At 70.3% G+C, this 56,126-nt stretch carries 52 protein-coding genes (2 of these 52 running past the window's edge); 22 read left to right on the plus strand and 30 right to left on the minus strand.

The window, feature by feature from the left end:
• Positions 1-123 carry the final stretch of a glycoside hydrolase family 16 protein gene (locus tag AB0J69_RS03840; RefSeq protein ID WP_364112558.1) on the plus strand. It extends 621 nt beyond the left edge of the window, so 123 of the gene's 744 nt are visible here — the last part of the coding sequence; its start codon lies off the left edge, out of view; its stop codon occupies positions 121-123.
• Here AB0J69_RS03840 and AB0J69_RS03845 read toward each other — a convergent pair.
• From AB0J69_RS03845 to AB0J69_RS03875, 7 genes are all read right to left on the minus strand, one after another.
• Positions 92-559: a hypothetical protein gene (locus AB0J69_RS03845; protein WP_364112560.1), complete on the minus strand. Its 468-nt coding sequence runs from the start codon at positions 557-559 to the stop codon at positions 92-94. The two genes, AB0J69_RS03840 and AB0J69_RS03845, sit on opposite strands and share 32 nt — an antisense overlap.
• Before the next feature lie 112 nt (positions 560-671).
• Positions 672-3,551 carry a glycoside hydrolase family 3 C-terminal domain-containing protein gene (locus AB0J69_RS03850; RefSeq protein WP_364112562.1) on the minus strand — a complete coding sequence of 960 codons (2,880 nt, stop codon included), beginning with the start codon at positions 3,549-3,551 and terminating at the stop codon, positions 672-674.
• A gap of 16 nt (positions 3,552-3,567) precedes the next feature.
• Positions 3,568-4,389 carry a carbohydrate ABC transporter permease gene (locus tag AB0J69_RS03855; protein ID WP_364112564.1) on the minus strand — a complete coding sequence of 274 codons (822 nt, stop codon included), beginning with the start codon at positions 4,387-4,389 and terminating at the stop codon, positions 3,568-3,570.
• Complete coding sequence (locus AB0J69_RS03860; protein ID WP_364112566.1) at positions 4,386-5,258, minus strand: sugar ABC transporter permease; 873 nt, start codon at positions 5,256-5,258, stop codon at positions 4,386-4,388. Before AB0J69_RS03860 ends, AB0J69_RS03855 begins: the two co-directional genes overlap by 4 nt.
• A complete protein-coding gene (locus AB0J69_RS03865) occupies positions 5,259-6,566 on the minus strand; it encodes an extracellular solute-binding protein (protein WP_364112568.1) in 1,308 nt (435 codons plus the stop codon).
• A 17-nt stretch (positions 6,567-6,583) separates the two neighbouring features.
• Positions 6,584-8,881 (minus strand): TIM-barrel domain-containing protein, encoded by a 2,298-nt coding sequence (locus AB0J69_RS03870; protein ID WP_364112570.1) that lies wholly within the window; start codon positions 8,879-8,881, stop codon positions 6,584-6,586.
• Between the two features lie 134 nt (positions 8,882-9,015).
• Positions 9,016-10,404 carry an NAD(P)H-quinone dehydrogenase gene (locus AB0J69_RS03875; protein WP_364112572.1) on the minus strand — a complete coding sequence of 463 codons (1,389 nt, stop codon included), beginning with the start codon at positions 10,402-10,404 and terminating at the stop codon, positions 9,016-9,018.
• A gap of 213 nt (positions 10,405-10,617) precedes the next feature.
• Here AB0J69_RS03875 and AB0J69_RS03880 point away from each other — a divergent pair, with 213 nt between their 5' ends.
• Positions 10,618-11,109 (plus strand): gamma-glutamylcyclotransferase, encoded by a 492-nt coding sequence (locus AB0J69_RS03880; protein ID WP_364112574.1) that lies wholly within the window; start codon positions 10,618-10,620, stop codon positions 11,107-11,109.
• Here the strand turns inward: AB0J69_RS03880 and AB0J69_RS03885 are convergent.
• Positions 11,106-12,410 (minus strand): MFS transporter, encoded by a 1,305-nt coding sequence (locus tag AB0J69_RS03885; protein WP_364112576.1) that lies wholly within the window; start codon positions 12,408-12,410, stop codon positions 11,106-11,108. The two genes, AB0J69_RS03880 and AB0J69_RS03885, sit on opposite strands and share 4 nt — an antisense overlap.
• A 110-nt stretch (positions 12,411-12,520) precedes the next feature.
• Between AB0J69_RS03885 and AB0J69_RS03890 the strand changes: the two genes are divergently transcribed.
• Genes AB0J69_RS03890 through AB0J69_RS03910 form a run of 5 tightly spaced genes read left to right on the plus strand, consistent with a single transcriptional unit; the run spans position 12,521 to position 17,976 of the window.
• Complete coding sequence (locus AB0J69_RS03890; RefSeq protein ID WP_364112578.1) at positions 12,521-13,513, plus strand: Lrp/AsnC family transcriptional regulator; 993 nt, start codon at positions 12,521-12,523, stop codon at positions 13,511-13,513.
• Positions 13,510-14,814, plus strand: a complete 1,305-nt coding sequence (locus AB0J69_RS03895; RefSeq protein ID WP_364112580.1) for a M20/M25/M40 family metallo-hydrolase — start codon at positions 13,510-13,512, stop codon at positions 14,812-14,814. Before AB0J69_RS03890 ends, AB0J69_RS03895 begins: the two co-directional genes overlap by 4 nt.
• 3 nt (positions 14,815-14,817) lie before the next feature.
• Complete coding sequence (locus AB0J69_RS03900) at positions 14,818-15,621, plus strand: purine-nucleoside phosphorylase (RefSeq protein WP_364112582.1); 804 nt, start codon at positions 14,818-14,820, stop codon at positions 15,619-15,621.
• Complete coding sequence (locus AB0J69_RS03905; protein WP_364112584.1) at positions 15,618-17,246, plus strand: phospho-sugar mutase; 1,629 nt, start codon at positions 15,618-15,620, stop codon at positions 17,244-17,246. Before AB0J69_RS03900 ends, AB0J69_RS03905 begins: the two co-directional genes overlap by 4 nt.
• 4 nt (positions 17,247-17,250) lie before the next feature.
• A complete protein-coding gene (locus tag AB0J69_RS03910; protein WP_364112586.1) occupies positions 17,251-17,976 on the plus strand; it encodes a hypothetical protein in 726 nt (241 codons plus the stop codon).
• A 230-nt stretch (positions 17,977-18,206) separates the two neighbouring features.
• On the opposite strand, the gene AB0J69_RS03915 is transcribed toward AB0J69_RS03910, so the two are convergent.
• The 3 genes from AB0J69_RS03915 to AB0J69_RS03925 are packed head-to-tail and all read right to left on the minus strand — an operon-like array spanning position 18,207 to position 20,424.
• Complete coding sequence (locus AB0J69_RS03915) at positions 18,207-18,692, minus strand: GyrI-like domain-containing protein (RefSeq protein WP_364112588.1); 486 nt, start codon at positions 18,690-18,692, stop codon at positions 18,207-18,209.
• Positions 18,693-18,707: 15 nt separating this feature from the next.
• A complete protein-coding gene (locus AB0J69_RS03920; RefSeq protein WP_364112590.1) occupies positions 18,708-19,613 on the minus strand; it encodes a sigma-70 family RNA polymerase sigma factor in 906 nt (301 codons plus the stop codon).
• Between the two features lies 1 nt (position 19,614).
• The gene (locus tag AB0J69_RS03925; RefSeq protein WP_364112592.1) at positions 19,615-20,424 is read right to left on the minus strand and encodes a MerR family transcriptional regulator; all 810 of its coding nucleotides are present in this window, start codon (positions 20,422-20,424) and stop codon (positions 19,615-19,617) included.
• 112 nt (positions 20,425-20,536) lie between these two features.
• Between AB0J69_RS03925 and AB0J69_RS03930 the strand changes: the two genes are divergently transcribed.
• Genes AB0J69_RS03930 through AB0J69_RS03940 form a run of 3 tightly spaced genes read left to right on the plus strand, consistent with a single transcriptional unit; the run spans position 20,537 to position 23,371 of the window.
• The gene (locus AB0J69_RS03930; RefSeq protein WP_364112594.1) at positions 20,537-21,214 is read left to right on the plus strand and encodes a TetR/AcrR family transcriptional regulator; all 678 of its coding nucleotides are present in this window, start codon (positions 20,537-20,539) and stop codon (positions 21,212-21,214) included.
• Positions 21,195-22,646: an AMP-binding protein gene (locus AB0J69_RS03935; protein WP_364112596.1), complete on the plus strand. Its 1,452-nt coding sequence runs from the start codon at positions 21,195-21,197 to the stop codon at positions 22,644-22,646. Before AB0J69_RS03930 ends, AB0J69_RS03935 begins: the two co-directional genes overlap by 20 nt.
• Positions 22,643-23,371, plus strand: a complete 729-nt coding sequence (locus tag AB0J69_RS03940; protein WP_364112598.1) for an enoyl-CoA hydratase/isomerase family protein — start codon at positions 22,643-22,645, stop codon at positions 23,369-23,371. The genes AB0J69_RS03935 and AB0J69_RS03940 overlap by 4 nt, the downstream gene beginning before the upstream one ends.
• On the opposite strand, the gene AB0J69_RS03945 is transcribed toward AB0J69_RS03940, so the two are convergent.
• The 4 genes from AB0J69_RS03945 to AB0J69_RS03960 all read right to left on the minus strand — a co-directional run bounded on the left by AB0J69_RS03945 (position 23,361) and on the right by AB0J69_RS03960 (position 26,081).
• Positions 23,361-23,972: a PH domain-containing protein gene (locus AB0J69_RS03945; protein ID WP_364112600.1), complete on the minus strand. Its 612-nt coding sequence runs from the start codon at positions 23,970-23,972 to the stop codon at positions 23,361-23,363. The two genes, AB0J69_RS03940 and AB0J69_RS03945, sit on opposite strands and share 11 nt — an antisense overlap.
• Positions 23,969-25,042 (minus strand): adenosine deaminase, encoded by a 1,074-nt coding sequence (locus tag AB0J69_RS03950; protein WP_364112602.1) that lies wholly within the window; start codon positions 25,040-25,042, stop codon positions 23,969-23,971. The genes AB0J69_RS03945 and AB0J69_RS03950 overlap by 4 nt, the downstream gene beginning before the upstream one ends.
• 66 nt (positions 25,043-25,108) lie before the next feature.
• Positions 25,109-25,459 carry a cupin gene (locus tag AB0J69_RS03955; protein WP_364112604.1) on the minus strand — a complete coding sequence of 117 codons (351 nt, stop codon included), beginning with the start codon at positions 25,457-25,459 and terminating at the stop codon, positions 25,109-25,111.
• Between the two features lie 4 nt (positions 25,460-25,463).
• On the minus strand, positions 25,464-26,081 hold the full coding sequence (locus AB0J69_RS03960; protein ID WP_364112606.1) for a hypothetical protein: 618 nt from the start codon (positions 26,079-26,081) through the stop codon (positions 25,464-25,466).
• Positions 26,082-26,206: 125 nt separating this feature from the next.
• On the opposite strand from AB0J69_RS03960, the gene AB0J69_RS03965 reads away from it, so the two are divergent.
• Positions 26,207-27,967: a hypothetical protein gene (locus AB0J69_RS03965; protein ID WP_364112608.1), complete on the plus strand. Its 1,761-nt coding sequence runs from the start codon at positions 26,207-26,209 to the stop codon at positions 27,965-27,967.
• 64 nt (positions 27,968-28,031) lie between these two features.
• On the opposite strand, the gene AB0J69_RS03970 is transcribed toward AB0J69_RS03965, so the two are convergent.
• Positions 28,032-29,444, minus strand: a complete 1,413-nt coding sequence (locus AB0J69_RS03970; protein ID WP_364112610.1) for an MFS transporter — start codon at positions 29,442-29,444, stop codon at positions 28,032-28,034.
• Between the two features lie 87 nt (positions 29,445-29,531).
• Between AB0J69_RS03970 and AB0J69_RS03975 the strand changes: the two genes are divergently transcribed.
• The gene (locus tag AB0J69_RS03975; protein WP_364112612.1) at positions 29,532-29,918 is read left to right on the plus strand and encodes a MarR family transcriptional regulator; all 387 of its coding nucleotides are present in this window, start codon (positions 29,532-29,534) and stop codon (positions 29,916-29,918) included.
• A 327-nt stretch (positions 29,919-30,245) separates the two neighbouring features.
• Here AB0J69_RS03975 and AB0J69_RS03980 read toward each other — a convergent pair whose 3' ends face one another.
• The 6 genes from AB0J69_RS03980 to AB0J69_RS04005 all read right to left on the minus strand — a co-directional run bounded on the left by AB0J69_RS03980 (position 30,246) and on the right by AB0J69_RS04005 (position 37,100).
• Positions 30,246-31,529, minus strand: coding sequence for a thymidine phosphorylase (locus tag AB0J69_RS03980; RefSeq protein ID WP_364112614.1), 1,284 nt, complete (start codon positions 31,527-31,529; stop codon positions 30,246-30,248).
• The gene (locus AB0J69_RS03985; protein ID WP_364112616.1) at positions 31,529-31,924 is read right to left on the minus strand and encodes a cytidine deaminase; all 396 of its coding nucleotides are present in this window, start codon (positions 31,922-31,924) and stop codon (positions 31,529-31,531) included. Before AB0J69_RS03985 ends, AB0J69_RS03980 begins: the two co-directional genes overlap by 1 nt.
• A complete protein-coding gene (locus tag AB0J69_RS03990) occupies positions 31,921-33,201 on the minus strand; it encodes an ABC transporter permease (protein ID WP_364112618.1) in 1,281 nt (426 codons plus the stop codon). Before AB0J69_RS03990 ends, AB0J69_RS03985 begins: the two co-directional genes overlap by 4 nt.
• Positions 33,198-34,340, minus strand: coding sequence for an ABC transporter permease (locus AB0J69_RS03995; protein WP_364112620.1), 1,143 nt, complete (start codon positions 34,338-34,340; stop codon positions 33,198-33,200). The genes AB0J69_RS03990 and AB0J69_RS03995 overlap by 4 nt, the downstream gene beginning before the upstream one ends.
• On the minus strand, positions 34,340-35,947 hold the full coding sequence (locus AB0J69_RS04000) for an ABC transporter ATP-binding protein (RefSeq protein ID WP_364112622.1): 1,608 nt from the start codon (positions 35,945-35,947) through the stop codon (positions 34,340-34,342). The genes AB0J69_RS03995 and AB0J69_RS04000 overlap by 1 nt, the downstream gene beginning before the upstream one ends.
• Before the next feature lie 82 nt (positions 35,948-36,029).
• A complete protein-coding gene (locus AB0J69_RS04005) occupies positions 36,030-37,100 on the minus strand; it encodes a BMP family ABC transporter substrate-binding protein (RefSeq protein WP_364112624.1) in 1,071 nt (356 codons plus the stop codon).
• A 287-nt stretch (positions 37,101-37,387) separates the two neighbouring features.
• Between AB0J69_RS04005 and AB0J69_RS04010 the strand changes: the two genes are divergently transcribed.
• Entirely contained in the window at positions 37,388-39,277 is a 1,890-nt protein-coding gene (locus tag AB0J69_RS04010) for a Xaa-Pro dipeptidyl-peptidase (protein WP_364112626.1), read from the plus strand.
• A gap of 309 nt (positions 39,278-39,586) precedes the next feature.
• Here the strand turns inward: AB0J69_RS04010 and AB0J69_RS04015 are convergent, their stop codons facing one another.
• Positions 39,587-40,810, minus strand: coding sequence for a M20 family metallopeptidase (locus tag AB0J69_RS04015; RefSeq protein WP_364112628.1), 1,224 nt, complete (start codon positions 40,808-40,810; stop codon positions 39,587-39,589).
• Positions 40,811-41,345: 535 nt separating this feature from the next.
• Between AB0J69_RS04015 and AB0J69_RS04020 the strand changes: the two genes are divergently transcribed.
• Positions 41,346-42,698 (plus strand): peptide ligase PGM1-related protein, encoded by a 1,353-nt coding sequence (locus tag AB0J69_RS04020; RefSeq protein WP_364112630.1) that lies wholly within the window; start codon positions 41,346-41,348, stop codon positions 42,696-42,698.
• Here the strand turns inward: AB0J69_RS04020 and AB0J69_RS04025 are convergent.
• Positions 42,670-42,954: a hypothetical protein gene (locus tag AB0J69_RS04025; RefSeq protein ID WP_364112632.1), complete on the minus strand. Its 285-nt coding sequence runs from the start codon at positions 42,952-42,954 to the stop codon at positions 42,670-42,672. The genes AB0J69_RS04020 and AB0J69_RS04025 overlap by 29 nt on opposite strands.
• An 83-nt stretch (positions 42,955-43,037) precedes the next feature.
• Between AB0J69_RS04025 and AB0J69_RS04030 the strand changes: the two genes are divergently transcribed.
• Entirely contained in the window at positions 43,038-44,171 is a 1,134-nt protein-coding gene (locus AB0J69_RS04030) for a D-alanyl-D-alanine carboxypeptidase (protein WP_364112634.1), read from the plus strand.
• Here AB0J69_RS04030 and AB0J69_RS04035 read toward each other — a convergent pair.
• Both AB0J69_RS04035 and AB0J69_RS04040 read right to left on the minus strand, forming a co-directional pair.
• Complete coding sequence (locus AB0J69_RS04035; RefSeq protein ID WP_364112636.1) at positions 44,160-45,149, minus strand: YihY/virulence factor BrkB family protein; 990 nt, start codon at positions 45,147-45,149, stop codon at positions 44,160-44,162. The genes AB0J69_RS04030 and AB0J69_RS04035 overlap by 12 nt on opposite strands.
• A gap of 45 nt (positions 45,150-45,194) precedes the next feature.
• Positions 45,195-46,472: an amidohydrolase family protein gene (locus tag AB0J69_RS04040; protein ID WP_364112638.1), complete on the minus strand. Its 1,278-nt coding sequence runs from the start codon at positions 46,470-46,472 to the stop codon at positions 45,195-45,197.
• Between the two features lie 61 nt (positions 46,473-46,533).
• Between AB0J69_RS04040 and AB0J69_RS04045 the strand changes: the two genes are divergently transcribed.
• Positions 46,534-47,040, plus strand: a complete 507-nt coding sequence (locus AB0J69_RS04045; protein ID WP_364112640.1) for a MarR family transcriptional regulator — start codon at positions 46,534-46,536, stop codon at positions 47,038-47,040.
• An 18-nt stretch (positions 47,041-47,058) separates the two neighbouring features.
• On the opposite strand, the gene AB0J69_RS04050 is transcribed toward AB0J69_RS04045, so the two are convergent.
• Positions 47,059-47,916 (minus strand): haloalkane dehalogenase, encoded by an 858-nt coding sequence (locus AB0J69_RS04050; RefSeq protein ID WP_364112642.1) that lies wholly within the window; start codon positions 47,914-47,916, stop codon positions 47,059-47,061.
• A gap of 91 nt (positions 47,917-48,007) precedes the next feature.
• Between AB0J69_RS04050 and AB0J69_RS04055 the strand changes: the two genes are divergently transcribed.
• From AB0J69_RS04055 to AB0J69_RS04070, 4 genes are all read left to right on the plus strand, one after another.
• Entirely contained in the window at positions 48,008-48,475 is a 468-nt protein-coding gene (locus AB0J69_RS04055) for a MarR family transcriptional regulator (protein WP_364112644.1), read from the plus strand.
• Positions 48,476-48,556: 81 nt separating this feature from the next.
• The gene (locus AB0J69_RS04060) at positions 48,557-49,747 is read left to right on the plus strand and encodes a helix-turn-helix transcriptional regulator (protein ID WP_364112646.1); all 1,191 of its coding nucleotides are present in this window, start codon (positions 48,557-48,559) and stop codon (positions 49,745-49,747) included.
• A 98-nt stretch (positions 49,748-49,845) separates the two neighbouring features.
• A complete protein-coding gene (locus AB0J69_RS04065; RefSeq protein ID WP_364112648.1) occupies positions 49,846-50,040 on the plus strand; it encodes a hypothetical protein in 195 nt (64 codons plus the stop codon).
• Complete coding sequence (locus AB0J69_RS04070) at positions 50,037-50,339, plus strand: hypothetical protein (RefSeq protein ID WP_364112650.1); 303 nt, start codon at positions 50,037-50,039, stop codon at positions 50,337-50,339. The genes AB0J69_RS04065 and AB0J69_RS04070 overlap by 4 nt, the downstream gene beginning before the upstream one ends.
• Before the next feature lie 61 nt (positions 50,340-50,400).
• Here AB0J69_RS04070 and AB0J69_RS04075 read toward each other — a convergent pair whose 3' ends face one another.
• The 3 genes from AB0J69_RS04075 to AB0J69_RS04085 form a co-directional block, all read right to left on the minus strand.
• A complete protein-coding gene (locus AB0J69_RS04075) occupies positions 50,401-51,216 on the minus strand; it encodes an alpha/beta hydrolase (protein WP_364112652.1) in 816 nt (271 codons plus the stop codon).
• Positions 51,217-51,397: 181 nt separating this feature from the next.
• A complete protein-coding gene (gene trpS, locus AB0J69_RS04080) occupies positions 51,398-52,402 on the minus strand; it encodes a tryptophan--tRNA ligase (protein ID WP_364112654.1) in 1,005 nt (334 codons plus the stop codon).
• A gap of 14 nt (positions 52,403-52,416) precedes the next feature.
• Positions 52,417-53,730, minus strand: coding sequence for a hemolysin family protein (locus AB0J69_RS04085; protein WP_364112656.1), 1,314 nt, complete (start codon positions 53,728-53,730; stop codon positions 52,417-52,419).
• 86 nt (positions 53,731-53,816) lie between these two features.
• Here AB0J69_RS04085 and galE point away from each other — a divergent pair, with 86 nt between their 5' ends.
• Both galE and AB0J69_RS04095 read left to right on the plus strand, forming a co-directional pair.
• On the plus strand, positions 53,817-54,764 hold the full coding sequence (galE, locus tag AB0J69_RS04090; protein ID WP_364112658.1) for a UDP-glucose 4-epimerase GalE: 948 nt from the start codon (positions 53,817-53,819) through the stop codon (positions 54,762-54,764).
• A 218-nt stretch (positions 54,765-54,982) separates the two neighbouring features.
• A protein-coding gene (locus tag AB0J69_RS04095) for an MFS transporter (RefSeq protein WP_364112660.1) crosses the window boundary here: on the plus strand, positions 54,983-56,126 show its 5' portion. The gene runs 77 nt beyond the window's last position; only the first 1,144 of its 1,221 coding nucleotides appear in the window; the start codon lies at positions 54,983-54,985; the stop codon falls past the right edge of the window.

A 56,126-nucleotide genomic window follows, 5' to 3' on the forward strand; every position in this document is an offset into this window, starting at 1 on the left:
GTCAGGACGGTCCACCAGTCGCCGGACTATCCGATGCAGCTCATGCTCAACATCTACGAATTCGAGCCGCACGGCCCGTACCCCAAGGAGTTCACCGTCGACTACGTGCGCGGTTACCGATAGCCGCCCAGAGCGCGATCCCGATGTAGAGCGCCTGCTCGGGGATCCGCTGCCACAGCGGCGAGGCGAGCTCGGAACCGGCCGCGACGGCGTGGACGTTCGCCGGCAGCAGGAGCACGAACAACACCGCCAGGGCCACCCCGGCGGCCCTGCGGGTGCTTTCGAGCACCAGCCCCGCGGCCCCGGCCAGCTCCAGCACGCCGGACGCGTACACCATGAAGGCCGGGAACGGCACGAAAGGCGGCACTATCGCCACCATGTCGGCGTGGTTCGGCATGAACGTCACGCCGGCCGGGACGAAGTGGGCGCTGGCGGTCACGACGAGCATGACCGCCAGCCCGTGGGCCGCGCTCACCCGCCACGTGCCGAACCGGCCGACACCCAGCACCCCCAGCAGCCGGAACACCACCGTGGCGACCAGCAACACGATCAGAACCATGAGACCCTCCATAGATAGCGCCACTATCCAACTAGATTAGATATCATTGCTATCCAAAAAGGGCAAGCGAATGGCGGCCACGAGACCGTGGCCGCCATCCGTCAGGGTGAGATCACCGGGCGAGCGCGAAGTCCTTGATCCGCAGGTCGCCCTTGAACACCAGGTAGAGGCCGCCGGTGCCGGCCTTCACCGTCGCGCTCGCGGTGCCGTACTGGTAGATCCCGCCGGTGGCGGGCACCTGCACGGTCGCGAGCAGCGTGCCGGTCGGCGAGCCGCGGCGCACCTCGAACGAACCGCCGCTCACCGAGGACACCGCGGCCGTCAGGCGCGGGCCCCAGGAGGCGCCGGTGTACGACACCCAGTCGCCGGCCGAGCCCTCGACGACCTCGCCGCCCGCCTTGCTCTCGTCGGCGAAGGCGACGCCCGAGTAGCCGTCGAAGTCCATCGCCCGGGTCGTCCTGGTCAGGTCGCGCACGGGGATGGTCTCGCCGGACACGCGCAGGGTCGTGGCCTGGCGGATCCGGTCGGAGGCGGAGCCGACGAGGACGTCGTGGGTGGCGTTCTCGACCGCCCACTTGTTCCGGGTGTGGTCCCAGACGGCCAGGTCCGACTTCTTCAGGGTGAACGTCACGGTGCGCGTCTCGCCCGGGTTCAGCGTCACCCGCTGGAAGCCGCGCAGCTGCTTGACCGGCTGCGTGAAGCGGGACTCGTGCTGGTGGGTGTAGAGCTGGACCACCTCGTCGCCCCTGGCCCTGCCGGTGTTGGCGACCTTCACGCTCACCTTGTCGCCCTGGACCCTGAGGCCCTGGTAACCGAAGGAGGTGTAGCTCAGCCCGTGCCCGAAGGCGTAGAGCGGCTTGTCCTCGCCGTACAGGTACGTCATCCCGGTCCTGGTCAGGTCGTAGTCCAGGATGCTGGGCAGCTCGTCGGTCGCCGGCCAGGTCTGGGTGAGCCGGCCACCCGGGTTGACGTCGCCGAAGAGCACGTCGGCGACGGCGTGCCCGGTCTCGGCGCCCGCGTGCGTGGTCCACAGCAGCGTCGGCGCGTCCACGATGACCGGGTAGCTGGTCTCCAGGACGACGACCGTCTTCGGGTTGGCCTTGCGCACGGCGTCGATCAGCCGCCGCTGGCCCTCGCCGAGCCGCAGGTTCTCGCGGTCGTGGAACTCGCGCCCGGCCACGAACGGGTGGCTGCCCACCACCACGACCGCGACCTCGGCCTTGGCGGCCTGCGCGGCGGCCTCGGCGACGCCGTCGGAGACGACCTCCTTGCCGAACTTGGCGGCCTGCGCCTTGGGCACCAGGCCGAGCGTGCCGTCGGTGACGCCCACGTACGCGTCGGGCAGGGCGAACCAGCCCTCGACCGTCTCGTAGCCGGCGTACTTGATCAGGTGGCTGCCGTCGGCCTGCCTCTCCAGCGCGAACTGCTGCGAGACGTACCAGCCGTCGGGCTCGGCGTCGTCGGTGTCGAGCGAGCGCCAGTCACCGCCGAGCAGCCTGCCGTTGCCCGCGTTGCGCAGCGTGGAGACGCCGCCGGTCCAGTCAGTCAGGTCCCACTGCGAGGCCGTGGTGGGCGTGGTGTCGGTGAGCGCCGCGTTGTCGTTCGGGCCGGTGCCGGTGGCGGTGATGTACCTGCCGGAGTCCAGGTGCTTGAGCGCGATCCGCTCCAGTCCCTCCCCGGTGGTGACGGAGCCGACGCGATCCTTGATCCCGTCGAGCGGCGTCACCTTGTACGGCATCTCGCCGGAGTACCAGTCGCGGTAGAGCTTGGCCGACAGCGGCCCCACCACGGCCGCCGACCGCGGCTTGGCCAGCGGCAGCACGCCGGAGTTCCGCAGCAGCACGGCCGCCTTCCCGGCGGTCTCCCGGTTGAGCCGCTTGTTGGCCGCGCTGTTGATCACGTCCGTGCCGATCTTCTTGTACGGCCCGCCGTCCGGGTCGAAGTGCCCCAGCCGGGTGCGGATGGACAGCACGCTGCGCACCGACTTGTCCACGTCCGCCACGGTGATGCGGCCCTGGTCGAGCGCGGCCTTGAGGTTCGTGACCATCGGGCCGATGTCGCTGTTGTCGATGGTGAAGCTGTCGAGCCCGGCCTTGAGCACCGCGGCGAACGCCTCGGGCTTGTTGTCGTAGTACCGCTCCAGGTCGGTGAGCGCGTGCGGCCCCCACGCGTCGCTGGGGTTGTAGAGCGTCTTGTCCGTCCACGACCTGACCACGTCGTTCAGGTCCGGGTTGACGTGGTTGGGCCGCCCGTTGACCAGGTTGTACGACGCCATGACCCCGGTCGCGGCGTCGGCCGAGACGGCCGCCTTGAAGGCCGGCTCGTAGTACTCGTGCTTGAGCTTCGGCGTCAGGTTGGAGGAGGTCAGGCTGCGGTTGGTCTCGTTGTTGTAGGCCAGGTAGTGCTTCAGGACGGGCGCGGTCTTCAGGTAGAAGGGGTCGTCACCCTGCAGCCCCTTGCCGTACGCCGTCGAGATGGCCCCGGTCAGCAGCGGGTCCTCCGAGTAGCCCTCCTCGTTCCGGCCCGCCCGCGGGTCGCGCAGCAGGTCGACCACCGGCGCCCACACCTGCAGGCCCCACAGGACGGGATCGGCGGCGTTGTAGCCGCGCGTCTCGTCGCCCACGGCCGAGCCGACCTTCCTGATCAGCTCGGGATCCCAGGTGCTGGCCAGGCCCACCGCCTGCGGGAACACGGTGCCGCTGGCGAACTTCTGGTTCCAGTTGTCGTTGAGGTGGTTGGACCAGGCGACGCCGTGCAGGGCCTCGGTGCCGTTCTTGTGGTAGGCGATGCCCAGGCGCGGGATCGCCGGCTGCGACTGGTGCAGCAGGCTCAGCTTCTCGTCCAGCGTGAGCCGGCCGAGCAGGTCGCTGACGCGCTGCTCCAGCGGCAGGCTCGGGTCCTGGAACGGGTGGGTCTCGGCCGCCTGGGCGGGCGGCACGGCCAGCATCGAGGCCGCGAGAGCGACGGCCGCTAATAACGGGATTTTTCGCATTATTGGTGGTTCTCCATCACTTGATGGCGCCGACCGTCACACCTCGGGTCAGCGTCCGCTGGAAGATCAGGAAGAAGGCGATCGCCGGTACGACGCCGAGCAGGGCCGAGGCGCTGGACATGGTGGCGTCCATGTACTTCTCGCCCTGCAGGACACCGAGCGCGACGGGCACCGTCTGGGTGTCGTTGGAGATCAGGAAGATCAGCGGCAGGAAGAACTCGTTCCAGGTCCAGATGAAGAAGAAGATCAGCAGCACGTTGATCGTCGGCCGGCTGATCGGCACCACGATCCGCCACAACGACCGCAGCCGCCCCGCGCCGTCAATCGCCGCCGCCTCCAGGATCTCCTTCGGGAACTGGCCCAGGACCGCGCTCAGCAGGTACGTGCCGAACGCCGCCTGGATCGCGGTCATGACGATGATCACCGCGAGCTGGGTGTCGTAGAGGCCCACGGCCTTGGCCAGGTAGTACAGCGGATAGGCCAGCGCCTCCTGCGGCAGCGTGTTGGCCACCAGGAACAGCACCAGGATCCACAGCCGGCCCTTCACCCGGCCGATGCCCAGCGCGTACGCGTTGAGCACGGACAGCACGACCGCCAGCACCGCGACGGACGCGCTGATGACGAAGCTGTTCCAGAGCTTGGTGCCGAACTCCACCCGGTTCCAGAAGTCGACGATCCCCTGGAGGTAGAGCCCGTCGGGCAGGCTCAGCGGCCCCTGCGAGCTGTACTCGGCCGGCGACTTGATCGCGTTCATCCCCACGATCAGGAACGGGAAGATCATCACGACCGCGAGCACGACCAGCGCGAACAGCACGGCCCAGCGTCCGGGCCCTCTCATGACTCACGCTCCTGGACACGCAGGAACAGGAACGTCACCACGATGATGATCAGCGCCAGCACCGTGGCGATCGCGGAGCCGTACCCGACGTTGCTCTTCTGGAAGAAGTTCAGGTACGAGAAGTACGACGGCACCATCGTCGCGTTGCCGGGCCCTCCGCGGGTCAGCACGAAGATCGGCCCGAACACCTTCAGCGCGGCGATCGTGCACGTCAGCAGGACCACGAAGATCTCCGGCCGGATCTGCGGGATCGTGATGTGCCAGAACTTGCGCCACCACGAGGCCCCGTCGATCTCGGCGGCCTCGTAGTAGGACGGGTCCACGCGCTGCAACCCGGCCATGAAGATCACGACCGGGTAGCCGAGCTGGAACCAGACCATGATCCCCATGACCGTGGCCAGCGCCAGGTCGGGGTCGCCGAGCCAGTCGAGGTCCAGCCCGAAGATCTGGTTGACGGCGCCGTACGACGGGTGCAGCATCCACCCCCACACCACGCCCGCCACCGCCACCGGCAGGACCTGCGGCAGGTAGTACATCGCGCGCAGCGCGGAGGCCGTGCGCGTCCCGAACCGCTTGCCGATGTAGTCGAACAGCGCGGCCGCCAGCACGAGGCCGATCGCGGTCGGCACGACGGCCATGGCCACGATCAGGCCCACGTTGTGCTGGAACGACTGCCAGAACCGCTCGTCCGCCAGCAGCCGGGTGTAGTTGTCGAGCCCGATCCAGCGCGGCGTGCCCACCCCCGACCAGCGGGTGAAGCTGGCGCCGACGTTCATCAGGAACGGCACGACGATGACGGCCAGGAACAGCAGCAGGCTGGGGATCAGGTAGAGCCAGTACCCCCGCCTGCCGCTCGTGCGCACTCTCATCTAGTTGCCAATGTCGGCGAGGTTGTCCTCGTACGGCTTGGCCAGCTCGTCCAGCACCTGGGCAGAGGTCTTGCTGCCGTTGATGAGCTCCTGGACCCCGGCCACCATCACGTCGTAGTAGCCGGGCGCCGGCCAGTCGGGGTAGAAGGCCAGGCCGTCGGAGGTGGTCAGCTTGTTGAAGGTCTCGATGAGCTCCTTGCTCTTCGCGTCGGTGATCGCGGCCGGGTCGGCGGCCACGGGGACGCCGCCGGAGTTGCCGAGCAGGTTCTGGATGTCCTTGGTCATCGTGATGTCGATGAAGTCGTAGGCCAGGTCCTTGTTCTCCGACTTCTCGGGGACCACCCAGAGGTTGCCGCTCGAACCGGGCGACATCGTGGCGCCGGGGAACAGGAAGTGCCCCCACTCGAAGTCCTTGATCTCGGAGGCGAAGCGGCCGTACCACCAGCTTCCGCTGATCACGATGGGGAACTTGCCGTTCATGAACGCCACGCCCATGTCCTCGGCCTTGAGCCCGGCGGAGTTCTTGGCGATGTAGCCCTTCTTCACCCAGTCGGCGAACGTGTCGGCGCCGTAGGTGAACTCGGGGCCGTGGAAGTCGACCTTGCCCTTGTAGGACTGGAACGCCTCCAGCCACGGCTTCTGCGCCTTGGTCAGCGCGAGCTGGTAGAAGATCTGCTGCGCCGGGTACTCGGCCCCGGCGTTCGAGATGGGGGTCACCCCGGCCTTGACGAAGGTGTCCAGCGCGGCGGTGAACTCCTCGTACGTGGTCGGGACCGCGACCTTGTGCTTGTCGAACAGCTCCTTGTTGTAATAGACCATCACGAACTCGCCGTAGTTGGGCACGCCGAACCACTTGCCGGTGCCCATCACGCCCCGGTCGTCATATCTGGCAGTGGTCTGCAGGCCGCCGGGCAGCAGCTTGTCCCAGCCGCGCTTGGTGACCTCCTCGCTCAGATCCGTCAGCAGGCCCTGCTTGGACAGCAGCCCGGACGTGGCGTTGCCCTTGTTGTACTCCATGATGTCGGGCGCCTCGTCGGAGTTGAGCACCATGCTGGCCGTCTTCTGGATCTGTTCGAAGCCCTTCTCCTCGAACTTGACGGTCACGTTCGGGTGCGACGCCTCGAACTTCTTGATCGCCTCGGCCCACGCCTTGCCCATGGCGCTGTCGGCCGACTCGTAGTGCCAGAGCTTCAGCACGCGCGGCTGGGTTCCACTCGGGCTGGGGGTGTCCGAACCTCCGCCCGAGCCGCAGGCCGACAGGGCGAGCGCGGCGGCGGCCAGCACCGCGGCGCCTCTCAGTTTGACCATGATCCCTCCAGGGGGTGTTACGAGATGACGGCCCGCGCGGGAGCCCCGGTCGCCGGGACGATCTCGACCCCGGTGACCCGCTTCGGACCGGTGACGACGACGCGCAGCTCGTCGCCGTCCCTGGTGGCGACGGCGACCGTCACGCCGTCCGCGTCGTGGATTTCGGCAGTGTGGGTGCCGGGGCCGTCGCCGCCCCCGAAGGCGACGAGGGTGATCTCGGCCGGCACGTCCACCGTGTCGCCCTGCTCTTGGACAGGGATGAGTGCGCCGTACCGGACGAACAGCGGGATCTGGTCGAGCGGCTTGCTGACCCGGACGTAGCGGGCGCCGTCCAGCACCTCGCCCGTCCAGTAGTCCACCCACTGGCCGCGCGGCAGGTACACCTGCCGGGTGCCCTCCGGAGCGGTCATGGGGGCGACGAGCAGGTCGCGGCCGAGCAGGTACTGCAGGTCGGCCTGCCAGGCCACCGGATCGTCGGGATGGTCCACGCACAGCGCGCGCATCATCGGCGCGCCGGTGCGCGCGGCCTCGACGGCCGCCGAGTAGATGTAGGGCATCAGCCGGTAACGCAGCTTCAGCGCCGCCACGGCCTCCGCCTCGACCTCCGGGAACTCCCACGGCTCGCGGGTCGTGGTGCCGTGCAGCCGCAGCAGCGGCGACAGGGCGCCGAACTGGGCCCAGCGGACGTACAGGTCGTCGGTCGGGCGGCCGGTGAAGCCGCCGGCGTCGTGGCTCCAGAACGGCACGCCGGACAGGCCGTGCGCGAGCCCGCCGCGGATCGTGCTGCCCATGGCGGCGTAGCTGGTGTAGGTGTCGCCGCCCCACTGGGCGCTGTGCCGCTGGCCGCCCAGGTACGACGAGCGCGCCCACACCAGCTCGTGCCCGTTGATCTCGCGGGTGACGCCGGCGACGACGTCGTTGAACAGCAGGGTGTAGACGTTGTGCAGGTCGGTGCCGGTCATGCCGTTGAACGCCACCGCGTCGCTGGGCACGCCCTCGGCGAAGTCGGTCTTGAACGCGGCCACGCCCTGGCGCAGCAGCGGGCGCAGCAGGTCCTTGAACCACTCGACGGCCGCCGGGTTCGTGAGGTCCACGATGCCGCAGGCGGGGAAGGAGCCGTGCCAGCAGTCGGCGACGTACGCGTCTCCATCCTGGTTTTTCAGGAAATATCCGGCTTCGGCGGCCTCGCGGAATGTCGGGCTGAGGTGGGAAATATAGGGATTCATCCAGAGGCAGACCTTGAACCCCATCCCCTCCAGCTCGGCCAGCATGCCGGCCGGGTCCGGGAAGTTCTCCGGGTCCCACCTGAGGTCCGACCAGTGGCCGTCGGTCTGCCAGTAGGTGTCCAGGTGCAGCACGTCGCACGGGATGCCGCGCTCCCTGATCGTGCGCGCCCTGGCCAGCACCCGCTCCTGGCTGTCCACGCGGAACCCCGAGGAGATCCAGGTCCCGAACGCCCACTTGGGCGGCAGCGACGGCCGGCAGGTCAGCAGGTCGTAACGGTCCAGAACCTCGGACGGCGTCGGCCCGGCGATCACGTAGTAGTCCATCACGTCGTCGGGCACCACGATCTGCACGACGCTGTGCGTGGACTGGCACATGTCGAACTCCATGGGCGCCCCGCTGTCGACCAGCACGCCGTACCCGTTGCTGGACACGTACAGGGGCACGTTCTTGTACGCCCGCTGCGACTCGGCCCCAAAGGCGTCGAAGTTCCACATGACCGGCCGCTGGCCGCGCTTGTCCAGCCGGGTGAACGACTCGCCGAACCCGGCGAACGCCTCGTCGGGCGCGGCGGCGAAGCTCTCGTGATAGGCCACGGGCGTACCCCCGGCACTGGAGCGCCCGAACGGCAGCGTACGCAGGCGGCCGCTGATGTCGGTGTGCCCGCGGTCCTGCTCGACCAGCGTGGCCCCGGCCGCGTCGGTGAAGCGCAGGTGCCACGGCGCCAAGGTGATCTCGGCCCGCAACGACCCGGCGTCGAGCACTATCGGCTCACCCGGCTCCGCCACGGCACGTGCCCCTGAGTACGTGCCGGGCGTCACCAGCGAGATCGCGCCCTCGGAGCGCGGCCGGGCGGTGGCGTCCTCGGACAACCGCACCCGGATCACGCCCTCGCCCGCCACACCGACCTGGACGACCAGCGTCTCCTCCGCCGAGGTCACCGCCTTCAGCATCACCTCGGCGCCGTCGGCCGCGACCAGCTCGGCGGCGGTGACCGCCGACAGGCCGGCCTCGCCGCGCGTGCGGACCGGCAACTCGGGCGGGTCCGCGACGAAGTACTCGTGCGCGACCAAGGGTGGGCGATAGGGCATGGAAGCTCCTTCAAACACGGCGCAAACTCGTGAATTAGTTTGCTGTCCATACCAACAAACGTCAACGGTGTGACTGCCCGGGAACGCGAAAAAGGCGCGTGGTGCACCGCACCACGCGCCTGGGACCGCTGTGACTAGATGGGCACGCCGGACTGCATGAGCCGCCGGGCGGCCTCGGTGATCGACCCCGACAACGACGGGTAGACCGCGAACGTGTGCGCCAGCTGGTCAACGGTCAGCCGCTGCTGCACCGCCACGGACACGGCCAGGATGAGCTCGGAGGCCCGGGGGGCCACGACCACACCGCCCAGCACGATCCCGGTGTGCGGGCGGCAGAACAGCTTCACGAACCCGTCGTTGAACCCCTGCATCTTGGCCCGCGCGTTGGTGGCCAGCGGCAGCTTGACCACGTTCGCCTCGATCTCGCCGGCCTCGATGGACCGCTGGGCGACGCCCACCGCCGCGATCTCCGGGTCGGTGAAGATGTTGGAGGCCACCGTGGCCAGCCGCAGCGGCTGCACGGCCTCCCCCAGCGCGTGCCACACCGCGATCCGCCCCTGCATGGCGGCGACGGAGGCGAGCATCAGCACGCCGGTGCAGTCGCCGGCCGCGTAGACCCCGGGCGCAGACGTGCGCGAGACCTTGTCCACCTTGATGAACCCGCCTCGGTCGAGCTGCACCCCGGCCTCCTCCAGGCCCATGCCGGAGGTGTTGGGGACCATGCCGACCGTCATCAGCGCGTGCGACCCCTCGGCCGTGCGCCCGTCCTCCAGCGTGACGACCACCCCGTGGGACGTGCGCTTGACGGAGGAGGCCCGGGAGCGGCCCATGACGTTCATGCCGCGCCGCCGGTAGACCTCTTCGAGCACCTCGGCGCCGTCGGCGTCCTCGTTGGGCATCATCCGGTCCCGGCTGGAGACCAGCGTGACCTCCGACCCCAGCGAGCGGTAGGCGCCCGCGAACTCCGCCCCCGTCACCCCGGAGCCGACCACGATCAGGTGCTCGGGCAGCTCGTCCAGGTCGTAGAGCTGGCGCCAGTTGAGGATCCGCTCCCCGTCGGGCTCGGCCCCCGGCAACACGCGCGGCGTCGCCCCGGTGGCCACCAGCACGACGTCGGCCCTGATCGTCCGGTCCCCCGCCCGCACCACCTGCGGATCCACCAGCCGGCCGCGCGCATTGACGATCTCGACGCCCTCGGCCTCGACCCGCGCGGCGATGTCGGCCGACTGGGCCTGGGCCAGCTCCTTGACCCGCTTGTTGACCAGTGGCAGGTCGACCCCGACCACCCCGGTGTCCCCATCGGGGCCGCCGGAGAACGACACGCCCACGGAGGACGCGTCGAGCAGGGCCTGCTTGCGGACGGAGGTCGCGATCAGCGTCTTGGACGGCACGCAGTCAGTGAGCACGCACGCACCACCGGGGCCGTCCTGCTCGACCATCGTGACTTGCGCGCCTAGCTGGGCGGCCACCAGCGCCGCCTCGTAGCCGCCTGGTCCGCCGCCGATGATCACGATCCTCGTCACATGTTCCATTGTCCCGCACGACCGGCGTGAAGCTGCAACGGGGCCGTTCCCACGCCTCCGATGCCCCGGTCCGCCGGGACGATCGGGATCTGGGCGACGAAGTGTGACACGACGCCCTTACGCCCGGATCCGATGGACCGTCGCGGCCGTCCAGCGTGGCAGGATGGCGCGGTAGCTGGATGACGAAGTCGCACCCGGCGAGAGGGGTGGATCGTGGCGTGGCCTTCTGATCGGTCGGGGAAGCCGAGTGACCTCAAACTCTATGGCGCGTACGGCACGAACATGGATCCGGAGCAGATGGCCATGCGTGCCCCCCATTCACCGATCTGGGGTGTGGGCTGGCTGCCGGGCTGGCGGCTGACGTTCGGCGGCATGGACCTGGCGTGGGAGGGCTCGATCGCCACGATCGTCGAGGATCCCGACGAGCACGTGTTCGTGGTCCTCTATGACGTGCCCGACTGGGAGGAGACCTCGCTCGACCAGTGGGAGGGCGCGGTGCGCGGCGCCTACCACAAGGTGCGGCTGCGGGTGCAGACCCTGGAGGGCGAGGTCGTGGCCTGGTTCTACGTGCTCGACGGCTACGAGGGCGGGCTGCCCTCGGCCCGCTACCTGGGCAGCCTGGCCGAGGCGGCCGAGCGGGCGGGCGCCCCCGACGACTACGTCAAGGAGTTGCGGGAGCGCCCCTGCACCTCGTTCGGCGGTTAACGCAGCGGCTCGTCCTTGGTCTCCTTGAGGACGAAGAGGTAGACCAGGAGGGAGACCAGCGCCAGCGCGGACATGTACCACGGGAAGAGCCCGGGGTTCTCCGCCTCCTGCAGCGCGGTGCCGATCAGCGGGGCGGTGCCGCCGAAGAGCGCCACGGTCAGCGAATACGGGAACCCGGCGCCCGCCGCCCGCACCCGGGTCGGGAAGAGCTCCGAGTTCACCGCGGCCGAGATCGAGGTGAAGCAGCCGAGGAAGACCATGCCGACGAGCTGCACGACCAGCAGGCTCCAGTAGGCGTCGGTGAGCAGGCCGAGCAGCGGCACGGGCAGGATGACGAACCCCAGCCCGAAGGTGATCAGCATCGGCCTGCGCCCGATCCGGTCCGACAACATGCCGAGCAGCGGCTGCAGGACCATGAAGAAGACCAGGCAGATGGTGCCGATCTGGAGCGAGTCCGCCTTGTCGAAGTCCACGGTGATCTGCGCGTACGTGGGCAGAAACGTGGTCCACGTGTAGTACGCGACCGTGCCGGCGATGGTGATGCCCACGATCGTCGCGGCCGACCTCGGATAGCTCCTGAGGAACTCGAACAGCTTGGGCCGCTGCGCCTCGCCCCGCTGGATCTCCTCCGCCACGGCCGAGGTCTCGTCGGCGCCCTTGCGGATCCACAGGCCCACGAGGCTGAGCAGGGCGCCCACGAAGAAGGGGACGCGCCAGCCCCAGGAGTCCATGTCGGCCGTGACCAGCATCGTGGCCAGCAGGGCCGCCAGGCCGGTGGCGATGAGCTGGCCGATGGTGGTGCTGACGTACTGGAAGCTCGAGTAGAGGCCGCGGCGGCCCTTGGGGGCCGACTCCACGAGGAACGTGGTCGCGGCGGCGAACTCGCCGCCCACCGACAGGCCCTGGATGAGCCGGGCCACGGTGAGCATGACCGGGGCCAGCAGGCCGACCGCCGTGTAGGTGGGGGTCAGGCCGACGAGCAGCGAGCCCACGCCCATGAGCACGATCGTGAACGTCATGGCGGACTTGCGCCCGTACCTGTCGGCGAACGCGCCGACCAGCAGGCCGCCGAGCGGGCGCATGAAGAAGCCCACGGCGAAGACCGCGAAGGAGCTCAGCAGCGGCACCAGGGGGTTGCCGGCGCTGGGCGGGAAGATCTGGACGGAGAAGAACGTCGCGAGGGCGCTGTAGGCGTACCAGTCGTACCATTCGACCACGTTGCCGATGCTGGCCGCCATGAGCTGGCGTACGCGGCTCTTGGGGATGCCGAGTGGGGAGTGTGCCACAGGGGTGGTGGCCACGTGGGCTCCTTTGCTGCCAGGTGCGGTGATGGCTTACTGTGCATTCGGAAGACCGAAACAGTCAAATGTCCGGACCAATATTTACAATCCCGACACAGAAACGGCCGCAGGTGGATGTTCTCGACCGGCGTCTCGTCGCCGCCCTGCAAGTCAGCCCGCGCGCCTCGTGGGGCGAGATCGGCAGGGCCGTGGGCGAGCACGAGCGCACGGTCGCCCGGCGGTTGCAGCGGCTGATCTCGGACGGGGTCGTCCGGGTCACGGCCATCTACGACGACCTGCGCACCGGGCACGGCCGCCCCGTGCACCTGCACGTCCAGGTACGCCCGGGGACTGCGGCACAGGTCGCCAAGGCGCTGGCCGACCGGCCGGACACGCGGTCGGTCTACTCCCTGACCGGCGCCGCGGACATCGGCTGCGAGCTGGTCTCCCCCTCGCGCGAGGACCTGCACCGCATCCTGTCCTCGCAGGTCTCCGACATCGACGGCGTCCTGCAGACGCAGACTCAAGTCGTGCTCCACACGTTCAGGACCGTGGCCGAGTGGCACGCTCCGTACCTCACCGAGCGGGAGGTCGCCGAGCTGCGGCCGGACCCGCTGCCGGAATGCCTGCCCGACGAGGACGGCCTGTCACCTCTGGAGCAGGAGATCGCCGAGCTGCTCACCGCCGACGGGCGGATCGCCTTCACCGCGGTCGCCGAGCGGCTGGACGTCTCCGTGCCGACCGCCCGCCGGCGGGTCACCTCGCTGATCGAGCGGCGGCTGCTGCTGCCGCGGGCGGAGGTGGAGCCCGCGCTGCTCGGCCTGGAGGTCGAGGCCATGTTGTGGCTGAAGGTCCGCCCCCACGGCCTGGACCTGGTCGGCCAGGAACTGGCTGCGCACCCGAACGTCCGTTACTGCGCCGCCACCACGGGCACGCATTCCCTCATCGTGCAGGTCGTGTCGGCGCACGAGGCGGACCTCTACCGGTTCATGACCGGCGTCGTCGGCCGGTTCGACGAGATCACCGACGTCGACCTCACCCTGATCACCCGCGCCTACAAGCGCGGCCACCTCCACAAGTCCGGACTGCTCACGTTGGACCACCGTTGGGAGAAAACGCCATGACACCCGCCGAACTGGAAGTCGCCGACCTGTGCGTCGAGCTGATCCGCGCCGACAGCAGCAACTACGGGGACGGCAGCGGCCCCGGCGAGCGGGCCGCGGCCGAGGTCGTCATGGCCAGGCTGTCCGAGGTCGGGATCGAGTCCACCTACATCGAGAGCGAGCCGGGCCGCGGCAACGTGATCACCCGCATCGAGGGCGCCGACCCGTCGCTGCCCGCCCTGCTCGTGCACGGCCACCTGGACGTCGTGCCGGCCAACGCCGCCGACTGGTCGGTGGACCCGTTCGCGGGTGAGGTACGAGACGGCTACATCTGGGGCCGCGGCGCCGTGGACATGAAGGACATGGACGCGATGATGCTGGCCGTGCTGCGCCGCTTCAAGCGCGAAGGGCTCAGGCCGCGGCGTGACATGGTCTTCGCCTGGGTGGCCGACGAGGAGGCCGGCGGCGTGTACGGCGCCAAATACCTCACCGCCCACCACCCCGAGCTGTTCGAGGGCGTCACCGAGGCGATCAGCGAGGTCGGCGGCTACTCCCTGGAGGTGGACCCGTCCCTGCGGCTCTACCTGATCGAGACCGCCCAGAAGGGCCTGGCCTGGATGAAGCTGATCGCCGACGGCACGGCCGGCCACGGCTCGATGCTGAACGCCGACAACGCCGTCACCGAGGTCGCCAGGGCCGTGGCCAGGATCGGCGAGCACGACTGGCCGCTGACCTACACCCCCACCGTCCGCCAGTTCCTCACCGAGGTCGCCGACGCGTTCGGGCTCCCGTTCGACGAGGACGACCCGCAGCCCGTCCTGGACAGGATCGGGCCGCTGGTCCGCTTCGTCGGCGCCACGCTGCGCAACACCACGAACCCGACCCAGCTCGGCGCCGGCTACAAGTCGAACGTCATCCCCGGCCAGGCCACGGCCGTGGTCGACGGGCGGTTCCTGCCGGGGTTCGAGGAGGAGTTCTTCAAGACCGTGGACGGGCTGCTCGGGCCGAAGGTGCGGCGCGAGTTCATCCACCACGACATCGCGCTGGAGACCTCGTTCGACGGCGCCCTCGTGGAGTCGATGATCGCGGCGCTCAAGGCCGAGGACCCGTCGGCGCGGGCGATCCCGTACTGCATGTCGGGCGGCACCGACAACAAGACGTTCTTCGCGGACCTGGGGGTGCGCGGGTTCGGGTTCGTACCGCTGCGGCTCCCGGCGGACATGGACTTCGCCTCGATGTTCCACGGGGTGGACGAGCGGGTGCCGGTCGACGCGCTGCAGTTCGGGGTGCGGGTTCTGGACAGGCTCCTCCTAAACTACTGAGATGTGAGCAAAGACGCATACACCCTGGCCGGCGAGTCCGCCGCGGCGCTGCGCAGCGCCTCCGGGCTCGACACCTTCGAGGTGGCACTTGTCATGGGGTCGGGGTGGGTGCCCGCCGCCGACGCGATCGGCGAGACGGTGAGCGAGATCCCGTTCACCGACCTGCCGGGCTTCCGCGCCCCGGCCGTGGCGGGGCACGGCGGCAAGATCCGCGTCGTACGCACCTCGACCGGCCGGCACGCGCTGATCTTCCTCGGGCGTACCCACCTGTACGAGGGGCTCGGGGTGGACGCGGTCGTGCACGGCGTCCGCACGGCGGCCTCGGCCGGGGTACGCACGATCGTGCTCACCAACGCGGCCGGCGGCCTGCGGCCCGAGACGCAGAACGTCGGCGACCCCGTCCTGATCAGCGACCACATCAACCTGACCGGGGCCAACCCGATCACCGGCACCACGTTCATCGACCTCACCGAGGTCTACTCGCGCCGCCTGCGCGCGCTGGTCCGCGAGATCGACCCGACCCTGGCCGAGGGCGTCTACGTGGCCTTCCGCGGCCCCACGTACGAGACACCGGCCGAGATCCGCATGCTCCGCACGCTGGGCGGCGACATGGTCGGCATGTCCACCGTCCTGGAGGCCATCGCCGCCCGCGAGGCGAACCTGGAGGTGCTCGGCATCTCCCTGGTCACCAACCCGGGCGCGGGCCTGTCCGGCGAGCCGCTCAACCACGAGGAGGTCCTGGAGGTGGGCCGGGCCACGGCCGCCCGCATGGGCGTGCTGCTGGCCAAGGTGGTGGACCGGCTGTGAGCCTGCTGCGGGAGGCGAACGAGTGGCTGGCGCAGGACCCCGACCCCGACACCCGGGCCGAGCTCTCCGGCCTGATCGAGCGCGAGGACCTGGCGGCCGTCCAGGAGCGCTTCGGGGCCAAGCTGGAGTTCGGCACGGCGGGGTTGCGCGGCGAGCTCGGCGCGGGCCCCAACCGGATGAACCGGGTGACCGTCATGCGTGCCGCCGCCGGCCTGGCCAAGGTGCTCGGGCCGGGCAAGCACGTCATCATCGGCTACGACGCCCGGCACAAGTCGGACGTGTTCGCCCGCGACACCGCGGCGGTGCTGACGGGAGCCGGGCTGCACGCGTCCCTGCTGCCGGGTCCGCTGCCCACGCCCGTGCTCGCCTTCGCCGTGCGGCACCTCGGCGCGGACGCCGGGGTGACGGTCACCGCCAGCCACAACCCGCCGCGCGACAACGGCTACAAGGTCTACTGGGGCGACGGCTCCCAGATCGTGCCGCCGCTGGACGCCGAGATCTCGGCCGCCATCGACGCCGTGGGCCGGGTGGACGAGCTGCCGCTGAACGGTCCCGGCACCCTGACGGAGCTGGGCGAGGGCATCGTCGACGACTACATCGACGCCGTGACGTCCCTGCCCCTGGGCGAGGACCGCGATCTGCGCGTGGCCTACACCCCACTGCACGGGGTCGGCGCGGCCGTCCTGACCGGCGCCTTCCTGGCCGCCGGCTTCGAGAGCCCGGTGGCGGTCGAGGAGCAGCGCGACCCCGACCCCGACTTCCCCACGGTCTCCTTCCCCAACCCGGAGGAGCCGGGGGCGATGGACCTGGCTACCGCCCTGGCCGCCAAGCTGGACGCGGACCTGGTCCTGGCCAACGACCCCGACGCCGACCGGTGCGCGGTGGGCGTGCCGCTGCCCGGCGGCGGCGTACGCATGCTGACCGGCGACGAGGTCGGCGGCCTGCTCGCCGAGCACGTGATCACGCACACCACCGGCGACCGCATGGTGTCCACCACCATCGTCTCCTCCACCCTGCTCGGCAAGATCGCCCGCGCGCACGGCGTCCGGTACGGCGAGACGCTGACCGGCTTCAAGTGGATCATCAAGGCCGGTCCCGGGCTGGTGTTCGGCTACGAGGAGGCCATCGGCTACAGCGTCGGGTCCGACGCGGGCCTGCCGGTCAGGGACAAGGACGGGATCGGGGCGGCGCTGACGGTGGCGGGCATCGCGGCGGCGGCCAAGCGCGACGGCCGTACGCTGCTGGACCTCCTGGACGACCAGGCCCGGCGTTACGGGCTGCACGCGACCTCGCAGCTCTCGTTCCGGGTGGCCGACCTGTCGCAGATCGCCGCCGCCATGTCCGGGCTGCGCGCCGACCCGCCCGCGACGCTCGGGGGCCTTGCGGTGGAGCGGGCCGACGACCTGACGAAGGGCGACGGGGGCCTGCCGCCGACCGACGGGCTGCGCTACCGCCTGTCGAGGGACGCCCGCGTGGTCGTACGTCCCTCCGGCACGGAGCCCAAGCTGAAGTGCTACCTCGAGGTCGTCGTCCCGGTGACGGGCACGCCGACCGAGGCCAGGAGCCGCGCGGAGAAGCAGCTCGACGCCTTGAGAGCGGATCTGGCGGCGCGGCTGGCACTCTAGTGGGGTGGAGACGTTCGAGGACTTCATGGCCCGGATCGGGCCGGACCCGGCGGTGACGGGGGTGGTGCTGAGCGGCTCCCAGGCCCGCGAAGGCACCGCCACCGCCCACTCCGACCACGACGTCTACCTGATCGTCGCCGAGGGGGTGGCGTACGAGCCCCGTCGGGACGAGCTGGTGGACGCGGTGGTCATGACGCTGGAGCAGTTCCGGGGCCACGCGCTCCCCGGCTCCGGCACCGAGTGGAACCGGTACGCCTTCGCCTACGCCAAGGTCCTGAAGGACACCGGCGACGGCCTGATCGCCTCCCTGGTGACCGCCAAGGCCACGCTCACGCCCGGCGAGGCCGACGCGGTGGGGCGGGAGGCGTTGGGCGTGTTCCTCAACAGCGCGTACCGGTGCCTGAAGAACGGCCGTGACGGCAACCGCGTCGGTGTCCTGCTGGACGGGGCGGAGACCGTTCCTTCCTACCTGGCTTACGTGTTCGCGCTGCACGGGCGGGTGCGGCCGTACAACAAGTACCTGGAGTGGGAGCTGCGCCACCATCCGCTGGGCCCGGCGTCGTGGAGTGCCGGGGAACTGCTGCCCCGGCTGGAGGCGGCCCTGTCCGCCGAAGCCCCGGCGGCCGTGCGGGTGCTGCTGAACGACCTGGAGCCGTACGCGCGGGCGGCCGGGCACGGGGACGTGCTGGATTCCTGGGGAGAGGATCTTGCGTTCATGCGGGGCGCGTGAGCCCACGAGCTGTTGTTCCCTGCGTGCCGCCATCCCGGACCCGACCTCGGCACTGACCGTCCGTCCGGCCGTCCAAGGAGCGACCTGATCGGCGCGGACAAGGAGCCCGTCGCGAAGACGATCACGATGGTCGGATCCGTGAAGTGGCGCAGCGGCTGCGACGTGCCCGGCCGGTGGCAGGTGGCGGATCGGGCAGCGGGACGTGGGTGCAGGTCCCGCTGCCCGAGGGGTCAGGCCAGGCGGAACTGCAGGTCGGTGTCCCAGTTGTTCATGTCGGGCTCGACCATCGGGTTCGTGTTGTAGAGCTCCAGACGGCAGCCCCAGTGCTCCACGCCGTCCTTGTCGGTCATGTCCCACTCCAGGCCCTGCTCGCCGGCCCACTTCAGCAGGGACTCGATGACGCCGGCGAGCTGGTCGAGGTGGCCGTGGTGGGAGACGGCGACATAGCGGCCGGCGGGCAGTGTGCCGGGGAGGATGTCGCCCTCGCCCTCCACCGGCGTGGCGACCGGCACCCCGGCCTCCACAACCAACCGGTCGTTGGCCATGTCAATGCTGTGGTACCTCAGGAACGGCGCCCCCGCGGGGGCGATGCCGCGCTCGGCCAGCCAGCCGATGATCTCACCGATGCGGTCCCCGACGAGGCCGAAGGTGGTCATGGTGATGGCACGGCGCACCCCGGCGTACGGACGTTCAGGGAATTCGACGATCTGTGGCATGTTGTGTTTCCTCCTTCATCCCTCAGTACGGAGCGCGGGCTCGAAACTCATCGGCAGCCCGAACAACGGGAACAACCCGGGATCGAGATAAGTGGTCTCCCCCACGATCAGCCCCCCGGCCACCTCCATGACGACCAGGGCGAACGGCTCCCCGTTGAGATACTGCCCGAAGGCCGGGCAGCCGTTGGCCCGCGTCGGCAGCAGGCGGGACCCGGCGCAGGGCGCGTCCGAGGCGAGCAGGACCGCCCGGATGTCCGCGCGCCCCCGCAACCACCACGTGAACGGCGGCATGGACGACGTCGCGTCCTCGTGCAGCAGCGACACCAGCGTGTCCACGTCGTAGCGCTCGAACGCCGACACGTACCGGGCCAGCAGCCCCTCGTCCACCTCGGCGTCGAGCGGGGCCGTCGCCGGGAGCCGGGTCCGCGCGCGTTGCAGGGCGCTGTTGACCGAGGTGACCGTGGTGGCCAACAGGTCGGCGGTCTCGGCGGCGCTCCATTTCAGCACGTCGCGGAGGATGAGGACGGCGCGCTGCCGGGGCGGCAGGTGCTGCAGGGCCGCCACGAACGCCAGGCGCACCGTCTCTCTGGAGACGGCCAGGTCGGCGGGGTCGAGGATGCGGGCGTCGGGCACGGGCTGGACCCAGCGGCTCTCCGGGAGCGGCACGCCCAGCTCGGCCCCGGGGACGGCGGCGGGGCCGAGGTCCATGGCGCGGGCGCGGCGCTGCGGGCCCCTGAGCATGTCGAGGCAGATGTTCGTGGCCAGGTGGAACAGCCACGGGCGCAGCGGCCCGCGGCCGGGGTCGTACGTGCGCCACGCCCTGACGAACGCCTCCTGCACCGCGTCCTCGGCCTCGAACCCGGAGCCGAGCATGCGGTAGCAGTAGCCGGTCAGCTCGGCCCGGTGCGCTTCCAGCTCCATGTCAGCTCACTTCGATCTGCAGTTCGGTGACCCACTCGTCCCGGTTGTCCGGGCAGTGCAGGGAGATCTCCCTGGCCAGGTCGCGGGAGCGGCGGCCGTTCTCCTCGATCCAGTGGGCCAGCGCCTGGAACGTCGGCCCCACGTCCTCCATCGGCCCGTGGTGGATGATCGTGGCGGCCGTCTCGATGGCGGGCAGGTCGACCACCTCGAAGTCGTGACTGCCGGGCGCCACGTTCACCGGCAGGCAGGCGTGCACCATGACCGAGCCGTCGGCCTCCTCCCGGTAGTGGGCGATGCCGGGCCCGGTGATCCGGACGCAGGCGTCCGCCACCCGCCGGCAGAGCTCCTCGAACAGGGGGCCGATGACCGGCCCGATGTCCTCGCCCTGGTAACTGGCCGCCCTGGCGGCGAGCTGGGCGACGCGGACGGGCTCGACCCGCTTCAGCACGACCTCCGCCGTCCGCATGTGCCCCTCCGTCTCGATCGTACGCAGCCGCGCCTCGACGCTCCGCAGCCTGGCCAGGTCGGCGCTGATCCGGGCCTCGAGCTCGGCGCGGCGCAGGCGCACCATGCCGTGCAGCTCCTCGGTGCTCACCTTCTCGTCGAGGATCGCCCTGACCTGCTCCAGCGTGAAGCCGAGGTCCTTGATCGCGACGATGCGGTTGAGCCGGGCGAGCTGTTCGGCCTGGTAGGAGCGGTATCCGGTGGCCGGGTCCACGTGCGCGGGGCGCAGCAGGCCGATGGCGTCGTAGTGGCGCAGCATACGTACGGACACCAGCCCCAGCCTGGCGAAGTCTCCAATGCTGAACATGTCCTCCCCAGGTCTAGGGCCTGACACCGTGTCAGGGTCAACCTATGGCGGTTTCTCATATCTTGGGGTATTTTCGTGTCAAAGCGGGCGACCGAACGTTCGGTAGGAGTCCATGACAAACGACGCCGGCGAGCGGATCAGGACGGCGGCGGTGCTGCTGTTCGCCCGCCAGGGCTACGCCGCCACGAGCATCAGAGACCTCGGCAAGGCGGTCAACATGACCAACGCCGGGATCTATCACCACGTCACCAGCAAGGAAGCCCTGCTGGCCGACCTCATGCGGGTGGCCCAGCGCGGGCTGATCGAGGCCACGGAGCGCATGCTGGCCCCGTACGAACGCCCCGCCGACCGCCTCTCCCTGCTCATCAGCTCGCTCACCGCCATCCACGCGCGCAACCCCATGACCACCCGCGTCATGGACGGCGAGCTGCGCTCCCTGACCCCCGGCTCCGCCGCCCACGACGAGATCATCGCCCTGCGCGACGCGTACGAGGCCCACTGGAAGGACGCGCTGGCCGGCGGGGTCGCCGAGAGCACGTTCCGCCTCGCCGACCAGCGGCTGACCCGGCTCGCCCTGATGTCCATGTGCACCGGCACCAGCGAGTGGTACCGCCCCGACGGGGACTCCACGCTGGAGCAGGTGTGCGCCGAGTTCGTCACGATCGGCCTGGCCGCCGTCCGCGCCCCGGCCCAGGTCGTCGCGACCGCCGATCTCTCCCTGCTGCCCGAATTCCCCTGGGAGCCGCCGGATGCACGACACGATCCCCGACTTGACGAGGCACGCCGCTAGCACGTACGGCGACCGCGAGTTCCTCCGCTTCCCCGACACCTCCCTGACCTTCGCCGCCGCCGACGAACGCTCCGACCGGCTGGCCGGAGCCCTGATCGACAAGGGCGTACGCCCGGGCGACCGAGTGGCGATCATGATGGACAACGTGCCCGGCTGGCCGCTGAGCTGGCTGGCGATCCTCAAGGCGGGCGCGATCACCGTGCCGGTGAACGTCCGCTACCGGGCCGCCGACCTGGAGCACGTCCTGCGCGACTCGGGCGCCGTGGCCACCGTCACGACCGCCGAGCACGCCCCGCACCTCCCCGGCACGGTGCACCTCCTGGACGCCCTGAAGAACGGAACCCTCCGCCCCACCGCACCGGCCAATCCCGATGATGTCGCGAATTTTCAGTACACGTCGGGCACCACGGGCTTCCCCAAAGCCTGCATGCTCACCCACGACTACTGGCTCAGGACCGCCCGGATCGCCGCCGACCAGGTACGCCTGCGCGACGACGACGTCTTCATGATCGCGCAGGCGTACTCGTACATGGACCCCCAGTGGGTCACCCTCCTCTGCCTCCTCGGCGGCATCCCCCTCGTGGTGCTCCCCCGCTTCTCCGCCTCCGGCTTCTGGGCCTCGGCCAGGGAGCACGGGGCGACGCTGACGTACGTGCTGGGCACGATGCCCCTCCTGATGCACAAGCAGCCGCCCCACCCGCACGACCGCGACAACCGCATGCGCGTGGTGCTCTGCTCAGGCATCCAGCCGGACCTGCACCGCACGTTCGAGGAGCGCTGGGGCACCCCCTGGCGTGAGCTGTACGGCTCCACGGAGAGCGGCCCCGACCTGGTGGTGCCCATCGACGCGGAGGAGACGGTCGGCACCGGCGCCATGGGCCTGGCGCCGCCCGGCAAGGAGGTCGAGCTCGCTGCGGAGACCGGCGAGATCCTGGTCAGGGGCGTGCCCATGATGAAGGGCTACTGGAACCACCCGGAGGCCACCGCCCACGCCTTCAGGGACGGCTGGTACCACACGGGCGACCTGGGCTTCCGCGACTCACACGGCTACATCCACCACGCCGGGCGGATCAAGGACATGGTGCGCAGGGGCGGCGAGAACATCTCCTGCGCCGAGGTGGAGAGCGTGCTCGCCCGGCACCCGGCCGTCCTGTCGGCGGCTCTGGTGCCGATCCCGGACGAGCTGTTCGGCGAGCTGCCCAAGGCATTCCTCCAGCTCCGCCCCGGCCACGCCGCCACCCCCGAGACTGCGAACAGCGTGATCGAGCACGCCAGGGAGCGCCTGGCCCGCTTCAAGATCCCGGCGTACGTGGAGTTCGTCGAGGAGTTCCCGCTGACCCCGTCGGCCCGCGTCGAGAAGCGCCACCTCCTCCCTCCCGGACGCGACCAGCGCGCCGCCCCAGCCATCCAGGTCGACAAGGAGCAGAAATGATCGACGTGACCGTACGCGACGAGGTGGCCCTGATCACGCTCGCCCGCCCGGACAAGCTCAACGCCCTCACCGCCGCCATGCGCGCGGACCTGGCGGCGGCCATCCGCGAGCACGGCGGGAGCGCCAGGGGCATCGTGGTCACCGGCACCGGACGGGCGTTCTCGGCCGGCGAGGACATCCACCAGGCCGTCGGCCGGTCGCTGGTCGAGGAGGTGGAGCTCTTCCACGACATGACCAGGGCCGTGCTGGAGACGCGGGTGCCGGTGGTGGCCGCGGTCAACGGCCTGGCCGTGGGCGGCGCCGCCGAGTGGACGCTCTGCTTCGACACCCGCATCGGCACACCGGCGGCGGAGTATTTCCTCCCGGAGAACCACATCGGCCTGTCGATCTCGAACGCCGCCAGTTACCTGCTCCCCCGCCTGGTGGGCGCCAGGTCGCTGCGGCTGGTGCTCGACTCGACCCGCATGAGCGCCGAGGAGGCCGTGGCCGTCGGTCTGCTGGACGAGATCGTGGCCCCGGAGGAGCTGGTGGAGTCGGCGATCGCCCGCGTACACCACTGGACCGCCCCCGGCACGGCCACGGCCGTCCACCTCGCCCTGCTGCGCCCGCCGCTGGCGGAGGTCGAGCGGGCCTTCCAGGTGGAGACGGAGGCGGCCAAGCAGGTGGAGGCGTCGGGCATCGCCCAGGCCGGGATGTCGAGGTTCGTCAACAGGACTAGGGGATGACGACGGCCGCGAGAACCAGCGCCACCCCCACCACCAGCACCGCGATCGCGTCGTAGGACCAGGTCACCCGGGCCGGCGCCGCCTCGTCACCGCGGCGCCGGGCCGACTCGGCGCGCTCGCGGATCTGGTCGCCCACCCAGTCGGCGTGCGTCTTGCCCGCGAACGCCTCCGCCGCCGCCTGCTCGCCCTTCGTGAGCGTCGGCTCGGTCTTGAAGCGCCCCCGCTGCGGGGTGGAGGTGCCGCGCCGCTGCGCCTTGGCCCGCTCGCGCGCGCTGCTCATCGGCGTCCACAACCGCAGCACCTGCCCGTCGCCGTGGTGGATGTTGACGGAGTGGGACACCGTGACGTCCTCGATCGTGGCCCACGGCAGGAACGTGGTGCGGAACGGGTTGCGCCCCACCAGCCCCGCCTCCGTGAAGACGGTGGCGGGGCGCAGCGCGACCGTGTAGACCAGCGCCGTCAGCATCCCGAGGACGGCCAGCGCCACCAGCGACGCCTTGCCGCTGTAGCGGGCGGTCAGGTCCCAGACGTTGAGCGCGACGAAACCCAGCCACACCCAGCCCAGGACGAATGCGGTCCTGGAGCGGTAGACCTGCTTCACGGCTGCCACTTGATCTGCGCGAACCCCGGCTTGATCACGCCGTTGATCAGCGCCAGCCGCTCGTCGAACGGGATGAACGCCGACTTCATCGCGTTGACCGCGAACCACTGCAGGTCGTCCCAGCCGTAGCCGAACGCCTCGACCAGCTTGTGGAACTCCAGCGACGTGCTGGTCGAGCTCATCAGCCGGTTGTCGGTGTTGACCGTGACCCGGAAGTGCAGCCGCCGCAGCAGCCCGATGGGGTGCTCGGCGATCGACGCCGCGGCCCCGGTCTGCAGGTTGGAGGTGGGGCACATCTCCAGCGGGATCCGCTTGTCGCGGACGTACGCCGCCAGCCGCCCCAGCTTCGCGGACCCGTCGTCGGCCACGGAGATGTCGTCGATGATGCGCACGCCGTGGCCCAGCCGGTCGGCGCCGCACCACTGGATGGCCTGCCAGATCGACGGCAGCCCGAACGCCTCACCGGCGTGGATGGTGAAGTGGGCGTTCTCCCGCTGCAGGTATTCGAACGCGTCAAGATGCCTGGTGGGCGGGTAGCCGGCCTCGGCCCCCGCGATGTCGAACCCCACCACGCCGCCGTCGCGGTAGCGCACCGCGAGCTCGGCGATCTCCCTGGAGCGCGCCTGGTGCCGCATGGCCGTGAGCAGCGTGCCCACCCGGAGGCCGCGACCCGCCGAGCCCTGCCCGAACCCTTCGAGCACCGCCTCCACCACCTGGTCGAGGCTCAGCCCCAGGGTGGTGTGCTGCTCGGGCGCGAAGCGCACCTCGGCGTAGACGACGCCGTCGTCGGCCAGGTCTTCCGCGCACTCGGCGGCCACGCGCACGAGCGACTCGCGGGTCTGCATGACGGCGACCGTGTGGTCGAACGTCTCCAGGTAGCGTTCGAGCGACCCCGAGTCCGACGCCTCCTCGAACCACAGGCGCAGGTTGTCGGGATCGTGGGTGGGCAGCCGGCCGTAGTCGCTCTCCCGGGCCAGCTCGACGATCGTCTCGGCGCGGAGCCCGCCGTCGAGATGATCGTGCAGCAACACCTTGGGAGCCCGCCGGATCTGGTCAAGGGTGGGGCTCATCTGGCCATGATATGAGCCCCGTCCAGCCCTCCCGCCATGACGCGGCCCGGCTCCGCCGGCGAGGGCTCAATCCCGTCCGGCGCTCTCCGGCGAGAACGCGGGCAGGCACACGGCGATGTATTCGGCGCCCTCCGGCCCGACGCTGTAGCGGACCTTCTCGCCCGGCGACGTCACCACGGACTGCCCGGCATCGACGCGCGTGCTGCCCTCGGCGTGCTCCACGATCACCGTGCCGCGCAGGACCACGGTGTACTCGGCGAACGACGGCGTCTGCGCCGGCTCCTCCCAGCCCGGCGGGGCGGTCATGTGGGCGATGGAGATCTCCTCGTCGCCACTGCTGACGCGGCCCACGTGCTCGTCGATGAGCTTGCCGCCAGGCACGGGGATGCGGGCCGGGCCCTCGATCTTTCTCACCACGACGTCAGTGTGCCACGTCGAGGACCAGGCGGTTCGGCGAGCCCTGCTCCGTGACCTTGAACGGGGACTGCCGGGCCAGCACCAGGCCGATGCCGACGCGGCCCTCGAAGTCGCCGGTCCTGACGACATCGGTGAGGTTGTCCAGGCTCGCCGGGTAGACGGGGCCGCCGTGCCAGGTGGGCACGCCCTCGTCGTCGTGGGCGTTGGCGGGGAAGAGCGTGAGCTGCAGGTAGGCGCCGCCGCGCACGTCGATGGGCTTGCCCGAGCCGTCCTGGACGAGCTCGTCCACCCATCTCACGGTGTATCCGGGGATGCTGCCCTTCAGGTCCACGACCAGCCGGTCGTACGTGCCGTGGGCGGCGTATCGCACGGCCGTCACGACCGCGGGCTCGATGCCGTCGCGGTTGACCTCCACCTCGGCGGTGCTGGTCGGGGTGCCGGGCTCGGTGGCCGTTCCCGTCCCCGGCCCGGTTTCCGGGCCTGTTTCGGTCGCCGGAGGCGAGTCCGGCAGGGTGGCCTGCTGGGCGGTGCCGCAGGCGGTCAGCACGGCGAGGCAGGCGAGCGGGACGGCCGCGCGGGCGCGCGACGGCCGGCCGCGGCGGTGCGGGGATGACGGGCGCATGCCCGGTAGATGCCCAGCCCACGGGCCTGCAAGCGGTGTGGCGGCGGATCGGTACGGGGTTTCGCGGCCCTTCCATCGGACCGCGGGTGACCTCTACCCTGATCAGTCCACAAGGAGTCATATACGTGATCAAATCGAACGATTTATCGATTTTTCTGGCTAATTACGGGCCTTCGTTCGCCCGCACCGCGTACCTGCTGACCGGCGACCCGGACCGCGCCCGCGACCTGGCGATCGAGTCGCTGGTCACGGTCTGCCGCCGCTGGTCCTCGGTCCGCTGGAACCACCCGGCGCACGCGGTGCTGCGCGAGCTGTACGGCCGCTACCTGTCCGTACGGGTGCCGGCGCCGCGGGAGCCCGGGGCATACCTGCTCGGCGACCTGCCGCCGAAGGCCAGGGCCGCTGTCGTCGCGCGGTTCCACGACGGGCAGCCCCCGCACCAGGCGGCGGCGGTCACGGGCCTGTGGATCGCGGTCCTGGACAAGGAGCTCCACCAGGCCCGCGCCCACCTCCAGGCCACCCACCCCGACCTCTTCCCCACCGCACCCTCACCGCCCACCACGGAGCCGGACCCGAGCCCCGCCACCGAGACCGCCGGGGACCCGGCCCCTGGCGCACCCCACCAGGACCCGTGGACCGCCCCCTGGGACACCATCGGCACCGCCTCATCCCCTTCTTGGACGGCCCCGGCGCAACCATGGGAAACCCCGGCGGTACCACCCCCACCTGACGACCCGGCCCTGCGCGCCGCCCTGATCGCCACCGCCTCCGAGCTGACGACCACGCACACGAACGTCTCGGAGCCGGTCCTGACCCGCCTCACCCGCCGCCGCAGGATCCGCGTGGCCACGTGGACGACGGTGTCCCTGGGGACGGTGGGCGCGTTCGTCGCCCTGGTGGCGGTGGGCGTGAACGCCATGGTGAGCAACATCGAGCAGCAGGTCACGGGCGGCCAGGCCTCCCCCTACTCGAGCTTCGAGGCACAGGAGGAGCAGATCCCCGACCCGCTGCCCGCCAAGCTGGACGACCCGGTCGAGTACGCCACCACCGGCTACTGCCGCTCGGGCGGCACCAACCAGAAGGACCCGCTGCCCTGCGCCCAGTGGCGGCTGACGACCGCGTCGGGGGACGAATGGCGGCTCCCGGGCGCCCGTGCGGGCTACGACGCGGACACCGGCGCCACGATGTCGCTGGCCCTCAGCCAGGACGGCCACCGCGCCGCCTACCGCAGGTCCGACGGCTCGTACGTGGTGCGGGACCTCCGTACGGGCGTCGTCAAGGTGATCGACGTAACGGACGAGCGGGCCACCCCGCACTTCAGGTCCTCCCCGAGCGGCCGCTACTTCTCCATCTACTTCGAGGACGGCGGCGGCGCGACGCTGGACTTCGACACCGGCGTCACGCACTACGAGTTCGGCGAGCGGATCCAGATCCTCGCGGTGTCCGACGACGGCACCAGGGTGGTCGGCGAGAAGGAGGACGTCACCAAGGTCCCCGGCCACGCCTCGATCACCGAGCTCACGCTGAACGGCCCGGAGGGCCTCGACGGCGGCTACCGCGTCGACCCCGGCCTCCTGGAGCACGGCGGCGCGCTCTCCCCGGACGGTCGCCGGCTGGCCCTGGTGGCGGAGGACACGGAGCTCGTCGTCATGGACGCCCGCACGGGCCGCCTCACCGGCACCCGCGCGGACCTGGGCGAGTACGAGGTGGTGCAGGTCGAACGCTGGCTCGGCACCGACGAGGTCCTCATCCGCCAGTGGGAGGACGACGAGTACACGCTCCTGGTCAAGGTCGACGTGCGGTCGGGCACCACCACGGACGTCACGGACGAGGCGGTACTGGAGGAGCTGTACTACGACGACCCGCTCGGCCTCTTCCAGGAATGAGCGAAAGGCCCCGCCACCCCCCGGCGAGGCCCTTCCGTGTCCACGACCAGACGGTCGTCCACGATCAGACGGTCTCGTAGACCTGCGCCTTGTCCTCCCCCGGAGCCACCGCCGCCTTGCGGGCCCGCAGCCCGGTCGCCGAGATCGCCAGCCCGACGAGGGCCAGCACCAGCGACACCACGATCGCCGCGCGCAGCGAGCCGATGGAGAGCGTCTCGCCGCCGCCCGAGGTGAGCACGGCGGTCACCACGGCCAGCACGATCGCGCCGCCCACCTGCCCGGAGGTGTTGAGCAGGCCGGAGGCCAGCCCCTGCTCGTCGTCGTCCACGCCGTTGGTGGCCTGGATGTTCAGGGAGGGGAACGAGAGCGCGAACGCGATGCCCAGCAGGATCATGCCGGGGATGACCATGCCGCCCAGGCTGGGCGTGCGGTCGATGCCCAGGAACACGGCGTACCCGCCGGCCAGCGCGGCGGCGCCGATCACGATCAGCTTGCCGGTGCCGAACCGGTCCGCGAAGTCGCCCATCTTGGTCGAGGTGAGAGCGACGAGCAGGCCGGCGGGCAGGAACGCCATGGCGGTGCCGAGGGCGGACCAGCCCAGCAGGTTCTGGAAGTACTGCATGGCCACGAACTGGAAGGCCACGTACGAGCCCATGAGGATGAGCAGCCCCAGGTTGGCGCGCACGATGTGGCCGGAGCGCAGGATGCCGAGCCGCACCAGCGGGTGCCGCATCCTCAGCTCCGCGAAGACGAACAGGCCGAGCAGCACCGCCACGCCCACGAGCGAGCCGATCGTCTGCACCGAGGCCCAGCCGGCCTCGGGCGCCTGCACGACCGTGAACACCAGCAGCAACATCGACGCGGTGATGGTCACGGCGCCGATCAGGTCGTGACCGCCCTCGGCCCGCTCCTCCCGGCCCCGCGGCAGGACCTTCAGCGCGGCGATCAGCGCGATGATCGCGACGGGCACCGGCATGAGCAGCGTCCACCGCCAGCCGATCTCGGTCAGCAAGCCGGACAGCACGAGGCCGAGGGAGTAGCCGCTCGCGCCGCAGGCGGTGAAGATGCTCAACGCCTTGTTGCGCTCCGGCCCCTCAGGAAAAGTCGTCGTAATGATCGACAAGGCGGCAGGTGCGGTGAACGCGGCGGCCACACCCTTGATGAACCGGGCCGCGATCAGCAGCCCGCCATCGTCCACCAAACCACCGAACAACGACGCAACGGCGAAGACGCCCAGAGCGACCAGGAACACCCTGCGCCGCCCGAGCAGGTCGGCGGTCCTGCCCCCGAGCAACAGAAGACCGCCGTAGCCGAGCACGTAGCCGCTGACCACCCACTGCAGAGAAGACGTGGTAAGGCCCAGATCGTGCTGGATGGCGGGCAGGGCGACACCGACCATCGAGACGTCAAGGGCGTCAAGGAATATCACTGCGCAGAGCACGGCGAGCGCGCCCCAACGGGATGAGGAAGAGGACATGGGTCAGAACAATACATGCACTCGCATCTAATGCAAGCGCATTTAATGTCGTTGCATGAGTTTTCCCGAAGTGGTAACCTCCGCGACATGGACGAGCAGTTCGTGGTGGAGACCTGGCACTACGTCCTTGCCAAGCACGCCAAGGCGATGTGCGCGCTGGAGCGCGAGCTGGGCGATCGGCACGGTCTGGGGCCCAGCGAGTTCGAGGTTCTGGACCGGATCGTCCATCACCATCGGAAGCTCCGCATCCAGGAGCTGTGCGACGAGGTCCACCTGAGCCAGAGCGCGCTGTCGCGGGTCGTGGCGCGGCTGGAGAAGGCGGCGCTGGTGTCGCGCGGGGTCTGCGACGAGGACCGGCGGGGCGTGTTCGTGTGCATCACGGACGAGGGCCGCGCCCGCCACGCCGAGGCCCTGCCCACCCAACGGGCCGTGCTGTCCGAGATCTTCGCCGACGCCCCCGCCCTGACCCTCTGACTCGGCTTCCCCGCCGACCGTGGCCGGGGGTCCTTCCGGGAAGGGCCAAGGGCGCACAACCCCCGGTCCCGACCCATGGCCCACCGCCGAGCCACTTCCCCACCGACCATGGCCGGGGTCCTTTCGGCAAAAGGCGCAAGGCCGCCGCGCCCCGCGCCCCGCGCCCCGCGCCGGTGACCTTGGCCTGGCCCCTCTCGGCTCTCAAGGGACCCCCAGGCCGGTCGGCGGGTCCCGGGGACGCCTTCGCCCTCTCGTCCCCTCACTCCCCAGAACCAAAGGGACCCCAGCCCGGTCGGTGGGCTGGGGTCGCGAAGGGACCGGCAGGGGCTACGGGGCGGCGGTGATGCGGTCGATGATCAGCGGGAGCTGCTCCTCGCCGGCGTCACCCACCGCATACCCCCCGTCCAAAGCCTCAAGAGCCCGCTCGAACCGCCCCGTCTCATCCGCGTGCAGCGTCATCAACGGCTGCCCCGCCCGCACCAGATCCCCCGGCTTGGCGTGCAGCACCACCCCGGCCCCGAAGGACACCGGATCCTCCTTACGCGCCCGCCCGGCCCCGAGTCGCCAGGCGGCCAGCCCCACCGCGTACGCGTCCAGCCGGGTCAGCACCCCCGAGGACGGCACCTCCACGGTCATGGTCTCCGCCGCGCGAGGCAGCAGCGCGTCCGGGTCCCCGCCCTGCGCGGAGATCATCCGCCGCCAGGCGTCCATGGCCGAGCCGTCCTCCAGCGCCTTCTCCGGATCCTTCCCGGACGACACCCCGGCGGCCTCCAGCATCTCCCTGGCCAGCCGCACCGTCAGCTCCACCACGTCGGCGGGCCCGCCGCCGGCCAGCACCTCGACCGACTCCTCGACCTCCAGGGCGTTCCCCACGGCCCGCCCCAGCGGCCGGTCCATCGCCGTCATCAGCGCGACCGTCCGCACCCCGGCGTCGGTCCCGAGCGCGACCATGGTCTCGGCCAGTTCCCGGGCCATCGGGACCGTCTTCATGAACGCCCCGGAGCCCACCTTCACGTCGAGGACGAGCGACCCCGTCCCCTCGGCGATCTTCTTCGACATGATCGACGACGCGATGAGCGGGATCGACTCGACCGTGCCGGTGACGTCGCGCAGGGCGTACAGCTTCTTGTCGGCGGGAGCGAGGCCCGACCCGGCGGCGCACACCACGGCCCCCGCCGAGCGCAGCACCTGCAGCATTTCGGAATTGGACAGCGACGCCCGCCAGCCGGGGATCGACTCCAGCTTGTCCAGGGTGCCGCCGGTGTGCCCGAGGCCGCGTCCGGAGAGCTGCGGCACGTACGCCCCGCAGGCGGCCACGAGCGGCGCCAGCGGGAGCGTGATCTTGTCGCCGACCCCGCCCGTCGAGTGCTTGTCGGCGGTGGGCCGGTCGAGCTCGGACCAGTCCATGCGCTCACCGGAGCGGATCATGGCCTGCGTCCAGTCGGCGATCTCGCGCCGGTTCATGCCGTTCAGCAGGATCGCCATGGCCAGCGCGGACATCTGCTCGTCGGCCACGACGCCACCCGTGTACGCGTCGATCACCCAGTCGATCTGGGCCGTGGTCAGCTCGCCCCGGTCACGCTTGGCGCGGATGACCTCGATGGCGTCCATCAGGCGCTCCTGCTGAGGTCCTGCGGCCCGAACGCGTACGGCAGGATCTCGGCCATCCGCTTCGGCCCGTCCTCGGTCTCGACCAGCAGCTCCTCGCCGCCGAACTCGTACAGGAGCTGGCGGCAGCGGCCGCACGGCATCAGCAGCTCGCCATGGCCGTCCACGCAGGTGAAGGCCACCAGCCGGCCGCCGCCGGAGCTCTGCAGCGCCGAGACGAGGCCGCACTCGGCGCACAGGCCCAGGCCGTAGGAGGCGTTCTCGACGTTGCACCCGGTGACGATCCGCCCGTCATCGACCAGCGCCGCCGCCCCCACCGGAAATTTCGAGTACGGCGCGTACGCGTTCCGCATGGCCTCCGCGGCCTCGTCCCGCAGGCCGTTCCAGTCGATGTTCAATGTTGTTCCCCCCGGCGATAGCGCACGCCGTCGGCCTTGGGCATCCGCAGGCGCTGCGAGGCGACCAGGAGCACGAGCAGCGTGAGCACGTGTGGCGTGATGAAGACGAACTCTCTCTCCAGCTTGTCGACGACCAGCCAGAGCCAGAACAGGACGACCGCGCCCAGCGCGGCGACGGCCATCAGGGTGTACTGCCTGGCGCGCCCGGCCACCAGCTCGACGGGCCGGTCGGGCGCCGTCAGGCGGCGGATCTGCAGCCCCAGGTAGATCAGCAGCAGCACTGCTCCGAACAGGAAGAACGAGGTGACCGCGCCTTCGCTGCGCAGGCGCAGACCTTCGGTGTACCCGAACAGCGCGGCGCCGACCGCGAGCCCGCCGGGCCGCCAGTTGCCGAAGATCATGGCGGCCAGGCCGATGAAGCCGCGCCCGGCCGTCTGGCCCTCGACGTACTTGTTGGAGACGAAGACCAGGAACACGCCGCCGAGCCCGGCGAAGGCGCCGGAGATGACGACCGCGAGGTACTTGATCCGGTAGACGTTCACGCCCAGCGACTCGGCCGCCCACGGGTTCTCGCCCGCCGAGCGCAACCGCAGGCCGAAGGACGTGTGCCAGAGCACGAAGAACGTCAGCGGCAGCAGCAGCACGGCCAGGATCACCAGCACGTTCACATTGTGCGTCAGCCCGCGCAGGATGCCGGCCACGTCGGACAGCAGGAACCAGTGGGTGCTCTCCAGCTTGCCGAGCAGGTCCGGACCGTCGGAGAGCAACGGCAGGCTGGGCTCCCACGTCTTCCCGGTGATGGCGGGCGAGGTGGTGATGCCCGCGCCCGCTTCGGAGGCCGGGGTGCCCTCCTTGTAGAGCACCTCGGACAGGAAGCGGGTGATGCCGGGGCCGAGCAGGTTGATGGCGACGCCGCTGATGATGTGGTCGACGCCGAACGACACGGTCGCGATCGCGTGCAGCAGCCCGCCGAGCGCGCCGCCGAGCAGCCCGGCGGCCAGCGCGGCCACAGGGCCCCACTGGTATCCGGCCCAGCCCGCGAACCAGGTGCCGAGCACCATCATGCCTTCGAGGCCGATGTTGACCACGCCGGCCCGCTCGGCCCACAGGCCGCCGAGACCGGCCAGGCCGATCGGCACCGCCAGCAGCAGGCCGGCGGCGAACGTGCCGGAGGAGGTGATGTCGTTCTGGCCGGACACCATCCGCACCAGCGACATCAGCAGGATGAGCGCCGCGACGCCGATGAGCGCCACGTGGTATTTGCCGACCCGGGTCATGCTGTCACCTCAACCGGAGTGTTCCTGCCGAGCTGCTGGGCCGCCCGCCGCTCTTCGAGTCTCAGCGCGAACCGGTTCGTCACCTCGTTGGCCACGACGACCAGCAGGACGATGGCGCCCTGGATGATCGTGACGACGGAGGCGGGGATGTCCGCGAACTGCAGCGCGCCCTGCGCCCGGTCCAGGAACGCGAACAGCAGCGCGGCGATCGCGATGCCGACGGGCTTGTTCCGGCCGAGCAGCGCCACCGCGATGCCCAGGAAGCCCAGGCCGGCGGTGAAGTTGGAGTTGAAGGCACCCCGGGAGCCGAGGATCTCGGGCAGGCCGATGAGGCCGGCGATCGCGCCGGACATCACCATCGCCGAGATCACCATGGTCTTCGGGTTGACGCCCGAGGCGAGCGCGGCGGGGCCGTTGAGCCCGCTGGCCTTGACGTTGAAGCCGAAGCGGGTGCGCTCCAGCACCAGCCAGACCACCACGCCGAGCACGACGGCCACGAGGAGGAAGCCCCAGAGACCGCCTTCGCGGGTGGGCCGCACCAGCCCGAACCAGTCGAACACGAAGTTCAGGTCGGGGAACATGGCCGAGTCGGGAAGCTTCGGCGTGGTCGTGGAGAGGTCGCCCTCGGCGCGCTGGCCGGCGAAGGGGCCGCGGACGAGGAAGGCCGCCAGGTTGATCGCGATGAAGTTCAGCATGATCGTGGCGATGACCTCGTTCACCCCCCTGGTCACCTTCATGACGGCGGGGATGAGCGCGTACAGGCCACCGACCAGCGCCGCGACCACGATGATCACCGGGATCTGGATCCAGGCCGGCGCGGTGAAGGTGGAGCCGACATAGGCCGCGCAGATGGCCGCGATCCGGTACTGGCCCTCGACGCCGATGTTGAAGAGGTTCATGCGGAAGCCGACGGCCACCGCCAGACCGGCGATGAACAGCGGCACCGCCCGGTTGAGGAGCGTGGCGATGGAGTTGGACTCCGCCCGCGCGGTCTCCCCGAAGTTGAAGAAGGCGCCCAGGGCGTCCAGCGGGCTCCCGCCCGCGACGACGATCGCCACGCTGCAGATCGCGATCGCCAGGAGGATGGCGATGACGGCGCCGGCGACGGTGAGCAGCGCCCGGTTGAGCCCGGCGGGCATCACGTCTCCTCAGTACCGGCGATGGCGCCGGTCATGTAGCCGCCCAGCCGCTCGGGCGTGATGTCGGAAGGATCGAGCGCGGCAACGAGCCGCCCACGGTAGATGACCTGGATCGAGTCGGACAGGCCGATCAGCTCGTCGAGGTCGGCGGAGATGAGCAGCACCGCCAGCCCGGCGGCGCGGGCGTTGCGCAGGTGGTCCCAGATCGCGGCCTGGGCGCCGACGTCCACGCCGCGCGTGGGGTGGGCGGCGATGAGGAACGCGGGCTCGCCGCTCATCTCGCGGCCCACGATCAGCTTCTGCTGATTGCCGCCCGACAGGGCCAGGGCCAGGGTCTCGACGCCGGGGGTGCGTACGTCGTAGTCCTTGACGATGCGCTCGGTGTCGGCCCTCGAGGCCCGCCGGTCGACCCAGATGCCGTTGCGCGCGGGCTTCCTGGTCTGGTGCCCCAGCACGCGGTTCTCCCACAGAGACGCCTCCAGGAGCAGGCCCTGGCGGTGGCGGTCCTCCGGGATGTAGCCGATGCCGGACTCGCGGCGCTTGAGCGTGGACCAGGCGCTGATGTCCCGGCCGTCCAGCTCGATGCCGCCGTGCGCCGGGCGGATGCCCATGATGGCCTCGATCAGCTCGGACTGGCCGTTGCCCTCGACACCGGCGATACCGAGGATCTCGCCCTTGTGGATCTCGAACGACACGTCGTCGAGGAGCAGGCGCTTGCCGTCCTCGCGCAGCTTGGCCACGTACGTGCCGACCGGGGTGCCCTTCGGCGCCGGGTGGTGGCCGTCGGCCTCCATCGTGAGGTGCGAGACCTGCAGCGCGACCGTGTCGGTCACGGTGGACTCGCGGGTCTCGGGCGTGGGCAGCTCGCTGCCCACCATCAGCTCGGCCAGCCGGCGGGCGGTGACCTGGCTGGGTTCGACGCTCGCGACGGTGGTGCCGCGCCGGATGACGGTGATCGCGTCGGCGATGTCGAGCACCTCGTCGAGCTTGTGCGAGATGAAGATGACCGTCAGGCCCTCGGCCTTGAGCTCGCGCAGGTTCTGGAAGAGCTCCTCGACCTCCTGCGGCACCAGCACGGCCGTCGGCTCGTCGAGGATGAGGATGCGGGCGCCCCGGTAGAGGACCTTGAGGATCTCCACGCGCTGGCGGTCGCCGACGCCGAGGTCCTCCACCAGCTTGTCGGGATCGACCCGCAGGCCGTGGGTGGCGGCCAGGTCGGTGATGCGCCTGCGCGCCGCGGCCATGTCGAGCACGCCGGCCGTCGTGGGCTCGGCCCCGAGGACGATGTTCTCGAGCACCGTGAAGTTGTCGGCGAGCATGAAGTGCTGGTGCACCATGCCGATCCCGACCGCGATGGCGTCGCTCGGCGTGCGGAAGCTGACCTCCGTGCCGTTGATCCTGATGGTGCCCTCGTCCGGCTTCTGCATGCCGTACAGGATCTTCATCAGGGTCGACTTGCCCGCGCCGTTCTCCCCTACGATGGCGTGCACCGTGCCGGGCTGGACGGTGATGCGGATGTCGTGGTTCGCGACGACACCGGGGAAACGCTTGGTGATGCCCTCCAGCTCTACGGCGGGTTTCACCGTGGCCAAGGTGTCAGCACTCATTTGCCTCTCCTACAGGGGGGCGGCATAGGCAGAAGGCCCGAAGTCAGGACTCCGGGCCCTCGGCTGTCTCTCCTACCCCGATTTACGGCTTGGCAGGAACCGTGATCTTGCCGTCGACGATGTCCTTCTTGGCAGCGTCGAGCTTGTCCTTGATGTCGTCGATCTCGCCACCGGTGGTGGACAGGCCCACGCCGTCGACCTTCAGGTCGTACGTGACGTTCGAGCCGCCCTTGGTGCCGCCCTGGAAGGCCTTGATGAACTCGAACACGCCGACGTCGACGCGCTTGAGCATCGAGGTCATGATGACCGACTGCAGGTCGGTCTCCTTGACCGTCTGGCGCTGGTCGGAGTCGACGCCGATGGCCTTCTTCTTGGCCGCGGCCGCCGCCTGGAACACGCCGAGACCGGAGTCGCCGGAGGCGTGGTAGACGATGTCCGCGCCGTCCTGGTACATCTTCTCGGCCGCGACCTTGCCCTTGTCGGGGGCCTTGAAGCCGGTGAAGTCACCGTCGGGGGTGAGGTAGCTGATGTCGATCTTGGCATCCGCCTTGACCGACTTCACGCCGGCCACGAAGCCGGCCTCGAACTTCTTGATCAGGTCGCTCTCGACGCCGCCGACGAAGCCGACGTGGCCGCTCTCGGACTTGGTCGCCGCGGCGACGCCCGCCAGGTAGGAGCCCTGCTCCTCGGCGAACAGCAGACCGGTCACGTTGGGCGCGTTGGAGGCGGAGTCGACGACCGCGAACTCGATGTCCGGGTATTCGGTGGCCGTCTTCTTGATGTCCTCGGCGTAGGCGAAGCCGACACCGATGATCGGGTTGTAGCCCGCGTCCGCGAGCTGGCGCAGCAGGTCGCCGCGGTTGGAACCGTCGGCGGACGGGCTGAGCTCCTTGATCTCCGCACCGAGATCCGTCTTTGCCTTCTCCAGGCCGGCGTAGGCGGCGTCGTTGAAGGACTTGTCGCCACGCCCGCCGACGTCGAACGCCAGACCCACCTTGAGCGAGCTCTTCGTGGCTTCGCTGCTGGCGCCGCCGGTCGGCTCCTGACTGGCCGCCGTGGTGCCCCCACCATCGCCGCCACAAGCGGCTGCTGCCATGAGCATGACGCCGGCCACCGAGCCGAGCATCATCCTGTTGAATCGCTTGCCGAGCAAGGCGACTCCCTTCCATTTCCCCGCCGCCGAATCTCATCGCAGGCGCGAAGAAACGTACGGCACCTGCACGGAAGATAGTTGCTTGACCAGGGCGAACCAAACTGGCACACAGGGTCGCAACCTGTCCGTTATCGACATCACTCGCGTCCGTGACCTGAATCCCGGTTCAGGCACGCGGTACGCCCGTGGAAAGTTTTGCCCAACTTTGGTACACGATCACCCCTTGCCCGAGAGCCGATCGTGACGGATGTTCCCAGCGACGGTGAAATCTCGCATCGGAGTTCTGCATGCACCCTCGGAAGGCCCTTCGGGCACTCGCCGTGCCGCTGGCCGCGTTACTCGTCGCGTCCATCACCGGCGTCCCACCCGCCTCGGCCGGCACCCCCGCCATCAAGATCGAGAACAACGCCACCCAGCCCGTCTTCTCCCGCGCGGACGCCGTCAAGCAGACGGTGTTCGTCGAGGTCGCGGGGACCGACAGCGACAACGACGGCGCACCCGACCGGGTGGCCGTGGACATCCTGCGGCCCAAGGAGACCGATCAGGGACTCAAGGTCCCGGTGATCATGGAGGCGAGCCCGTACTACGCCCCCGGCAACGACGTCGCGAACCACCCCGTGGACGTGGACGAGAACGGCAACCCGCTGCCCGCCCTGACTGCCCTGTCGGCCAAGCTGGCCGCCGAACCGTTCGACGGCTACTACGACAACTACTTCCTGCCCCGCGGCTACGCCATCGCCCTGGTCGAAAACCTCGGCAGCGCCCGCGCCACCGGCTGCCCGACCTCGGGTGACCGCAACGAGACGGCCGGCCCGAAGGCCGCGATCGACTGGTTGAACGGCCGCGCCAAGGGCTTCGACGCCGAGGGCGACCCGGTCGAGGCCACCTGGTCGACGGGCAAGGTCGGCATGATCGGCGTCTCGTACAACGGCACCCTGCCCAACGCCGTCGCCGCGACGGGCGTGGAGGGCCTGGAGACGATCGTCCCGATCGCCGCCATCTCCAGCTGGTACGACTACTACCGCGCCAACGGCGGCGTCCTGGCCCCCGGCGGCTTCCAGGGCGAGGACCTGGACGTGCTCGCCAAATACGTACTGACCAGGGAGAACGGCCAGGAGGCCTGCGGCGACGTGATCGACGGGATCACCGCCACCCAGGACCGGATCACCGGCGACTACAGCCCCCTCTGGGACGCCCGCAACTACCTCAACGACGTGCGCAAGGTCAAGGCCAGCGTCTTCGTGGTGCACGGGCTCAACGACTGGAACGTCAAGACCAAGCAGTTCGCCCAGTGGTGGTACGCCCTGTCCAAGCGGCACGTGCCGCGCAAGATCTGGCTGCACCAGGGCACTCACATGAACCCCTTCAGCCTGCGCACGGTCGAATGGCTGCGCCAGCTCCACGGCTGGTTCGACCACTGGCTGTACGGCATCGACTCGGGCATCATGCGCGAGCCCCAGGCGGACGTGGAGATCGCCGCCGGCCAGTGGGCCCAGCACGCCTCGTGGCCGCTGCCGGGCACCGCGACCGTGCCCCTCTTCCCGGGCTCCGGCTCGACGCTCGGCCTGCTGCCCCGCCCGCGCTCGCCCAAGGAGTCGTTCGTGGACCAGAAGGTCAGGACGGCCGAGCAGCTCGTGGAGGCGACAGGGGCCGATCCGAACCGGCTGGCGTGGACGACCGGCGCGCTGCCCGCCGACGTGCGGATCTCGGGAACGCCCACGGTGTCGGTGCGGGCCTCGCTCAAGGACGGCGCGTCCCCGTACCTGACGGCGCTGCTGGTGGACTACGGCACCGACGTCCGCCCGAACGGCACCCTGCTCTCGACCGGCCAGTCCTACTGCTACGGCCAGGGCGTCCCGGGTGACACGGGCTGCACCACCCTCCGGACGCTCGGCACCGCGACGACCCCGTACAAGATCGTCACCCGGGGCTGGCTCGACGTCCGTAACCGCCACCGCCCGGACCGCACCGAGCCCCTACGGCCCGGCAAGGACTACACCTTCACCTGGGACTTCCAGCCGACCGACTACTTGTTCAAGAAGGGGCACCGGCTCGGCCTGGTGATCATCTCCACCGACTACGACTACACCCTCCGCTACCCGCCAGGCACCAAGATCACCGTATCCCCCGCCCAGTCCACCCTCCGCCTGCCCGTGACACTGGGCAAACTGCTCTGAACGACCGCCCCACACGTTCCTCCGCGCGCCCGGCTGTCCACCGGCCGGGCGCGCCCCTTGCGCGAACCAGGCGCCGCACTCCACGGGGCGGGCACGCATCGCGGGAACCGCCACCCTCTGCGGGCCGGGCGGGCATCGCGGCGGGTGCCGTGCGCTGTGGGCGGCGGGTCCCACCCCGCCGTGCCCCCACCGCAGGTCGGTTCGCCTGCACGCCATCCCCCGCCGTTCCCCGTCCCTCCGAAAGACCCCGGCCGAAGTACGGCCGGGGTGGGGAGGAACAGGGGTCAGGCGGGGACGAGGAAGGGCATGTCAGGCCAGGGCGGAGGTGACCGGGTCCAGCGGCCCGACCTCCCACAGCGCCGTCAGCGCCGTGGCGGCCAGGACCCGCACGCCCATCGCGATCGCCTGCTCGTCCACGTCGAACGTCCCCTGGTGGATGTCATACGTCACCCCGTCGGGCGACCGCGTCCCCAGCCGGGCGAACGCCCCCGGGATCGACTCCAGGTACCAGGCGAAGTCCTCTCCCCCGAGCGACTGCTGCGTGGGGACGACCGCCCCCGCGCCCAGCACGCGCTCGGTGGCCTCGGCCAGCATCTCGACGCTGACCTCGTCGTTGACCACCGGCGGCACCCCGCGCGTGTAGTCCATCGTGGCCTCGACCCCGTAGGCGGCCGCCACCGACTCCAGCAGCGACTTGATCAGGTCGGGGGCGGCGTGCCAGGCGTTCTCGTCGAGGCAGCGCACCGTGCCCTCGGCCACGCCGTCGTCGGGGATCGCGTTGGCCGCCGAGCCGGCCTCCACCTTGCCCCAGACGAGGCTGAGCGAGGAGCGCGGGTCGACGCGCCGCGACAGGGCCGCGGGCAGTTCGGTGAGGATCTTGGCCAGGGCGAAGACCAGGTCGGCGGTCAGGTGAGGGCGGGCGGTGTGGCCGCCGGGGCCGGAGACCCTGATGACGATCTTGTCGCAGGCGGAGGTGATCGGGCCGGGCCTGAGCCCGACCTGGCCCACGTCCACGCGCGGGTCGCAGTGGAGCCCGAAGATGCGGTCCACGCCGGCGATGCCACCCTGGGACATGACCTCGAGCGCGCCGCCGGGCAACTCCTCGGCGGGCTGGAAGATCAGGCGTACGCGGCCGGGCAGCAGACCGGCGGCGGCCTGCTGGGCGAGAAAGAGCGAGGTGCCGAGCAGTGCCGAGGTGTGCACGTCGTGACCGCAGGCGTGGCAGGCGCCGTCCACGGTCGAGCGGTAGGCGACGTCCTTCTCGTCCTGCAGGGGCAGCGCGTCGATGTCGGCGCGCAACGCGATGGTCGGCCCGTCGCCGCTGCCCACGTCGCAGATCAGCCCCGTGCCCTGGGTGAACACCGAGGGCTTCAGACCGGCGGCGACGAGCCTGTCGGCGATCCGCTGGGTCGTACGATATTCGGCGAAGGCCAGCTCAGGGTGCATGTGGAGGTCGCGGCGGAACGCCACGAGATCCTGCTCGGTCTCCGCCAGGAACGCGTCGAGTTCCCCCCGCAGCTCACGTCCCCGCATATGTCACCGTCCCGTCCCATGCCGCGCGCCCCAGATGTGCTGGCCATCGCGGCTCATGCCCTGTAAAACTCTCCATCCCGCGGTGGCCACCCGGTCGAGCGGCCGCTCGGCGAACCAAAAGGCACACCCAGTGGGTACGGTGCGCGAGATCGTCAGCACGGGCTTCGCGGTCATCGGTTGCGATTGCCGCCGCTCCAGCCCGGGAGCACAGCGGTCGGCCGTGAGCCCGATGGCGATGCCTCGACTTTATCGCTCCCCTGCGACTCCGCGCCGACAGATACACCAAAAGTTAGCCGACGGCAGGGCCGAAACCGCAGGTCGTCACGTTCCGCGTACGCGCGGCTGATCCGGAAATAGTCACAAGGGATCAGTAGATCGTGACCCGATGCTGTCAGTTCAAACGTGGTCAGCGATTCCGAATCCTGTCACCTTCTGTCATGGTCATGACACTCCAACGATGGCTGCATTTGAGAAGAATGCGTGTTTCACTCGCTGTATGATCACTAATATCCCGTTCGGGGAGAAGAGTGCTGGGTTGAGCATCTTCGAGCCGAGTGAGGGGACCCTGGTGGTCGTACCCTCGCTCTCCCTCCCGCAGGATGAGCTCCGCCGCATCACGGCGGCCAGGTCGTACGAGGAGCGCCTGCTGTTCCTGCTGCTCACGCTCCGCGAACCCAAGGTCAAGGTGGTCTACCTCTCCTCCGCACCCATCGACCCCGACATCGTCGACTACTACTTCGCGTTCCTGCCCGACCCGGACGACGCCGCCAAGCGTCTCACGCTGATCAGCCTCGACGACCCCTGGTCCCAGCCGTTGACCAGGACGCTGCTCGATCGCCCCGACGTCATCGAGCAGTTACGCTCAGCGATCGACGGTGACGCTTGGCTGGTGCCGTTCGTCCTCAGCGAGCTCGAGGAGGAGCTCGCTTCGTTACTCAACGTTCCCCTCTACGGACCGGCGACGTCCCTTTCCTATTACGGCTCCAAGAGCGGGGCCCGGGAAGTGGGACATGAGGCGGGTGTGCCGATGGCGCGCGGCTTCGCTGGCGTGCACTCGGCGCTCCAGATCGAGGAGGCGATGGAGGCCCTGCCCGGCGAGCGGGTGATCGTGAAGTTGAACGACGGGTACTCCGGTCTCGGCAACGCGATCGTCACGAAGGCCGACAGGTCGCTCACCAGCTTCTCCGCAGCCGGCGAGACCTGGGCCAACTTCACCGCGAAGATCCGTGACCGGGGGGCCGTGGTCGAGGAGTTCATCGAACATCGCCCGCTCTACTACCCGAGCGCGCTGGCTCAAATCACGCCCGGCGGTCAGGCTCAGGTGCTGGCCACGCACGACCAGGTGCTGGGCGGCAACAACGGCCACGTCTACCAGGGCTGCACGTTCCCCGCGGCACCCGAGTACCGCGCCGAGGTGGGCGCGTCGGCCGGCCGGATCGCGCAGGTCCTGGCCGAGCGGGGCGTGGTCGGGCTGTTCGGGATGGACTTCTTCGCGCTGAAGGCCGACGCCGGGTACGCGGCGCTGCTGTGCGAGATCAACCTGCGGATCGGCGGCACCACGCATCCGTTCGGCGCCGCCGTGCTGACGACCGGGGCCACGTACGATCAGTCCACCGGTCACCTCATGTCTGGAAATCAGCCGAAGTTCTACACCGCAACCGACAACTGCGCTTCGTCCTGCCTGCGCGGGCGCACCCCGGGTGAGGTGATGCGGACAGCGGAGCGGCTCGGCATCGGTTTCGACGCCGAGCGGCGCACCGGAAACGTGTTCCACCTGCTCGGCGCGATCCCCGAGTACGGCAAGCTGGGCTTCACCTCGATCGGCGACTCACGCGAGGAGGCCGACGAGCTGCACGCCCTCACCCGGCGTCTCCTCTGCGGCCCCTGACCGAGCCCCCGGCCGAGTCCCCGGCTGAGCCCCCGACCGGGCCCCCGGTCGAGCCACCGGCCGAGGAGCCCCGCAGGCCGCGCCAGCCGATGATCCCCAACACGATGGCGAGGATGATGTTCACCGCGATCAGGATCCCGTGCACCACGTAGAAGCTGGTCGGATGCCCATCGGCCAAGTTAAACCCCAGGTTCACCCACTCGAAGATCATGAATGCGCCCAGGATGATGAGGAATCCGGCGATCTTTCGTGACACATGTACCTCTCTAGTATCGAAGGTGGATCTTCGGGGGATGTGTCGCCACATGGGCATTAACACGGAGCTACGCTGAGACCGCCATGTGGACGAAACTCGTGCCGGTCACGGCACTCATCGCCTCGGTCTCGCTCACCGGCGGGACCGCATATGCCGAACCGACGACTCCGGTCGGCGGCGAGGCGCTGGGCAGCCGCGGCCTGGTTGTCCCCGCAGGCGTCAAGAAGCCGCCCAAGAGCAAGGCTACTTCGTACGTCATCGCGGACGCCGGAACGGGGCAGGTGCTCGCGGCCAAGGACGCCCACGGGCGCTACCTGCCGGCCAGCACGCTCAAGACGCTGACCGCGCTCACACTGATCCCCAAGCTCGACAAGAACCGCAAGATCCGGCCCAGCCAGAACGCCTGCAACCAGGAGGGCAGCGCGGTCGGGCTGTCGCCCAAGGCGACGTACAAGGTCGACGACCTGTTCAAGGCGCTGATGATGTCGTCGGGCAACGACGCCGCGATGGCCCTGGCCGAGACGAACGGCGGCCTGGCCAAGACCATGAGTGACATGAACGCCGAGGCCAAGCGGCTGCAGGCGAACGACACCGTGGCCAAGACGCCCAGCGGCCTGGATAAGCCGGGGCAGAGCAGCTCGGCGTACGACCTGGCGCTGATCGCCCGAGCCGGCCTCGCCAACCCCGAGTTCCGGCGCTACATCAGCACGAAGACCTCCAAGTTCCCGGCGCCCAAGGGCTACTACGAGATCAGCAACCACAACAAGCTGCTCTGGCGCTACCAGGGCATGATCGGCGTCAAGAACGGCTGGACGTCGAAGGCGCAGGCCAGCTTCGTGGGCGCGGCCACCCGCGGCGGCCACACGATCGTGGTGAGCATCATGCGGCACCAGGGCGGCTTCTGGGACGAGATCACCCAGCTGCTCGACTGGGGATTCTCGGTGCGCGGCAAGGCCGCCCCGGTCGGTCAGCTCGTGGACCCGCTGCCCGCGTCGGCGCTCGCCGCGCCCCAGCAGCGCCCGTCCGCCGCCGCCCCCGCCTCGCCGGGCACCTCGGTCACGCCGGCCGCCCAGCCGCCGCTGCTGGACACCGCCGCCTCCAAGCAGACCGACTCGACCAAGACGGTCGGCTCGCTGGTGATCGGCGGCGGGCTGCTGTTCGGGCTGATCTGGCTGGGGTACGGGATCCGCCGCAAGCGCGGCCGCTCACGCCTCTGACGGCCGGCCGGCCTCCTCGACGGAGCGAGCCGGGCCCTCCGCGGAGGGTGCCGGCTCCTCGGTGAACGGGACCGGCGAGGGCGCCGGCGGCGGGCACAGTCCCGAGGTGGCGGTCCAGGCGGCGACGAAGAGCACGAGCCGGGCCGAGAAGTTGATCCAGACCAGCAGGCCGACGATGACGGCGAACGTACCGTAGACCGGGTTGCCCAGGGTGGTGGCCAGCAGCAGCGTCGCGATCTGCTTCAGCACCCCGAACCCGATCGCGCCGAGCAGCGCCCCTCGGGCGATCACCCGGAACGGCTGGGTCGGCCGGGCCACCCAGCCGAGCAGGATCACGAACAGCAGCCAGTCCGCTCCGACGCTCGCCGTCACGCCCGCGGCCCTGAGCCCGAGGTTGGCCAGCGTGTCCGCGCCGCCGAAGACGGCGTGCACGACCTTGTCCGTGGCCGTCGTGGCGAACCCCGCGACCAGCACGGACACGATCGCCGTCAGCCCCAGCATGATCAGCGAGGCCAGGTCGCGCAGCTTGCCGAGAAAGAAGTTCAGCGGGGGCGTGGTGGCCATCGAGATGTCCCGCAGCGCCCCGCGCAGCGCGTCGAGCGCGCCGAGCCCGGCGTACAGGAGGCCGAGCAGGCCGATGATCCCGGCGGTCTCCTTGGCCTTGGCGATGGCCTTGATGTCGAGCTGGGCGGAGATGCCCGGCAGGCGTTCGACGATGGCCTTCTCCAGGGCGTACCTGGTCTCATCGCTGGTCGCCACCACGAACCCGAGCACCGCGTACGCCAGCGCCACCAGCGGGAAGAAGGACAGGAAGGCGAAGTAGGTCACCGCGCCGGCCAGCCGGTCGCCGGACTGGAGCTGGTAGCGCTGCGCCGCGCGGACGAGATGGTCGAACGACAGCCTGCGCACCCGCCAGTCGTCGAGCTTGCCGCGCCCCCATGCCCTAACCGACTCGACGCGCTCCGTCAGTCTCGCCATGACACCCTCTTCCCAGGGATCTCCTACCCCAGGCCCGGGTGACGATCACGTACGAGCCACCGCGCCCGCGCTCCGCGCCAGGGCCGTCAGGACCGTCGCCAGGTCGTGGTGGAGCAACTGCCCACCACTCTTGACGACACGCCCCGCGACCATGACCGTCTCCACGCAACCGAGGTCGGCGTTCAGCACGACGGCGCCGATCGGGTCGTGGGCGGCCGCCATGCCGAGCGTGTCGGTGCGCAGGAGCATCAGGTCGGCCTGCTTGCCCGGCCGCAGCGAGCCGACGACGTCGGCCATGCCGAGCACCTCTGCGCCCTCGATGGTGGCCATGCGCAGCGCGTCACGGGTGGTGAAGCCGAGCCCGGCGCCGCCGGGGCGGCCGCGTTCGAGCAGGTGAACGGCGCGCATCAGGGAGAACATGTCGCCGGGCGAGCAGACCACGGTGTCCGCGCCGAGCCCGGCCGGGATGCCCGCCGCCCGGATCCGCCCGGTGGCCGGGTAGCCCATCGCCAGGTTCATCTCGTCCACGGGCGCGAGGGAGACGCTGCCGCCGTTCGCGGCGATGCGCTTGAAGTGCTCGTCGGTGTAGTGCAGGGCGTGCACGAACGTGGTGGGGACGTCGAGCAGCCCCTTGGACTCCAGGAACGCCAGGCCGTCGGCGGCGCCGTCCGGGGTGTGCCCCAGGTGGGCGGTGACCGGCAGGCCCAGCTCGGCGGCCAGCCGCCATTCCGCCAGCGCGCGCTCGGGTCCCGCGATCTCCGGCCCCAGGGCCGCGAGGGCCATCGTGACCAGGCCGGAGGCGTCCGGGAGCTGATCGCGTACGCGCCGGGTCCCGCTCGCGAGGCCGGCCGGGTCGCCGCCGTGGCAGTAGCCGAACACGGCCCTGACGCCGGACTCGCGCAGCGCCCGGACGGCGGACTCCGTGTGGTCGGGAGTGAGCTGGATGTGCGACCAGTCGAGCAGCGTGGTGACGCCCGCGTCGAGGCACTCCAGCGCGCCCGCGAGGTTGCCGGCGTGGACGTCCTCCGGCCGGAAGCGGGGCGCGTACTCGCCGATGACGCGCCGCAGGTAACCGGGGAAGTCGACGTCGGGCGCGGCCGCCCTGATGGCCGCCTGCCAGGTGTGCCGGTGGGTGTCGACGAAACCGGGGAGCACGATCCGCCCGGTCGCGTCGATCACCTGCGCGCCCGGGACCTCGGGCAGGCCGGGGCCCACCTCAGCGATCACGTCGCCCTCGATCCGCACGTCGGCGCGACCGAGCACGACGGGCTCCGGCTCGGTGTCGATGACGAGGCCGTTCCTGATCAGTTGGGTGATTGTCATAGTCAAAAGCTTAGAGAGAAGCTTTTGAGAAAGCAATCTGATGACGGGTATTCTCGATGGCGTGAAACCGGATGAGATCGACGCGTTGGTGCCCCGCTGGGAAGAGGCGGGCATGTCGTCGTCGCTCATCGCCGCACTCGAGCTGAGCAAGCGGGTCTCCCGGCTGCACCTGCACTTCGAGCAGGCGATCAAGGCCGAGCTGTCGGAGCTGGGGCTGACCTACGCCGAGTTCGACGTGCTGATGGCGCTGAACCGGGCGGCGCCGCCGTACCGGATGAAGCCGAGCGAGTTGTCGAAGTCGCTGCTGCTCACCTCCGGGGGGATTAGCAACGTCCTGCAGCGGCTGGCGGCGGCCGGATACGTGGAGCGGGAGGCCAACTCCGGCGACGCCCGCAGCCGCTGGGTCCAGCTGACGGACAAGGGACGCCTGCGGGCCGAGGCGGCGCTGGAGGCCTCGGCGCGGGCGCACGAGGAGGTCACGGCGGGGATCCCGGAGGAGACGGTGCGGCAGGCGGCGGACGTGCTGCGCGCGGTCCTCACCCCGATGAGCCGCCGCCGCTACCGCTGACCCCGCCCCCATGCCCGCCTACAGTCCGTGGCGCGCGGCCCAGGACGTGATGGCCGCGGCGATCTCCTCCGGCCGGTCCTCCGGCGCGTGGTGGCCGGCGGGGCCGCAGTGCTCGGTCTCCAGGGCGGCGATGTTCTCCGCGCACCAGGCCGCCATCGCCTCCCCGCCCAGCAGCGTCGGCGACGAGTCGAACGTGAGCAGCAGCTTGGGCACGTCGTCGCTGCTCGCCAGCCACTTGCCCGAGCCGTCCAGGCGGGCGGCCACGTCGGCGGGCTCGCCGTCGATCGGCAGCGAGCGCGCCCACTCCAGCAGCGGGCGGCGGCTCTCCCGGGTGGGGTAGGGCGCCAGGTACGGCTCCATCTCCTCCTCGCTCAGGCTCGTCAGCACCCCTCCGGTGAACGCGGTCTCCACGAGGAAGTTCCGGTCGAGCACCAGCGACTCCCCCTCGGGACCGCGGATCAGCTCGGCCCGCGCACGCGGCCCCTCGCCCAGCTCGTCCCAGCTCATCCCGCGCACGATCGCCTCCATGAAGGCCACCGCCCGCACCCGCTCCGGGTGGCGGGCCGCCCAGTCGAACGCCAGCGCGCCGCCCCAGTCGTGCCCGACCAGCACCACGCCGTCCAGCCCGAGCACGTCGAACCAGGCGTCGAGGTAGCGGGCGTGGTCATCCATCCGGTACGGCACGTCCGGCTTGCCCGAGCGCCCCATGCCGATGAGGTCGGGAGCGAGCAGCCGGCGGCCGGGCCGGGCGACCCCGGGCAGCACATTTCGCCACAGGCGGGACGAGGCGGGGTTGCCGTGCAGGAAGACGAAGGGCACACCCTCCCCCGCGTCCTCGTAGTACATCGCGGAGTCCAGCACATCGAGCTCAGGCATGATCGATCCATTTCGTTCGTTTGACTAACGTTCGTGGCACTAACGAAATTACACCGTTAGTCGCACTAACGCAACGGATAAGATCGCCCGCATGACGGACCCGATGGACGAACAACTCACCCCGGCCCCCCTGCGCAAGGTGCCCAGCCGGATGTTGTCGCTGGTCGCCACGCACGCCGACCGGCTCGTCACCGAGGGCCTGGCCGGAGCGGACGCCCGCAAGTGGCACTACGCCGCCCTCATGGCGCTGCGCGCGTCCGGCCCGGTGAGCCAGGCGGAGCTGAGCAGGATCACCGGGATCTACCGCAGCGACCTGGTCGCCGTCATCAACGAGCTCACCGAGCGCGGCCACGTCGAGCGCGCGCCGGATCCCGCCGACCGCCGTCGCAACGTCATCACCATCACCGATCAGGGGCGCCGGCACCTGGAGCGGCTGCAGCGTCTCATGGCGGAGCTCCAGGACGACTTCCTGGCGCCCCTCAGCGGACCGGAACGCGAGCAATTCACGGATTTTCTCGCCCGCCTGCTGGCCCACCATTCGCGGCTCCGTAGGGCCTGAGCAGGGCCGAAACCATGGCAGCGGAACATCGGGAGCCCTAGCCTGAGGGGAGTTGGGACCGATCCAGGAGGCGTCGCGCCTATGGCCGAAATCAGCACCGGGCAGATGGTCAGACTCCAGCGCGAGCGAAGGGGCATGAGCACCACCGCGCTGGCGACCCAGTCCGGCTGCACCCCCAGGCACATCGAGCTGATCGAGCACGGCAAACGAACACCCTCGCTCCCGCTCCTGCGGGAGATCGCCAAGGTGCTGGGAGTACGCACCGCGGTGCTCTTAGGCGAGACCCCGCGCGACTCCCACGAGCCCAGCAGGCCGCAGATCAGCGACATCGAGCGGGCCCTCTTCACGTGCCGGTCGCTGGCGCCCGACATCGAGCCGCCCGACGTCGAGCAGCTCTCCGAGCGGGTGGCCGCGGCCCGCAACGCCTGGTTCACCTCCACGCGCCGCTACTCGATCCTGATGGCCGCGCTGCCGTCGCTGGTCACCGACGCCGAGAGCCTGGCCCTGGAGCGCACACCGGGCTCGCACAGCGTGGCGACGGACGCGTACCTGCTGGCCAGGGGGGTGCTGAAGCACCTGCGGCGGGTGGACCTGGCGCATCTCGCGGCCGACCGGGCGATGCGGTTCGCCGAGGAGTCCGAGGACCCGCTGATGATCGCGTGGGCGTACTGGAACCTGGGACAGTCGATGTTGTCGGACGACATGCACCAGATCGCGTACGACGTCGCGCGGCGCGGCATCGAGCTGCTGGAGCCGCACGTCGGGGACGGCGACCAGCGCCACCTCAAGGCGCTCGGCGCGCTGCACCTGCTCGCCGCGATCGGCGAGGCCCGCATGGGCGACGACGACGGGGCCCGGGAGCGGGTACGCGGGCCGGCGGCGCAACTGGCCGAGCGGGTCGACGACTCCTCGGGTGTCTACGACCTGGCCTTCTTCGGCCCCACCAACGTCGCCATCCACATGGCCAGCATCGAGAACGACACCGGCCGCCCGGAGGCGGTGCTGCACATCGCCGACGACATCGACCTGCGGCGCACGCCGTCGATCGAGCGGCGTACCACCCACCTCGGCCACGTCGCCCGTGCCTGCGAGGACCTGGGCGACGACGCCGCCAGCCTGCTCCACCTCCTGCGAATAGAGCGTGAATGCCCGGAAGAGCTCGACCACAAGCTGCTGTTGAGGGAGATGGTCCGCTCGCTGGCACGGCGGGCGCGGCCGTCGTGGGCGCCGGAGGTGCGCTACCTGGCCGAGCGCCACGACATCCCGATCTGAGCCGCCCGGCGCGCGAACTCAGAGTTCGGTCACCACGAACAGGGAGATCCTGCGCCCGAGTTCGTCACGGACAGGCGCGCGGATGCGACTCTGCGTCCATGACCACAGCGCCGACTGCCGATTTCGTCATGGAACGCCTGCTCCAGGAGGCCACCCGAGAGTTCCCCGGGTGGTCCTTCGTACGAGATCATTCGGGCTGGACCGCCATACGCGACGAGACCCGGCTCACCCGGCCCAGCCTGGCCGCCCTGCGTGCCCTCCTACGCGTGCACCGGGCGGCGCAGCGGAGATGACCGGCACGCCCTTCGAGGGCCCCTGGGCCGGCTCGCCACCCGAGAACGACCATCCTCTGGCGAGGCGGCAGCTCGAGGTCCTGCGGTCGACGTATCCGGCGTGGGAGATCCATTTCCGCATCGACGCGGCCGGCGCGCCCAGGTGGACGGCCGAGCTGCGGCGGCCGGTCACGGCGCAACTGACGGCCAACGGAGTACGGGAACGCATCGGCGGCCCTGACGCCATCACGCTCGCCTCCGCGCTGGCCCACCAGTCGTCCCTCCTCCACAACGGCCGGACCGCCTGGCCACCCGCCTGACCACCCCCTGCCCGGCTTCCCATCCCTCTCCGGGGAAGCCGGGCCCGAGCCCGGGAAGGCGTCAGCCGGCGGTGGGCGGCAGCACCCTGGCAGCCAGGCCCGAGATGACGGCGGCCACCTCTCCAGGGGCCTTGGCGTGGGCCGAGTGACCCTGGCCGGGCAGCACCACCCTCGACGCGGCCGGCAGCACCCGCTCCAACGCGTCCAGCCGCTCCCCCAGGTGCCCCGGGCTCCGGTCGCCCCCCAGCAGCACCACCGGCGCGCTGATCCCCGCGTAGGCGTCGAGCCGGACGCCGAGGGAGTCCATGGCGGCGTTGTCCTCGATCTGCCGGGGGACCAGTGCCCGCATCCTCGGCGACACCGACACGAACCAGTCCACCAGCAGTGCCGCCCAGGCCGGAAGCCCCACGGTGTCGCGCACGAAGATCCGCATCGCCCGCCCCGGCCGCCCGGCGGCGACGGCGGCCCGGGTCCGGGTGTGGACCTCGCCGTGCGGCCCCCCGAGCGGCGGTCCGATCACCGCCGGCGGCTCGTACAGGACCGCCCCCGCGAATGCCGACGGCGCCGCCACCATGGCCTCCAGCGCGATCACCGCCCCCGAGGAGTGCCCCGCGACCAGCACGGGCCCGCCGCCGACGGCCGCCACCACCGCGAGCACGTGCTCGACCTCCTGCGCGACGGTGCAGGGCGGGAGGTCGAGCCGGTATTGCCGCCGGTGCGGGCGGACGACGCGGTAGTCGGGGGTCAGCCGCTCGGCCACCTTCCGCCACGAGGCGCCGTCGTCCAGGCCGGGGTGCAGGACCAGGATGACGGGCCCGCTCCCCTCGTCGACGGCCCGCGCCTCGGTCCCATCGGCCGCCTTCGCCGTCATGTCCATGACCGTCTCCTTAGCATCGCTAAGTCGAACTTAGTGCCGCTAAGCCGTCCTGGCAACCGGCCCGCCTCGGCGGGCGGGGGCGGGCTCTTCGACGGGAAAGGCGTACGCGACCGTGGCCGGCCAAAAGCAAGAGCCGGGCACGCCGCTTGATCGGCGTGCCCGGCCCTGAAGGTCGGGAAGGTTACAGCTTGGGCAGGAAGCCCACCCGGTCACGGACCTGCGCCATGGTCTCCTTGGCCACCGCCGCGGCGCGCTCAGCGCCGATCGCCAGCATGCGGTCCAGCTCCACCTCGTCAGACAGCAGCTTCTCCGTGCGCTCCCTGATCGGCGCGAACGTGTCGGCCACGGCCTCCGCCACGTCCTTCTTGAACGTGCCGTAGCCCTGGCCCTCGTAGCGGGCCACCAGCTCGGGGATGGGCGTGCCGGTCAGCGCCGACTGGATGCGCAGAAGGTTGGAGATGCCCGGCTTGTTCTCCTCGTCGAACAGCACCTCCGAGCCCGTGTCCGTCACCGCGCGCATGATCTTCTTGCGCAGCGGCCCGGGCTGCTCCAGGACGTCGAGGATGCCCGCCGGGCTCGACGACGACTTCGACATCTTCGCCGTCGGGTCCTGGAGGTCGGTGATCTTCTCGACCTCCTTGAGGATGTACGGCTCCGGCAGCGTGAAGGTGTCACCGAACCGGTGGTTGAACCGCTGGCCCAGGTCGCGCGTGAGCTCGAGGTGCTGCTTCTGGTCCGCCCCCACCGGGACCCGGTTGGCCTGGTAGATCAGGATGTCGGCGGCCTGCAGGATCGGGTAGGTGAACAGGCCGACGCTGGCCGCGCTCTCCCCGAACTTGGCCGATTTGTCCTTGAACTGGGTCATCCTGGCCGCCTCGCCCATGCCGGTGAGGCAGATCAGGATCCAGGCCAGCTCGGTGTGCTCGCGCACGTGCGACTGCACGAAGACGGTGGAGCGCTCGGGGTCGAGCCCCGCGGCGAAGAGCTGGGCCGCGGCCACGCGGCTGCGGCGGCGCAGCGCGGCGGGCTCGGTCGGCACGGTGATCGCGTGGAGATCGACCACGCAGTAGAACGCGTCGTGGGTCTCCTGCATAGTGACCCACTGGCGGACCGCACCCAGGTAATTGCCCAGGTGGAAGGAGTCCGCTGTGGGCTGGATGCCGGAGAGTACACGAGGTCTGGCCATAGCAGGCAATTGTGTCAGGAATCCTGCTCAGGCTGCGACTCGGCGGCCGCTCGGCGTTTCACTCTCACCCGGGCGATACGGCGGCCGTCCAGCTCGGTGACGGTCAGCTCGAAGCCGGAGAACTCCACCCGCTCCCCGGCGGCGGGCACGTGGCCCAGCATGGCCATGACGAACCCGGCCAGCGTCTCGTAGGGGCCGTCAGGCAGGCGGATGCCGGTCTCGGTGGCGAAGTCGTTGAGGTTGGTCAGGCCGTCGATCTCGATCTCGCCGGCCGGCAGGATCACGATGTCCTCCTCGACGTCGTACTCGTCCCTGATGTCGCCGATCAGCTCCTCGACCAGGTCCTCCATGGTGACGATGCCGGCCGTGCCGCCGTACTCGTCCACCACGATCGCCAGGTGCTGGCCCTCGTCGCGCATCTCGTTCAGGGTGGTGAGCAGGCGCTTGGACGCGGGCACGAACTTGGCCGCCCTGATCGGCACGACCGCGCTGAGCGGCTCGGTACGGCCGGCCAGCTCGGGATCCAGCAGGTCACGGACGTGGACGAAGCCGATGACCTCGTCGTAGGACTCGCGGTAGACCGGGAACCGCGAGTGCGGGAGCGCGGCGGCCAGCCGGGCGGCGTCGTTCAGCGGCGTGTCGGCCTCCATGAACTCCACCTCCGTGCGCGGCAGCATCACCTCCCTGAGCTGCCGCTTCCCGGCGGCGAACACCTCGCCGATGAGCTTGCGCTCGTCGGCGGTCAGGTCGGTGTGCCCGACCACCATGTCGCGCAGCTCCTCGGTGGTGACCTCCTCGCGGTCGGCCTTCGGGTTCCCGCCGAGCAACCTGACCACGCCGTCGGTGGACTTCGACAACATCCAGATGATCGGGCGTGACAGGGAGGCGATCCGGTCGAGGAACGGCGCCACGTACAGCGACAACCCCTCGGCCCGTTGCAGTGCCAGGCGCTTGGGCGCCAGCTCCCCCAGCACCAGCGACACGTACGAGATCGCCAGCGTCACCAGCACCAGCGCCATGACGGGCGACACCGCCGGCGGCACCTGCCAGCCCTCCAGCACGGGCACGAGCTGCGCCGCCAGCCGGTCGGCGCCGAACGCGGCCGACAACATCGTGGCCACGGTCACGCCGATCTGCACGGCCGACAGGAACCTGTTGGGATCGCGGGCCAGCTTGGCCACGCGCTCGCCGCGCCTGCCGTGCTGGGAGATCTTGCGGACCTGGCTGTCACGCAGGGAGACCATGGCGATTTCGGCGGCGGCGAAGAAGCCCCCGATCAAGATGAACAGCAGAACCAGGGCGATGTTGGCCGCGACGGTGTCAAACATGGTGGTTGGCAGCGTACTCAACGGATTTCCCGCGTATGCTGAACGGCAAGCCGTACAAAATCAAACATATTTGAACAGGAGTGAACATGAGGCTACTGGTTACCGGTGGTGCCGGATATGTCGGTAGCGTCGTCGCAGCGCAGCTCATCGAGGCCGGACACGAGGTGACCGTACTCGACGACCTGTCGACCGGACATGAGGACGCGGTGCCGGAGGGCGCCCGTTTCGTGCGCGCGGACATCGCCGAGGCCGGGCAGGTGCTCGACGGCGTGCAGGCGGTGCTGCACTTCGCGGCCAAGTCGCTGGTGGGCGAGTCGGTGGCGAAGCCGGGGCTCTACTGGGCCAACAACCTGGGCGGCACGCTGGCGCTGCTCGACGCCATGCGGGACAAGGGCGTGGGCCGGATCGTGTTCTCCTCGACGGCGGCCACGTACGGGGAGCCCGAGCGCTCGCCCATCGAGGAGAGCGATCCCACGCGCCCGACCAACCCCTACGGGGCCTCCAAGCTGGCCGTGGACACCGCGCTGAGCGCGTACGCGGGGCTGCGCGGGCTGGGCGCGGTGAGCCTGCGCTACTTCAACGTGGCCGGCGCCTACGGCCGCTTCCGCGAGCGGCACACGATCGAGACCCACCTCATCCCGAACGTGCTGAAGGTCGCCACCGGCGAGCGCGAGTCGGTCAGCGTGTTCGGCACCGACTACGCCACGCCCGACGGCACCTGCGTGCGCGACTACATCCACGTCTCCGACCTGGCCAAGGCCCACCTGCTGGCGCTGGACGCGATCGCTCCGGGCGAGCACAAGGTCTACAACCTGGGCAGCGGCACCGGCTTCTCCGTGCAGGAGGTGATCTCGGTCTGCCGCGAGGTCACCGGGCACGAGATCCCGGCCGTCGTCGAGGACCGGCGTCCCGGCGACCCGGCGGTGCTGGTCGCCTCGTCGGCCAAGATCCAGCGGGAATTGGGCTGGAAGGCCGAGCGGGCGTCGCTGCGCGACATCGTCTCGGACGCCTGGGGAGCGCTTTCCGGCAAATGAGCCATACGGCGCGGCAATGTGTGCTGTGATACCCAAATGTGAGGAGCTTTTCACCAAGGGTCACGAAGCTGATCTTCGGTGCCCTCATCGTGACGTGCAGCCTCCTGGCCGCGGCCGGAGTGATCTTCGCGACCCCGCAGGCGGCTCCGGCCGTGCAGCCGACACCTTGTCCTGGGGCGGACAAAAGGTAAATACGGCACGACCGTTACTCTTTCGACGTGTCGCTCCTCCCCGAGAGCGGGCCTGTCCGCGCGCTCACGTACGCCACCTTCCTCAGGGCCATCGGCCGCGGCCTTTTCATCACGGTCAGCGTGCTGTTCTTCAAGCTGTCCGTGGGGCTGTCCGACGGGGAGATCGGGCTCGGCATGACGATCGCCGCCGCCGTCGGGCTGGCGGCCGGGCTGCCCGCCGGGCGGCTGTCCGACCTCATCGGGCCGCGCGGGGTGCAGATCGCGTTCTCGTCGGCCGGGGCGGTGCTGGTGGCGGCGTACGCCCTGGTGACCGACTTCACCGGGTTCGTCGTGGTGGCCAGTCTGGTGACGTTCGCCGAGGCCGCCGAGTCCACGGCGCGGGCGGCGCTGGTCGGGGGCGCGGTGCCCGGTCCCGAGCGGGTACGGGTGCGGGCCTACCTGCGGGCCGTGACCAACGTCGGGTGGTCGTTCGGCGGCATCGGGGCGGGACTGGCGCTGGGCTTCGACACCCGGCCCGGGTACCTGGCGATGATCTTCGGGTGCACGGCCTGCTACCTGGGGAGCGCGGCGCTGATGTTCCGGGTCCCGCCGGTCGCCCCCGTGGCCCGGCGCGGCGACGGGCCCGCGTGGGCGGTGCTGCGCGACCGGCCGTACGCGGTGCTGGCCCTGCTCAACGCGGTGCTGTTCATGCAGGGCGGGCTGTTCAACTACGCGATCCCGCTGTGGGTGGCCGGCCGCACCTCGGCGCCGCCGTGGACGGTGGCGCTGCTCGCCCTGGTCAACACCGTCACCGTCACGCTGCTGCAGGTCCGGCTCAGCCGCGGCACCGACGACGCGGCGGGCGCCGCCAGGGCGCAGCGGCGCTCCGGGATGTTCCTGCTGGTGGCCTGCGTGCTGCTGGCGCTGGCCGCCGGGCAGCCGGTGTGGGTGGCCATGGTGGCGCTGCTCGGCGGGACGCTCCTGCACGTGTTCGGCGAGCTGCTGCAGGCCGCCGGCTCGTGGGGCCTGTCGTACGAGCTCGCGCCGCCGCACGCCATCGGGCAGTACCAGGGCCTGTACGGCATGGGCCAGCAGGTGTCCAACATCGCCGCCCCCGCCGTCATGACCACGGTCGTCGTCGGCTGGGGACTGCCCGGGTGGATCCTGTTCGGCCTGCTCTTCCTGGCCGCCG

It is taken from the genome of Nonomuraea sp. NPDC049709 (assembly GCF_040674815.1).
Taxonomy (GTDB): domain Bacteria; phylum Actinomycetota; class Actinomycetes; order Streptosporangiales; family Streptosporangiaceae; genus Nonomuraea.

Bases quoted from the DNA above. Each gene is read 5' to 3' on its own strand.
- AB0J69_RS03845 (WP_364112560.1), bottom strand. From the start codon at position 559: ATGGTTCTGATCGTGTTGCTGGTCGCCACGGTGGTGTTCCGGCTGCTG.
- AB0J69_RS03850 (WP_364112562.1), bottom strand. From the start codon at position 3,551: ATGCGAAAAATCCCGTTATTAGCGGCCGTCGCTCTCGCGGCCTCGATG.
- AB0J69_RS03855 (WP_364112564.1), bottom strand. From the start codon at position 4,389: ATGAGAGGGCCCGGACGCTGGGCCGTGCTGTTCGCGCTGGTCGTGCTC.
- AB0J69_RS03860 (WP_364112566.1), bottom strand. From the start codon at position 5,258: ATGAGAGTGCGCACGAGCGGCAGGCGGGGGTACTGGCTCTACCTGATC.
- AB0J69_RS03865 (WP_364112568.1), bottom strand. From the start codon at position 6,566: ATGGTCAAACTGAGAGGCGCCGCGGTGCTGGCCGCCGCCGCGCTCGCC.
- AB0J69_RS03870 (WP_364112570.1), bottom strand. From the start codon at position 8,881: ATGCCCTATCGCCCACCCTTGGTCGCGCACGAGTACTTCGTCGCGGAC.
- AB0J69_RS03895 (WP_364112580.1), top strand. From the start codon at position 13,510: ATGACACCCGCCGAACTGGAAGTCGCCGACCTGTGCGTCGAGCTGATC.
- AB0J69_RS03915 (WP_364112588.1), bottom strand. From the start codon at position 18,692: ATGCCACAGATCGTCGAATTCCCTGAACGTCCGTACGCCGGGGTGCGC.
- AB0J69_RS03920 (WP_364112590.1), bottom strand. From the start codon at position 19,613: ATGGAGCTGGAAGCGCACCGGGCCGAGCTGACCGGCTACTGCTACCGC.
- AB0J69_RS03925 (WP_364112592.1), bottom strand. From the start codon at position 20,424: ATGTTCAGCATTGGAGACTTCGCCAGGCTGGGGCTGGTGTCCGTACGT.
- AB0J69_RS03930 (WP_364112594.1), top strand. From the start codon at position 20,537: ATGACAAACGACGCCGGCGAGCGGATCAGGACGGCGGCGGTGCTGCTG.
- AB0J69_RS03940 (WP_364112598.1), top strand. From the start codon at position 22,643: ATGATCGACGTGACCGTACGCGACGAGGTGGCCCTGATCACGCTCGCC.
- AB0J69_RS03950 (WP_364112602.1), bottom strand. From the start codon at position 25,042: ATGAGCCCCACCCTTGACCAGATCCGGCGGGCTCCCAAGGTGTTGCTG.
- AB0J69_RS03960 (WP_364112606.1), bottom strand. From the start codon at position 26,081: ATGCGCCCGTCATCCCCGCACCGCCGCGGCCGGCCGTCGCGCGCCCGC.
- AB0J69_RS03970 (WP_364112610.1), bottom strand. From the start codon at position 29,444: ATGTCCTCTTCCTCATCCCGTTGGGGCGCGCTCGCCGTGCTCTGCGCA.
- AB0J69_RS03975 (WP_364112612.1), top strand. From the start codon at position 29,532: ATGGACGAGCAGTTCGTGGTGGAGACCTGGCACTACGTCCTTGCCAAG.
- AB0J69_RS03980 (WP_364112614.1), bottom strand. From the start codon at position 31,529: ATGGACGCCATCGAGGTCATCCGCGCCAAGCGTGACCGGGGCGAGCTG.
- AB0J69_RS03990 (WP_364112618.1), bottom strand. From the start codon at position 33,201: ATGACCCGGGTCGGCAAATACCACGTGGCGCTCATCGGCGTCGCGGCG.
- AB0J69_RS03995 (WP_364112620.1), bottom strand. From the start codon at position 34,340: ATGCCCGCCGGGCTCAACCGGGCGCTGCTCACCGTCGCCGGCGCCGTC.
- AB0J69_RS04000 (WP_364112622.1), bottom strand. From the start codon at position 35,947: ATGAGTGCTGACACCTTGGCCACGGTGAAACCCGCCGTAGAGCTGGAG.
- AB0J69_RS04010 (WP_364112626.1), top strand. From the start codon at position 37,388: ATGCACCCTCGGAAGGCCCTTCGGGCACTCGCCGTGCCGCTGGCCGCG.
- AB0J69_RS04015 (WP_364112628.1), bottom strand. From the start codon at position 40,810: ATGCGGGGACGTGAGCTGCGGGGGGAACTCGACGCGTTCCTGGCGGAG.
- AB0J69_RS04030 (WP_364112634.1), top strand. From the start codon at position 43,038: ATGTGGACGAAACTCGTGCCGGTCACGGCACTCATCGCCTCGGTCTCG.
- AB0J69_RS04035 (WP_364112636.1), bottom strand. From the start codon at position 45,149: ATGGCGAGACTGACGGAGCGCGTCGAGTCGGTTAGGGCATGGGGGCGC.
- AB0J69_RS04040 (WP_364112638.1), bottom strand. From the start codon at position 46,472: ATGACAATCACCCAACTGATCAGGAACGGCCTCGTCATCGACACCGAG.
- AB0J69_RS04050 (WP_364112642.1), bottom strand. From the start codon at position 47,916: ATGCCTGAGCTCGATGTGCTGGACTCCGCGATGTACTACGAGGACGCG.
- AB0J69_RS04055 (WP_364112644.1), top strand. From the start codon at position 48,008: ATGACGGACCCGATGGACGAACAACTCACCCCGGCCCCCCTGCGCAAG.
- AB0J69_RS04060 (WP_364112646.1), top strand. From the start codon at position 48,557: ATGGCCGAAATCAGCACCGGGCAGATGGTCAGACTCCAGCGCGAGCGA.
- AB0J69_RS04065 (WP_364112648.1), top strand. From the start codon at position 49,846: ATGACCACAGCGCCGACTGCCGATTTCGTCATGGAACGCCTGCTCCAG.
- AB0J69_RS04070 (WP_364112650.1), top strand. From the start codon at position 50,037: ATGACCGGCACGCCCTTCGAGGGCCCCTGGGCCGGCTCGCCACCCGAG.
- AB0J69_RS04075 (WP_364112652.1), bottom strand. From the start codon at position 51,216: ATGGACATGACGGCGAAGGCGGCCGATGGGACCGAGGCGCGGGCCGTC.
- trpS (WP_364112654.1), bottom strand. From the start codon at position 52,402: ATGGCCAGACCTCGTGTACTCTCCGGCATCCAGCCCACAGCGGACTCC.
- AB0J69_RS04085 (WP_364112656.1), bottom strand. From the start codon at position 53,730: ATGTTTGACACCGTCGCGGCCAACATCGCCCTGGTTCTGCTGTTCATC.
- galE (WP_364112658.1), top strand. From the start codon at position 53,817: ATGAGGCTACTGGTTACCGGTGGTGCCGGATATGTCGGTAGCGTCGTC.